At 67.2% G+C, this 56,792-nt stretch carries 57 protein-coding genes and 1 pseudogene (1 of these 58 running past the window's edge); 15 read left to right on the top strand and 43 right to left on the bottom strand.

What is annotated here, in order from left to right:
* The 3 genes from BLR41_RS05420 to BLR41_RS05410 form a co-directional block, all read left to right on the top strand.
* Positions 1–821: the 3' portion of a cobalamin-independent methionine synthase II family protein gene (locus tag BLR41_RS05420; protein WP_092626903.1), read on the top strand. The gene continues 394 nt to the left of window position 1, outside the view; the window shows 821 of its 1,215 coding nt (coding positions 395–1,215); its start codon lies off the left edge, out of view; its stop codon occupies positions 819–821.
* Positions 822–922: 101 nt separating this feature from the next.
* On the top strand, positions 923–1,900 hold the full coding sequence (locus tag BLR41_RS05415) for a helix-turn-helix domain-containing protein (RefSeq protein WP_092626902.1): 978 nt from the start codon (positions 923–925) through the stop codon (positions 1,898–1,900).
* A gap of 260 nt (positions 1,901–2,160) precedes the next feature.
* Entirely contained in the window at positions 2,161–2,529 is a 369-nt protein-coding gene (locus tag BLR41_RS05410) for a peptidase associated/transthyretin-like domain-containing protein (RefSeq protein ID WP_092626901.1), read from the top strand.
* Positions 2,530–2,591: 62 nt separating this feature from the next.
* On the opposite strand, the gene BLR41_RS05405 is transcribed toward BLR41_RS05410, so the two are convergent.
* The 6 genes from BLR41_RS05405 to BLR41_RS05380 all read right to left on the bottom strand — a co-directional run bounded on the left by BLR41_RS05405 (position 2,592) and on the right by BLR41_RS05380 (position 8,642).
* Positions 2,592–4,208: a solute symporter family protein gene (locus BLR41_RS05405; protein ID WP_092626900.1), complete on the bottom strand. Its 1,617-nt coding sequence runs from the start codon at positions 4,206–4,208 to the stop codon at positions 2,592–2,594.
* Positions 4,205–4,549, bottom strand: a complete 345-nt coding sequence (locus BLR41_RS05400; RefSeq protein WP_092626899.1) for a DUF485 domain-containing protein — start codon at positions 4,547–4,549, stop codon at positions 4,205–4,207. Before BLR41_RS05400 ends, BLR41_RS05405 begins: the two co-directional genes overlap by 4 nt.
* 184 nt (positions 4,550–4,733) lie before the next feature.
* Positions 4,734–6,422, bottom strand: coding sequence for a sodium/solute symporter (locus tag BLR41_RS05395; protein WP_092626898.1), 1,689 nt, complete (start codon positions 6,420–6,422; stop codon positions 4,734–4,736).
* Positions 6,419–6,742 (bottom strand): hypothetical protein, encoded by a 324-nt coding sequence (locus BLR41_RS05390; RefSeq protein WP_245693915.1) that lies wholly within the window; start codon positions 6,740–6,742, stop codon positions 6,419–6,421. Before BLR41_RS05390 ends, BLR41_RS05395 begins: the two co-directional genes overlap by 4 nt.
* Positions 6,743–6,765: 23 nt before the next feature.
* Complete coding sequence (locus BLR41_RS05385; protein ID WP_092626896.1) at positions 6,766–7,557, bottom strand: LytR/AlgR family response regulator transcription factor; 792 nt, start codon at positions 7,555–7,557, stop codon at positions 6,766–6,768.
* Complete coding sequence (locus tag BLR41_RS05380; protein WP_092626895.1) at positions 7,554–8,642, bottom strand: sensor histidine kinase; 1,089 nt, start codon at positions 8,640–8,642, stop codon at positions 7,554–7,556. The genes BLR41_RS05385 and BLR41_RS05380 overlap by 4 nt, the downstream gene beginning before the upstream one ends.
* A gap of 358 nt (positions 8,643–9,000) precedes the next feature.
* On the opposite strand from BLR41_RS05380, the gene BLR41_RS05375 reads away from it, so the two are divergent.
* The gene (locus BLR41_RS05375) at positions 9,001–10,770 is read left to right on the top strand and encodes a GGDEF domain-containing protein (protein ID WP_176797833.1); all 1,770 of its coding nucleotides are present in this window, start codon (positions 9,001–9,003) and stop codon (positions 10,768–10,770) included.
* Between the two features lie 169 nt (positions 10,771–10,939).
* On the opposite strand, the gene BLR41_RS05370 is transcribed toward BLR41_RS05375, so the two are convergent.
* From BLR41_RS05370 to BLR41_RS05330, 8 genes are all read right to left on the bottom strand, one after another.
* Positions 10,940–11,743: a cyclase family protein gene (locus BLR41_RS05370; RefSeq protein WP_218119928.1), complete on the bottom strand. Its 804-nt coding sequence runs from the start codon at positions 11,741–11,743 to the stop codon at positions 10,940–10,942.
* Positions 11,744–11,940: 197 nt separating this feature from the next.
* Positions 11,941–13,071 (bottom strand): cytochrome P450 family protein, encoded by a 1,131-nt coding sequence (locus BLR41_RS05365; protein WP_245693914.1) that lies wholly within the window; start codon positions 13,069–13,071, stop codon positions 11,941–11,943.
* Entirely contained in the window at positions 13,068–14,459 is a 1,392-nt protein-coding gene (locus tag BLR41_RS23345; protein WP_245693913.1) for a cytochrome P450, read from the bottom strand. The genes BLR41_RS05365 and BLR41_RS23345 overlap by 4 nt, the downstream gene beginning before the upstream one ends.
* Positions 14,456–15,061: a GTP-binding protein gene (locus BLR41_RS05355; protein ID WP_092626893.1), complete on the bottom strand. Its 606-nt coding sequence runs from the start codon at positions 15,059–15,061 to the stop codon at positions 14,456–14,458. Before BLR41_RS05355 ends, BLR41_RS23345 begins: the two co-directional genes overlap by 4 nt.
* The gene (locus tag BLR41_RS05350) at positions 15,039–15,401 is read right to left on the bottom strand and encodes a DUF742 domain-containing protein (protein ID WP_092626892.1); all 363 of its coding nucleotides are present in this window, start codon (positions 15,399–15,401) and stop codon (positions 15,039–15,041) included. Before BLR41_RS05350 ends, BLR41_RS05355 begins: the two co-directional genes overlap by 23 nt.
* A complete protein-coding gene (locus BLR41_RS05345) occupies positions 15,398–15,811 on the bottom strand; it encodes a roadblock/LC7 domain-containing protein (RefSeq protein ID WP_092626891.1) in 414 nt (137 codons plus the stop codon). The genes BLR41_RS05350 and BLR41_RS05345 overlap by 4 nt, the downstream gene beginning before the upstream one ends.
* Positions 15,808–17,121, bottom strand: a complete 1,314-nt coding sequence (locus tag BLR41_RS05340) for an ATP-binding protein (protein WP_092626890.1) — start codon at positions 17,119–17,121, stop codon at positions 15,808–15,810. The genes BLR41_RS05345 and BLR41_RS05340 overlap by 4 nt, the downstream gene beginning before the upstream one ends.
* Positions 17,122–17,546: 425 nt before the next feature.
* The gene (locus BLR41_RS05330) at positions 17,547–18,008 is read right to left on the bottom strand and encodes an SRPBCC family protein (protein WP_092627188.1); all 462 of its coding nucleotides are present in this window, start codon (positions 18,006–18,008) and stop codon (positions 17,547–17,549) included.
* Between the two features lie 256 nt (positions 18,009–18,264).
* On the opposite strand from BLR41_RS05330, the gene BLR41_RS05325 reads away from it, so the two are divergent.
* The gene (locus BLR41_RS05325) at positions 18,265–19,950 is read left to right on the top strand and encodes a BCCT family transporter (RefSeq protein WP_092626888.1); all 1,686 of its coding nucleotides are present in this window, start codon (positions 18,265–18,267) and stop codon (positions 19,948–19,950) included.
* A 77-nt stretch (positions 19,951–20,027) separates the two neighbouring features.
* Here BLR41_RS05325 and BLR41_RS05320 read toward each other — a convergent pair whose 3' ends face one another.
* Positions 20,028–21,011, bottom strand: coding sequence for an arabinan endo-1,5-alpha-L-arabinosidase (locus tag BLR41_RS05320; RefSeq protein WP_092626887.1), 984 nt, complete (start codon positions 21,009–21,011; stop codon positions 20,028–20,030).
* Between the two features lie 395 nt (positions 21,012–21,406).
* Positions 21,407–22,153 (bottom strand): GntR family transcriptional regulator, encoded by a 747-nt coding sequence (locus tag BLR41_RS05315; protein WP_245693912.1) that lies wholly within the window; start codon positions 22,151–22,153, stop codon positions 21,407–21,409.
* Positions 22,154–22,363: 210 nt separating this feature from the next.
* On the opposite strand from BLR41_RS05315, the gene BLR41_RS05310 reads away from it, so the two are divergent.
* Positions 22,364–23,518 (top strand): adenosine deaminase, encoded by a 1,155-nt coding sequence (locus tag BLR41_RS05310; RefSeq protein ID WP_176797861.1) that lies wholly within the window; start codon positions 22,364–22,366, stop codon positions 23,516–23,518.
* A gap of 18 nt (positions 23,519–23,536) precedes the next feature.
* On the opposite strand, the gene BLR41_RS05305 is transcribed toward BLR41_RS05310, so the two are convergent.
* The 3 genes from BLR41_RS05305 to BLR41_RS05295 form a co-directional block, all read right to left on the bottom strand.
* Positions 23,537–25,918, bottom strand: a complete 2,382-nt coding sequence (locus BLR41_RS05305; protein WP_092626885.1) for a heavy metal translocating P-type ATPase — start codon at positions 25,916–25,918, stop codon at positions 23,537–23,539.
* A gap of 251 nt (positions 25,919–26,169) precedes the next feature.
* Positions 26,170–26,451, bottom strand: coding sequence for a metal-sensitive transcriptional regulator (locus BLR41_RS05300; RefSeq protein ID WP_092626884.1), 282 nt, complete (start codon positions 26,449–26,451; stop codon positions 26,170–26,172).
* Positions 26,452–26,570: 119 nt separating this feature from the next.
* Positions 26,571–27,155, bottom strand: a complete 585-nt coding sequence (locus BLR41_RS05295; RefSeq protein ID WP_092626883.1) for a TetR/AcrR family transcriptional regulator — start codon at positions 27,153–27,155, stop codon at positions 26,571–26,573.
* 218 nt (positions 27,156–27,373) lie between these two features.
* On the opposite strand from BLR41_RS05295, the gene BLR41_RS05290 reads away from it, so the two are divergent.
* Positions 27,374–28,594, top strand: coding sequence for a site-2 protease family protein (locus BLR41_RS05290; protein ID WP_092626882.1), 1,221 nt, complete (start codon positions 27,374–27,376; stop codon positions 28,592–28,594).
* Positions 28,595–28,679: 85 nt separating this feature from the next.
* On the opposite strand, the gene BLR41_RS05285 is transcribed toward BLR41_RS05290, so the two are convergent.
* The 3 genes from BLR41_RS05285 to BLR41_RS05275 form a co-directional block, all read right to left on the bottom strand.
* Positions 28,680–28,910, bottom strand: a complete 231-nt coding sequence (locus tag BLR41_RS05285) for a hypothetical protein (protein ID WP_092626881.1) — start codon at positions 28,908–28,910, stop codon at positions 28,680–28,682.
* Between the two features lie 16 nt (positions 28,911–28,926).
* Positions 28,927–30,240 (bottom strand): S8 family serine peptidase, encoded by a 1,314-nt coding sequence (locus tag BLR41_RS05280; protein WP_092626880.1) that lies wholly within the window; start codon positions 30,238–30,240, stop codon positions 28,927–28,929.
* A gap of 689 nt (positions 30,241–30,929) precedes the next feature.
* Positions 30,930–31,268, bottom strand: coding sequence for a hypothetical protein (locus tag BLR41_RS05275; protein WP_092627186.1), 339 nt, complete (start codon positions 31,266–31,268; stop codon positions 30,930–30,932).
* 297 nt (positions 31,269–31,565) lie between these two features.
* Here BLR41_RS05275 and BLR41_RS05270 point away from each other — a divergent pair, with 297 nt between their 5' ends.
* Together BLR41_RS05270 and BLR41_RS05265 are read left to right on the top strand one after the other, a co-directional pair.
* Positions 31,566–32,456 (top strand): MBL fold metallo-hydrolase, encoded by an 891-nt coding sequence (locus BLR41_RS05270; protein WP_092626879.1) that lies wholly within the window; start codon positions 31,566–31,568, stop codon positions 32,454–32,456.
* A 49-nt stretch (positions 32,457–32,505) separates the two neighbouring features.
* Positions 32,506–33,414, top strand: a complete 909-nt coding sequence (locus tag BLR41_RS05265) for an oxygenase MpaB family protein (RefSeq protein WP_092626878.1) — start codon at positions 32,506–32,508, stop codon at positions 33,412–33,414.
* A 76-nt stretch (positions 33,415–33,490) separates the two neighbouring features.
* Here the strand turns inward: BLR41_RS05265 and BLR41_RS05260 are convergent, their stop codons facing one another.
* Complete coding sequence (locus BLR41_RS05260; protein ID WP_176797832.1) at positions 33,491–34,864, bottom strand: cryptochrome/photolyase family protein; 1,374 nt, start codon at positions 34,862–34,864, stop codon at positions 33,491–33,493.
* A 153-nt stretch (positions 34,865–35,017) separates the two neighbouring features.
* Between BLR41_RS05260 and BLR41_RS05255 the strand changes: the two genes are divergently transcribed.
* Positions 35,018–36,262 (top strand): NAD(P)/FAD-dependent oxidoreductase, encoded by a 1,245-nt coding sequence (locus tag BLR41_RS05255; RefSeq protein WP_092626877.1) that lies wholly within the window; start codon positions 35,018–35,020, stop codon positions 36,260–36,262.
* Positions 36,263–36,545: 283 nt separating this feature from the next.
* Here the strand turns inward: BLR41_RS05255 and BLR41_RS05250 are convergent, their stop codons facing one another.
* From BLR41_RS05250 to BLR41_RS23620, 3 genes are all read right to left on the bottom strand, one after another.
* On the bottom strand, positions 36,546–36,896 hold the full coding sequence (locus BLR41_RS05250; protein WP_092626876.1) for a DUF202 domain-containing protein: 351 nt from the start codon (positions 36,894–36,896) through the stop codon (positions 36,546–36,548).
* A 1-nt stretch (position 36,897) separates the two neighbouring features.
* On the bottom strand, positions 36,898–37,290 hold the full coding sequence (locus BLR41_RS05245) for a YidH family protein (RefSeq protein ID WP_092627184.1): 393 nt from the start codon (positions 37,288–37,290) through the stop codon (positions 36,898–36,900).
* A 128-nt stretch (positions 37,291–37,418) separates the two neighbouring features.
* Positions 37,419–37,817 (bottom strand): cytochrome P450, encoded by a 399-nt coding sequence (locus BLR41_RS23620; protein WP_281240931.1) that lies wholly within the window; start codon positions 37,815–37,817, stop codon positions 37,419–37,421.
* A 78-nt stretch (positions 37,818–37,895) separates the two neighbouring features.
* On the opposite strand from BLR41_RS23620, the gene BLR41_RS05235 reads away from it, so the two are divergent.
* Entirely contained in the window at positions 37,896–38,078 is a 183-nt protein-coding gene (locus BLR41_RS05235) for a hypothetical protein (RefSeq protein WP_092626874.1), read from the top strand.
* 136 nt (positions 38,079–38,214) lie between these two features.
* Complete coding sequence (locus BLR41_RS05230; protein ID WP_092626873.1) at positions 38,215–38,706, top strand: hypothetical protein; 492 nt, start codon at positions 38,215–38,217, stop codon at positions 38,704–38,706.
* A 131-nt stretch (positions 38,707–38,837) separates the two neighbouring features.
* Here the strand turns inward: BLR41_RS05230 and BLR41_RS05225 are convergent, their stop codons facing one another.
* Together BLR41_RS05225 and BLR41_RS05220 are read right to left on the bottom strand one after the other, a co-directional pair.
* Positions 38,838–39,752 carry an NAD(P)H-binding protein gene (locus tag BLR41_RS05225; protein ID WP_245693911.1) on the bottom strand — a complete coding sequence of 305 codons (915 nt, stop codon included), beginning with the start codon at positions 39,750–39,752 and terminating at the stop codon, positions 38,838–38,840.
* Positions 39,753–39,830: 78 nt separating this feature from the next.
* A complete protein-coding gene (locus BLR41_RS05220) occupies positions 39,831–40,841 on the bottom strand; it encodes an aldo/keto reductase (RefSeq protein ID WP_092626871.1) in 1,011 nt (336 codons plus the stop codon).
* 120 nt (positions 40,842–40,961) lie between these two features.
* Here BLR41_RS05220 and BLR41_RS05215 point away from each other — a divergent pair, with 120 nt between their 5' ends.
* Positions 40,962–41,861 carry a LysR family transcriptional regulator gene (locus BLR41_RS05215; RefSeq protein ID WP_092626870.1) on the top strand — a complete coding sequence of 300 codons (900 nt, stop codon included), beginning with the start codon at positions 40,962–40,964 and terminating at the stop codon, positions 41,859–41,861.
* A gap of 42 nt (positions 41,862–41,903) precedes the next feature.
* On the opposite strand, the gene BLR41_RS05210 is transcribed toward BLR41_RS05215, so the two are convergent.
* The 9 genes and pseudogenes from BLR41_RS05210 to BLR41_RS23950 form a co-directional block, all read right to left on the bottom strand.
* Positions 41,904–43,112 (bottom strand): hypothetical protein, encoded by a 1,209-nt coding sequence (locus tag BLR41_RS05210; RefSeq protein WP_092626869.1) that lies wholly within the window; start codon positions 43,110–43,112, stop codon positions 41,904–41,906.
* 6 nt (positions 43,113–43,118) lie between these two features.
* A complete protein-coding gene (locus tag BLR41_RS22760; protein WP_176797831.1) occupies positions 43,119–43,280 on the bottom strand; it encodes a hypothetical protein in 162 nt (53 codons plus the stop codon).
* A gap of 104 nt (positions 43,281–43,384) precedes the next feature.
* Positions 43,385–43,876, bottom strand: a complete 492-nt coding sequence (locus BLR41_RS05205) for a DUF4265 domain-containing protein (protein WP_176797830.1) — start codon at positions 43,874–43,876, stop codon at positions 43,385–43,387.
* Positions 43,877–44,025: 149 nt separating this feature from the next.
* Positions 44,026–44,418 (bottom strand): CPCC family cysteine-rich protein, encoded by a 393-nt coding sequence (locus BLR41_RS23785; RefSeq protein ID WP_092627183.1) that lies wholly within the window; start codon positions 44,416–44,418, stop codon positions 44,026–44,028.
* A 189-nt stretch (positions 44,419–44,607) separates the two neighbouring features.
* Complete coding sequence (locus BLR41_RS23615) at positions 44,608–44,739, bottom strand: hypothetical protein (protein WP_281240930.1); 132 nt, start codon at positions 44,737–44,739, stop codon at positions 44,608–44,610.
* A 222-nt stretch (positions 44,740–44,961) separates the two neighbouring features.
* Complete coding sequence (locus BLR41_RS22755) at positions 44,962–45,132, bottom strand: hypothetical protein (RefSeq protein WP_176797829.1); 171 nt, start codon at positions 45,130–45,132, stop codon at positions 44,962–44,964.
* A gap of 50 nt (positions 45,133–45,182) precedes the next feature.
* Positions 45,183–45,410, bottom strand: a complete 228-nt coding sequence (locus tag BLR41_RS05190; RefSeq protein WP_143013003.1) for a hypothetical protein — start codon at positions 45,408–45,410, stop codon at positions 45,183–45,185.
* A gap of 433 nt (positions 45,411–45,843) precedes the next feature.
* Entirely contained in the window at positions 45,844–45,987 is a 144-nt protein-coding gene (locus BLR41_RS23335) for a hypothetical protein (RefSeq protein ID WP_245693910.1), read from the bottom strand.
* Positions 45,988–46,085: 98 nt separating this feature from the next.
* Positions 46,086–47,039, bottom strand: a pseudogene (locus BLR41_RS23950) (LamG domain-containing protein); the annotation flags it as partial.
* 857 nt (positions 47,040–47,896) lie between these two features.
* Here BLR41_RS23950 and BLR41_RS05180 point away from each other — a divergent pair.
* On the top strand, positions 47,897–48,385 hold the full coding sequence (locus tag BLR41_RS05180; RefSeq protein ID WP_092627182.1) for an NUDIX domain-containing protein: 489 nt from the start codon (positions 47,897–47,899) through the stop codon (positions 48,383–48,385).
* A gap of 80 nt (positions 48,386–48,465) precedes the next feature.
* On the opposite strand, the gene BLR41_RS22750 is transcribed toward BLR41_RS05180, so the two are convergent.
* The 4 genes from BLR41_RS22750 to BLR41_RS05165 form a co-directional block, all read right to left on the bottom strand.
* The gene (locus BLR41_RS22750) at positions 48,466–48,615 is read right to left on the bottom strand and encodes a hypothetical protein (RefSeq protein WP_176797828.1); all 150 of its coding nucleotides are present in this window, start codon (positions 48,613–48,615) and stop codon (positions 48,466–48,468) included.
* A 198-nt stretch (positions 48,616–48,813) separates the two neighbouring features.
* Complete coding sequence (locus tag BLR41_RS05175; RefSeq protein ID WP_176797827.1) at positions 48,814–50,013, bottom strand: PIG-L deacetylase family protein; 1,200 nt, start codon at positions 50,011–50,013, stop codon at positions 48,814–48,816.
* Positions 50,014–50,231: 218 nt separating this feature from the next.
* Complete coding sequence (locus BLR41_RS05170; RefSeq protein ID WP_092626863.1) at positions 50,232–51,482, bottom strand: ROK family transcriptional regulator; 1,251 nt, start codon at positions 51,480–51,482, stop codon at positions 50,232–50,234.
* Positions 51,483–51,641: 159 nt separating this feature from the next.
* On the bottom strand, positions 51,642–53,750 hold the full coding sequence (locus tag BLR41_RS05165) for a glycoside hydrolase family 3 protein (RefSeq protein WP_092626862.1): 2,109 nt from the start codon (positions 53,748–53,750) through the stop codon (positions 51,642–51,644).
* 371 nt (positions 53,751–54,121) lie between these two features.
* Between BLR41_RS05165 and BLR41_RS05160 the strand changes: the two genes are divergently transcribed.
* A complete protein-coding gene (locus tag BLR41_RS05160) occupies positions 54,122–54,607 on the top strand; it encodes a DUF7144 family membrane protein (RefSeq protein WP_143013002.1) in 486 nt (161 codons plus the stop codon).
* 66 nt (positions 54,608–54,673) lie between these two features.
* Here BLR41_RS05160 and BLR41_RS05155 read toward each other — a convergent pair whose 3' ends face one another.
* Positions 54,674–55,750 (bottom strand): ArsO family NAD(P)H-dependent flavin-containing monooxygenase, encoded by a 1,077-nt coding sequence (locus BLR41_RS05155; protein ID WP_092626860.1) that lies wholly within the window; start codon positions 55,748–55,750, stop codon positions 54,674–54,676.
* Positions 55,751–55,776: 26 nt separating this feature from the next.
* Positions 55,777–56,790 carry a thioredoxin-disulfide reductase gene (trxB, locus tag BLR41_RS05150; RefSeq protein WP_092626859.1) on the bottom strand — a complete coding sequence of 338 codons (1,014 nt, stop codon included), beginning with the start codon at positions 56,788–56,790 and terminating at the stop codon, positions 55,777–55,779.
* Positions 56,791–56,792: the final 2 nt, after the last annotated feature.

The following is a 56,792-nucleotide window of genomic DNA, read 5'->3' as shown; positions in this document are numbered from 1 at the left end:
ACCCGACTTCGGGTGTGGAGGTCTCCACCAGTCCGATGAACTTCCCCGTGTGCCGGGGACCACTGACCTACGTCGGTCACGAGGCGATCAACGCAGACATCGCGAGATTCAAACGTGCGCTGGAGGCCAACGGCCTGGAAGAGGGCTTCATGACAGCGATCGCACCCGCGAGCTGTTCCCGAATCGACAACGAGTACTACGACAGCCAGGAGGAGTTCCTCTACGCCTGTGCGGAGGCGATGCGCGAGGAGTACAAGGCGATCATCGACGCCGGTCTCATCCTGCAACTCGACGATCCCGCCATCGCGGAGAACTGGGACCAGATCAACCCCGAGCCGTCCGTGGCGGATTACAAGCGGTTCACCATGCGCCGTGTGGAGGCGCTCAACCATGCGATCCGTGATCTGCCGAAGGACCGTATCCGGTTCCACCTGTGCTGGGGCAGCTGGCACGGCCCGCACACCACTGATCTGCCGATGCGCGATCTCGTCGACCTCCTGCTCTCGATCGATGTGCGGGCCTACTCGTTCGAGGCGGGCAACGTCCGGCACGAGCACGAGTGGAAGGTCTGGCAGGATGTCACTCTGCCGGACGACAAACTGATCATGCCCGGTGTGGTCAGCCACGCGACCAACGTGGTCGAGCATCCGGAACTGGTCGCCGACCGCATCGTGCGGTTCGCGGAATGCGTGGGGCGTGAGCGAGTCGTGGCCTCCACGGACTGTGGGCTGGGCGGCCGGGTCCATCCGCAACTGGCCTGGGCGAAACTGGAGGCACTGGCAAGCGGCGCGGAACTGGCGACCGAACGTCTGTGGCCCTGAGTGCACGACAGCCGCGGCACTTCCTCCGTCACCGTCGCGGAGGAAGGTGTCGCGGTTGCGACGTTCGGGCACGGAAACCTCGGAACCGTTTCCGAGAGCGGATGATTCGCCTAGCATCGCCGATGATGAACACCCCCGGCTCCCGGAATGCGCTGTCACTCTCGGAAGCGGAACGGGAATGGTTGGTTCGTTGGACGAGACTGCCGTCCACCTCCCAGGCGGTCGCGCTGCGCTGTCGTATCGTGCTTGCTTGCGCACACGGCCTGTCCGACGCGAGCGTTGCTCGCGGAATCGGAGTTTCCGCCCAGGTGGTCGGCAAGTGGCGGCGACGCTTCCGGAGGGGACGACTCGCGGCGTTGCAGGACCGGCCCCGTTCGGGGGCGCCACGGTCGATCTCGGAGGAACAGGTACAGACGATCCTCGAAGCGGTACTGACCGAACCACCGCCGAACGGAATCAGGTGGACCAAGCGCGCGCTGTCCAGCCGAGCCGGGGTGTCCCCCTCCTCGGCGATGCGGATTCTGTACCGGCTCGGCGTCAGCACCGCGCAAACCGGTCGAACGAACGAAGCCACCAGTAACGCTGCCCGGACGGCCCTCTACCTGGCTCCGCCGGAGTCGATCATGGTCATGGCCTTCGACGAGAGTCACGATCCCGACCACGGTGCGGGCAGGGTTTTCCCACCCGCTCCCGGTGACCACGACGTGGTGCTGCGTACGGAGCTGGCGAATCGTCTCTCCCAATCCACCGGAAACGACGATTCGGGGAGTCTGGTGCGGTTTCTGCGCAATCTGGAGAACCGAAAATTCCAGAACCTCGACCTCCACCTGATCTGTCACGGTCACGGAACTCGCAAGATCGAGGCGATCCGGCGTTGGCAGGAGCAACACTCGGGACTGCACCTGCACTTCACACCGGACAAGGAGCTGTGGTTGCGGTTGGTGGAGCGCTACTTCACACCGATCAGCACCTCCGGCGTCTCAGACGGACGGTCACCGCTAACCGTGTTCGCGTCGGAACTGCACCGCTGGTCACGGCAACGGCGCGGCACCAACACGTTCACGTGGTTCCAGCTGTGAAGCGGAAAACCGCCTCGGAGAACACGAATTCGTGGTCCACTCCGCCACGGAGAACGAGCATCCTCGCTTACATCGCCCGGCATGACGGAACGACACTCCGGCGAGGAGTACGAAGCGACCCAGTGGAATTCCGGCACGACACGTCGCACCGCTCTCGCCGCGTTCGGCGGGCTGGGAATCGGCACGCTCGCCACGGGAACCGCGCGGGCACGGGTGAAGGCTGCCGACATCGACACGGTGTCGCGAACTTCCGCCGCATCGTGCCCGGTTGGTATCGGAGGCGGACCACGCACATCCGCGTCAAGACGATCACCGGCGGGCACCGCGAGGACGGCGGCTGGCGAGGCGGGAACAGCTCGCACACCGGCCAGCTTTACTTTCCGGGTGAATTCAACGAACGACTCGTCCGCACCGAACCGTGTTCGCACAACAACGTTCCCCGGACCACCAACGCCGAGGACCTGTTGTACAGCTCGGGTGACGAGGGCTCGATGACGCAGTTGGACATCGGACGGGTACCGGCCGGATTCGTCCGACCGACGATCAGCGCCTCGATCGTACTGGGCATCCACCCGGAGGCGACCCCGCCGCCGGGTGGAATGCCGCCGGGAGCACGGCCACCGGGCTGAACACCGTTTTCCGGCGGGGTCGTCCGAGGTGAGCGCTCGGACGACCCCGCCGGAAGACTCGATCAGTGCGAGGAGGCCTTCTCCGCTCCGGCACCGGTCAGGGAACGTACCTCCATCTCGGCGTACTTGGCCTCGTCGTGTTCGCCGGAAAGCACGGTGCCGAGCCAACCGAGGAAGAACGAAGCCGGGATGGAGACCAGACCGGGGTTCTCCAGCGGGAACCACTGGAAGTCCACGCCGCTGAGCATGGCTGTCTCACTGCCGGACACCGCGGGTGAGAACACGATGAGCAGTATCGCGATGCCCAGGCCGCCGTAGATACTGCACAACGCGCCGGTGGTGTTGAACCGCTTCCAGAACAGCGAGTAGAGAATCGTCGGCAGGTTCGCCGAGGCGGCGACCGCGAACGCCAGGGCCACCAGGAACGCCACGTTCTGGTTGCGGGCGAGGATGCCGCCGACGATGGCCACGGCACCGATCACCACGGCGGTGATCCGTGCGACGCGGACCTCCGCCTGCTTGTCGGAGACCTCGCCCTTCTTGATGACGTTGGCGTAGATGTCGTGCGCGAAGGAGGCGGACGCCGTGATCGTCAGGCCCGCCACCACCGCGAGGATGGTCGCGAAGGCCACGGCGGAGATGAAGCCCAGCAGCACCGGACCACCCAACGCCTGGGCCAACAGCGGTGCAGCGGAGTTCGAGGCCCCCGGGGCCTGGCTGATCGTCTCCGGTCCGACCATGGCGGCCGCGCCGTAGCCGAGCACCAGGGAGAACAGGTAGAACAGCCCGATCAGGAAGATGGCCCAAACCACGGAACGACGCGCTTCCCGTGAGGTCGGAACGGTGTAGAACCGCATCAGTACGTGCGGCAGACCTGCCGTGCCGAGCACCAGTGCCAGGCCCAACGACAGGAAGTCCAACTTGCTGATCTCGGAGGTACCGTACTTCGCCCCCGGTTCGAGCAGTCGCTGCCCGTCGGCACCGGCCTTGTCCACGGCTCCCTGCAGCAGAGCCGAGAAGTCGAAACCGTACTTGGCGAGCACCCAGAGGGTCATCGCGCCGGCACCGGCTATCAGCAGGCCCGCCTTGATGATCTGTACCCAGGTCGTCCCCTTCATACCGCCGACGAGCACGTAAATGATCATGATGACGCCGACGACGGCGATCACCAGGCTGACGCCGACCGGGTTGCTGATTCCCAGCAGCAGTGACACCAGCACTCCGGCCCCGGCCATCTGGGCCAGCAGGTAGAAGAAGCTCACCGCCAGCGTCGAGGTCGCGGCGGCCGCCCGCACCGGGCGCTGGCGCATCCGGAAAGCGAGCACGTCACCCATGGTGAACTTGCCGGTGTTGCGCAGCAGTTCGGCGACCAGCAGCAGCGCGACGAGCCACGCCACGAGGAAGCCGATCGAGTACAGGAAACCGTCGTAGCCGTACAGCGCGATGGCACCGACGATTCCGAGGAAGGACGCCGCGGACAGGTAGTCGCCGGAGATGGCTATCCCGTTCTGCGGGCCGGAGAACGCGCGCCCGGCGGCGTAGTAGTCCGAGGCGGTTTTGGTGGTGCGACTGGCACGTAACACCACGACCAGGGTAACGACGACGAAAGCGACGAATATGCTGATGTTGATGACGGGATTGCTGCCCTGCAGCCCACCGCTCTGCGCCAACTGGGTCATTCCGACCTCCCCTCGATCTCCTCACGGATCCTGCCCGCCACCGGATCGAGCCGCCGGTTCGCGAACCGCACGTAGATTCCGGTGATCACGAAGGTGGACACGAACTGCAGCAGTCCCAGCACCAGACCAACGTTGATGTTGCCGACGAGCTTGATCGACATGAACCCGTGGGCGTAGTCGGCGAGCAACACGTACAGCAGGTACCAGCTCAGAAACAGCACGGCCACGGGAAAGACGAAACCGCGCAACCTGCGGCGCAGAGCCACGAAGTCCGCGCTGGCGTGGGCCTCCTTCCACTGTTCGACCGTCGGGTCACGGGACTCGGACTCATCGGTCGTCACGAGCGACCTCCTCACACGAAAGAGTGACTCAAGGCACAGTAGGAAGAGCGCGTCGTGTTGGGGAGACACGTGGGACGAATGGGCGAACCGTGCGACGAGCGGTGGATGAGCGGGGCTGCGAACGAGACGAACGAGGCGCTTTCCGAGAACACGACGCAGGCGACGCGGAATCAGTCGCCGATCCTTACCGTCCGGAGTCCGGCGTGGTTCGTTGATCCAGATGCAGCCGCAGCATGGCCGACCTCGCCCGCGGGGAGAATCCGCTTCGCAGTGAGACCAGCACCATCGTGCCGAAGGCGAGCGGCACCACCCACGGCGCCGGTTGAGCCAGCAGAATCGCCCACCAGCCACTCAGCTCCGGACCGAACAGCGTCACCACGATTCCGGCCGAGGAGCCGAGCAGTCCGAGCAGCACGCCGCTGACAGCGCCCGCCGCCGTTAGCCGCCACCACCAGATCCCCAGCACCAGCAACGGGCAGAAGGTCGCCGCCGCGAGCGTGAACGCCCAGGTGACCAGAATATTGGTCTCCAGCGGAGCCGCGAACAGCGCCAGCAGGATGACCACCGCGGCGGCGAGCAGCGCGGTACCGCGCAGGCGTCCCAGACCTCCGGGCGCGAGATCGTGCGAGACGGCTCCCGCGAGCACCAGCAACAACCCCAACGAGGTGGCCATGAACGCCGCGAACGCACCACCGGTCAACAACACGGTGAACAACGTTCCCGCCCAACCGGTGTCCACTCGCGCGGGCAACGCCACCACCACCGTGTCCGTCCCGCCGGACAGGTAGAGCCGCGGCAGCAGCACCCTGCCCAGCGCACCGTATACGCCGGGAAACAGGTAGAACACGCTCAGCAGCCCCACTGTGAGAGCAGCGGTACGACGCGCGGCCGCCCCGTCCGGGGTGGTGTGGAACCGAACCACCACGTGCGGGAGCCCCATGGTGCCGAACATGGTGGCGATCAGTACGGCCCAGGTGCCGAACAGCGGATGTCCGGCATCGGCGACGTCCAGCAACGGACGTTGCCATCGTTCTCCTCCCGGACGACCACCGGAACCGACGTGCGGAACGGGCTCTCCCGCCGGGAAGACGAGAGTCCGGCCCGCCCGCACCTGGTGCGTGCCCGGGTGCAGCACACGGGCACCACCCCCCGGCCGGTGAATTCGCGTCGGCTCGGTGATCCGGAAGGTGACCCCGATGCGGAACTCCACCCGGGTCCGTTCCTCGAACCGTTCGAACTCCACGGGCTGTAACGCCTGTTGCCGCACCTCGGCTCCGGCGTGCACCGTCAACCACACGGCAGGCACGGTGAACAGCAACAGCTTCAGGCAGAACTGCACCGCCTGCACATAGGTGGCCGCCCGCATACCGCCGAGCGCCAGGGTGACGCTGATGACGCCCCCGGCTACGACGACTCCGACCCAGTACGGGGTGGCGCTGACCGCACTGAGCACCAGCCCCGCAGTGCGGAACTGCGGCACCAGATAAAGCACCGCGATCAGCAGCACCACCACGGCCGTCAGCTTGCGCAGCACGGTGGAGGCCAACCGGGCCTCGGCGAAGTCGGGGACCGTCAACGCTCCCGAACGCCGCATGGGGGCGGCGACCAGCACCAGCATCGCCACGTAACCGGCTGTGAATCCGACCGGGTACCAGAGGGCGCCGGGGCCGTCCTTGACCATCATGCCCGCGATCCCCAGAAACGACGCGGCCGAGAGGTACTCACCGGAGACGGCGGCCGAATTCAGCAGCGGCGAGACCTGTCTGGAAGCGACCAGGAAATCCGAGGTGGTTCGCATCGCGGCGACGCCGCGCACTCCGACGAACAGGGTGAGCAGCACCACCGGGGCCACCGCCAGTACCGCCACTGTCATCGGTGCCGCTCCAGCCGCTCGGCTCGCCGCAACTGCCGCCACGCCAGCAGCACCATCGCCGGGAAGGGGACGAGCACGGGGATCAACCAGGAGGCCGGAATCCCGGCCACACGCAGTGTGGAGACCACCGGCAGGTAGACCTGCGCCAGGGGGAGACCGAACACGAGCAGCACCAGCCCGGACAACGTGATCGCCCCGTGAAACCGCTGGGCACGGTAGAGCTGGGCGGCCCGTTCGAGTTCGGCTGTCCCCAGCGGCGGCGCGCTCCAGTGGGTCCGTGAAACCCGTCGGACACGAGCCATGCGGGTCTGGGGGCTCATGACCGGAACTCGTTTACCCTCGCTCATCGGCCTCCCCGAGACGCACTGTCCAACTCGACCCGTTGCGCTTGATGCAACAATTTCTCGCGCAGTTCACGCGCGTGCCGTCTACTGACCGGGACATCACCGATCTCGGTGTGTGCCACGAGACCGCCCGCGGAGTCGCTACGCAGTTCCAGCACCGCCTGCAGCGCGACCAGAAAGCTGCGGTGCACCCGTTGGAAACCGGCCGAGCACCAGTACTCCGCCAGCCGTGAGATGGGCATCCGCACCACGTGCTCCCCGGACGGGGTGTGCAGGCGGACGTAGTCCCCATCGGCGGAGACGAAACGCACGTCGCCCCGGCGCACGTACTTGGTGCGCCCGGCGGTTTCCACCGGCAGCGCGGGCATCGCGTCGGTCGCCTGCACCTCCTGCTCCGAACCGGTGGCGTCGCCGGGTGAGGACACCACCCTGCTCACCTTGGCCAGTGCCGCTGCCAACCGTTCGGCCCGCACCGGTTTGAGCAGGTAGTCAACGGCACCGATGTCGTAGGCCGTCACTGCGTGCCCGTCGTAGGCCGTGATGAACACGATCACCGGCGGTGAACTCAGCTTGGTCAACAGCGAGGCGAGTTCGATGCCGTCGAGTCCCGGCATCGATATGTCCAGGAAGACCACGTCGAACCGGTCGCTCTGGATCAGTTTCAGCGCCGCCAACGCCTCATCCGCTCCCGTAACCTCGGCGACCTCGGGAGCGGCCCGCAGCATCTCGCGGAGTTCGTCCAGAGCGGGGCGAACGTCGTCGACAGCCAGCACGCGAAGTCCTCGTGTCATCGCGGCACCACTCCGGGTTGAAACATGGGAACCCGGAAAATCACCTTCGTCCCCGCCCCTCGCGCGGTCTCGAGGACCAGGCCGTACCAGGCACCGTAGATGGATCGCAACCTGCGATCCACGTTGGCCAGCCCAACGCTGTTCTCGGAACCACGACCGGCCAGTATCTCCTCCGCCTCGGCCGGATCCATTCCCACTCCGTCGTCCTCCACACTGATCACCAGATCACTTCCGGCCGCCTCACCGGAGACCTGCACGAGGCCGGCCCCGTCGTCCCCGACGAAAGCCGGTTGGATCCCGTGCCGCACCGCGTTCTCCACCAGGGGCTGTAGTACCAGGTAGGGCACGGACACGGCCAGCACGTCGGGTGCCACCCGGATCTGCACCCGCAGTCGGCTACCGAGCACCGCACGCTGCAGCGCGAGGTAGGTCTCGATGGCGTGGAACTCGTCGGAAACGGTGGCGTACTCACGGTTTCGTGCGAGCCCGTAGCGGATGAAATCGGCGAAATCGAGCACGAGCTCACGGCTACGATCGGGCTCGGAGCGGATGAGCGAGCCGATCACGGTCAACGCGTTGTAGACGAAATGCGGGGAGATCTCGGAACGCAACGCACGCAGCTCGGAACGCGCCGCCTGCTGGGCGGTGCTTTCCAACCTGCCGCGTTCCAACGAGTCCTCGATCCACTCTCCGGCCCGACTCACCGCGGACCCCGAGACACGACCGCTGACCAGCAGAACCCCCACCAGCTCCGCGCTCGAGTGGAGCGGAACGGCGGTCAGCGGCGGGCGGCCTTGGCGCGTCTCGGTGTGCAGCACCTTGTCGATCAACTTCGCCGCGCCTTGCGGGTCGTTCGGAGTTCCTGCCTGCACCCATTCGCCGGACAACCCGGTCAGCACCACCGCCCGGGCACGAAGCAGTCGTCGAAGATCCCGCGCGGCCGCTTTGACCCCGGTGCCGCTCAGACCTTCCCTGAGGTTCCTAGCGATACGGTGCGCCCTGGCCACGCTGGTCATCGGATCGGGAGCCGACCACCCGACCCCGGGGCCTGCGAAACCTGGTGCTCGATCGGCGGGCACGGCCATGAACGCTCCTAGCACTGTCGAGACGGCCCGCCGGATCCTAGTGCTTCGGCCACCGCTATCCGAAAGATGTTCATCGGACTCGGCCACCGAGGCCCCGGTCGTGCTGTCCCTCCCGAAGGTGAGACGGTAGCGCCTGTCGGGAACGGCTGGAAAGGCGATTCCGGACGGAATCTCGGCTCGTAACGATTCTGCGCTCCCCGGTGAACGCACCCGAAGTCGACGGTTCCAGCCAATTGGAATATTCCATCCAGTATGACGCACACGAATTGATCCGGTAACAGGTATTCTCATGATCGCGACGGGGCGTAAAATGTGCCGGCCGCGATCTCCGGACCCGTTCGCCGCAGGCGGAGGATTGATGACCAGATATTTTCCGCTGGTGTCGGCACTGGTGTGCTGCTACTTGGTGGCTGTGATCGCCGTTCTGGGCTCCGGGGTACTCACCGCGGAATCAGCGCTGATCGTCGACGACGTGGCCCAACTGATCAGTGGTTGTGGAGCGACGATCGCGTGCTGGTGGCGAGCTCGGCGCCACCACGGCGGTCAGCGGCACTGGCGGATGCTGCTGGGGATCGGCACCGCGGGCTGGACGGCGGGCATGGCGGTATGGGCCTGGTTCCGCACCTTCGCCGACACGCCGTTGCCGTCGCCCTCACTGGCCGATGTCGGGTTTCTGACCCTGCCGGTGTTCGCATTGCCCGCCCTGTTGGTGTTCGCCGAGGACGGTCGACCTGTCCGGGGAATCACGGCGCGCTCCTCCCGAGCGGCGGCTCGCACCCGCACCGTCCTGGTGCTGGACGGTCTGATCGTCACCGGCTCACTGTTCCTGTTGACCTGGGCGACAGCACTGGGCGCCGTGGTGCGTTCGGGAGCGCCGACCGCGCTGGGATTCGTGGTGGCGGTGGCGTATCCGGTCACCGATCTCGTACTCGTGGTGATCGTCGTATTGCTCGCCTCCTTCAGGCGGGCCCGCAACAGCCTGCGGCTGTTGCTGCTGGGTTCGGGGCTGATCGCCCTGTCGGTCTCCGACAGCATTTTCGCCTACCTGGTCAGCAGCGGGGCTGCCAGCATGAACCCACTGTTCGACGCGGGATTCGTGGCGGGACCGGCACTGATCGCGCTGGCAGCGATCGTCCCCGACGATCACGAAGCCGCGTCCGCGCACGAATGGCGGGAGCGAACCGTCGACTGGGCGCATCTCATGCTGCCGTATCTGCCGCTGATGGTGGCGGCCTGCTACACGACCGCGAAAACCGTGCTGGGAGCAGGAACGGACGACCTCGAAGTGGTCGGGGTTTTCCTGTTGTTCGTACTGGTCGTCCTGCGACAGCTGGTAACTCTCATCGACAACGCCAAGCTGTTGGAGAAGGTGCGGAACACCCAGCAGGATCTGGCTCACCAGGCCTCGCACGACCCGCTGACCGGGTTGGCGAACCGGACGCTGCTCTACGAGAGACTGCACGACAGCATCACACGCAACAGCCGGACGCATCATCCGTTCGGACTGCTGTATTTGGATCTCGACGGCTTCAAGACGGTCAACGACACCTTCGGGCACTCCGCGGGGGACGCGCTGTTGCGCGCCGTGGCCGACAGACTCCGCGAATGCGTCCGGACAGTCGACACCGTGGCCCGGCTGGGTGGGGACGAATTCGCCGTGCTGGTCGACACGGAACGCAGGCAGGAGTCCGAACTGGTAGGCGGGAGGGTGCTGGCGGCACTGCAACGCCCCTTCACCGTCGAAGGTCGAAGGCACACGATAGGCGGCAGCCTCGGGATCGTGCACTGTCCGGTCCACGAGGATATCTCGGCCCAGACACTGCTGCATCAGGCAGACGCGGCGATGTATGCCACGAAACAACGCCGCAAACAGCGGAGCGGCGAAACATCACTCCACGGGAGTGTCCCTGCCGATGACGACCCGGCGGGTGAGGAACCGGCGGAAGAGGATGTGAGCCCTGCCGACCCGACGATTCACGACGATCCACCGGAAAACGCCCACTGCGCTCAGGATGAGCCCCCGGCGCAGGAGGGCCCCGCCGTTGCGAAGGACCACGCCACCCCGGCCGACCCAGCTGTTCCGGATGACCCAACTGTTCCGGACGACGGGATGTCGCTGCACAACTGATCCACGCCGTTCCCGTAAGCAGTGGCTTCTCCGGGCGGAACCATGGAGCGGGACAGGATTACCGACGTGCGCGGTGAGATCGGATCCCGAGCGTGCGGCCGATGAGCACTTCGGGGAGACGGTCGGAGAACCGCCGTCTCCCCTGCCGGAGATCAGCGCCTCCGCCGGATCAGTGTTTCGGCAACAGCCCGAACACCGTGGCCGTGGCCCCCGAACCGTGGCGATGGGCGGGCCCGCCCGCCAACACCCAACCGCCTGTGGTGGGCAGACGTTCCAGGTTCGCCAAGACCTCCAGACTGATGCGGTGCCGCTGATACAACATCAGCGACACCCGGTACTGGTGGTCCGTTCCGACATCGGGACTGAAGGTGTCGGTACCGAGAGCACCGCGGTAACCGAGCCGCCCGGTTTCCAGCAGCCAACTCACCGCCTCGGGGGAGAACCCCGGGTGGTGCATCCGGCCCTGTTCATCGAGGTTGCGGAAGGCCGGGGTGCCCCATTTTTCCTGCCAGCCGGTCCACAGCACCACCGCGGCGTTCCGTGGAATCGGACCGTGCTGGCGTTCGAACCGCCACAGGTCCTCCACCGTGACCGCGTAGTCGGGATCGCGTTCGGACTCGCGACGAACGTCGATCTTGACCGCCGGAAGCAGCAGATCCTCGGGGTCCAACTCGTCGGCACCGGGTTCACCCGCGTTGAAGTGGCAGGGGGCCCCGAAATGCGTACCGGTGTGCTCACCCTCCTGCACGTACTGTAGGTAGAACCCGTCCTGTTCGAGCGTGGCCACGGTGCTCAGGGTGAATTCCGGGTCCCCCGGATAGATACTGGTCGTTTCCGGATCGTTGACGTGCGAGAGGTTCACCAACCTCATGTCGCCCGGGTCGAAACCCGGTCGGCGACCTCCCCCACCGGCCTCGGCCCGCGCGGAACGCGCCAAACCGACCGAGGCAGCCAACCCCGCACTCCAGCTCACCAGTTTCCGCCGTGCGAACAAACCATCCGTCCCTTCCGGAGGAGCTGTCGATCAATCGCCCGATCTCGTGTCACGACGAGGCGCGCTCACTGAGCACTCTCGGCGTGTCCGAATCGGACATCGTACCGGCCGTGCCCATCCGGCAGTGCGGCGCTACCGACGAGCAGTCCGACACCAGAAGAGGAGCACGGCGGGACTCACACGACCGGCGCTGCGCCACGCGGTTGTGGAAGTCCGTCCAGCATCACCGGCAGCGTGGCGTGCCCGTTGGCGATGAACCCTCCGGCCGATCGGAGTTCGGAACCCGTGACCGCGAGCCGCATACCGGGAAAGCGCTCGAACAGGGCGGGCAGAGCGACCTCGGCCTCCATGCGTGCTAGTGGCGCGCCGAGACAGTAGTGCGCGCCGTGTCCGAACGCCAGATGATCCTCGTTGTCCGACCGAGTGATGTCGAACTCGTCGGGGCGATCGTAGCGTTCCGGATCACGTCCGGCGGCAGCGTAACCGGCCAGGATGGGCTCACCGGCGCGAATGACGAGACCATCGAACTCGATGTCCTCGACGGCGTACCGCAACGGAACGTTGGCCAGCGGCGCCTGCCACCGCAGTGTTTCGGTGATCACCCGCTCCCAGGCGATGGAGCCTTCCCGGACCATGGCCAACTGCTCGGGATGCCGGAGCAAGGCGGTTATCGCGTGGTCGAGCAGATTCACGGTGGTCTCGTGGCCTGCTCCGATCAGCAGGATCAGTGTGTCCACCAGCTCACGCTCGTCGAGCCGGGCCTCGTTCTCGTCCCTGGCCTGCAACAGCACGCTGGTCAGATCGTCGGCGGGATCGGCGCGTTTGGTCGCCACCAGATCGTCGAGCAGGGTATAGAGTTCGTACTGGGTGGCCTGCACCTGCTCGGGAGTGGCCGAGGTGTCGAACACCCCGTCGACGATGCGGCGCAGTCCGGGGCGCACGTCGTCGGGGACACCGAACAGGTGGCAGATCACGGAGATGGGCAGCGGATAGGCGAACCGTTCGCGGAGATCGACACCGCCCCGCGGGGGCAGGGCGGCCAGCTCGTCGAGCAGCTCGTTGGTCTTCGTTTCGACGAAGGGGCGCATCGCGGCGACCCGACGCGGGGTGAACGCCTTGGAGACCAGCGAACGGAGTCTGCGGTGCTCCTGCCCGTGCGCGGTGAACATGTTGCGTACCGCGACCCAGCTCGCCAACGCCCAGTCATCGGGAATGTCGCCGTTGATCCAGCTCGGCCAGTGCTGTCGCGGATCCTTGGAAACACGGTTGTCCGCGAGTAACTCCCGTAATCGCCGATGACTGGTCACCGACCAAGCAACCACTCCCCCAGGTAGTTCAACGCGCGCCGCGGGGCCTTGGTCACGGAGCCGGCGCGCTTCGGTGTGGACGTCGTATCCGGTGGGATCCAGGACGTGTGGGCAGGACGATCGCTCCATCGGCCGCTTTCTCCAGGTGTCTCGTCACGACTGTCGGTCTCCTGGACAGGCGGGAAGTGCACCGGCAGCGCGGTCAGAGCACGGTGGAACGGTCCGGGTCGCCACTCCAACTCGTGGTCGGGCACAGCCAAGTCCATATCTGGCAACGTATCCAAAATGGTCTCGATCGCAACAGAGGCGATCAATCGTGCCGTGCCTCTCGCCGGACAGGTGTGCGGCCCGGCGCTCCAGGCCAGATGCGCCCGGTTGCCGTCGCGGCGGGTGGCCTGCAGTGCGGGATCGGTGTTGGCCGCGGCTATACCGATCACCACGGGCTGGTCCGCGGGAAGCAGCCTGCCTGCCAACTCGACGTCGCGCGTGGGGAAGGTGATGGCGTAGTTGGCCAGCGGCGGTTGTTTCCAGAGCACTTCGTCGATGGCGTCCTCCACCGGTAGCCGTCCTCCGGACAGATCGCCCGCGAACCGGTCGTCGGAGAGCCACAGCCGCAGCGCGTTCGTGATCAGGTTCTGCACCGGTTCGGCGCCGGCCCCCATGAACACCACGAGCTGCTGCACCATCTCCTCGTCGTCGAGATCGGCCTCGTGGGCCAGCAACCAGCTTGTTATGTCGAACGCGGGGTGTTGGCGACGCAGTGCGATCAGCTCCGCGATGCACTGGACGAGCTCCCGGTTGGCCCGTTCGGTGTCAAACCCGTCCCAAAGAGCGGTCATCGCTTCGACCATGCGGGTGGTCAGCTCCGCCGGGCTGCCGAAGAGCCTGTTGAGCACCAGCAACGGCAGCACTCGGGCGTACTCGGTGAGCAGATCGGCCTTCCCGTTGGGGCCGAAGTCCCGGATGAGGCTCTCGGCACTCTCGGTCACGTACCGACGCAGCGTCACGGAGTCGACCCGGCTCAGACTGTCGGTGATCGCCTGCCGCAACCGGGCGTGGGCCGGGCCGTCCTGGAACAGCACGTTGTCCCGGTACATCATCATCGCCACGACCGGACTGTCGGCGGGCGCCTCACGCTGCCAGGCACGAGAGTCCTTCGGGAAAGTCTCGGGGTCACGCAGCACCGAAAGGGCTGTCTCGTGATCGAGCACGAGTGTGGCGGGAACTCCCGGGGCGAGTTCGACCGAGGCGAGCGGCCCCTGCTCGCGCAGCTCGGCGTAGACGGCGTCGGGGTCGGCGGCGAACGTGTGATCGTGGATCGGCGTGGGATCGGCGTGCATCGGACAACCGGACAGCACGGCTGTCCTCTCGGGATCGGATTCGGTCATGCGGACTCCTGGGCGTGTTGAAAGGGCGAGGCGAGCACGTGTTCCACCAGGGAGATCATCGCTCGCGCGGTGCCGGAGCGATCACGAGCGTCACAGGTGACCAGTGGAATCTCGGGCAGTAGGTCGAACGCCTCGCGTAATTCCTCGTGGGAGGGAATGTCGACACTGCTGAAATCGTTGATCGCCACTCCGTAGGGCAGTCCCCGCTCCTCCAGCACGCTGATCACGTCGAAGGACTCCTCGAGCCGTGCCACGTCGGCAAGCACCAGCGCACCCAACGCCCCGTGGGCGAGGTCTTCCCACATCGACAGGAAACGCTGCTGACCCGGCGTGCCGAACATGTACAGCACCACCCTGTCGCTCAGCGTGCGACGGCCGAAGTCGAGCGCCACCGTGGTGGTGGTCTTGTCCGTGATCCCGTGCAGATCGTCGACGACCGCACCGTCACGGGTCATCGTCTCCTCGGTGTGCAACGGCTCGATCTCGGACAAAGTGTCGACGAAGGTGCTCTTGCCGACCGCGAACGGCCCGACGACCAGAACCTTGACGGCGGTACGAACGCTGTCCGGCAGGTAAACCTCACCGGAGGGCTCTGAGCCCATCAAGCACCTCCTGCAGTAGTTCGCGGTCCGGCCCGTGCTGCTGCCACTCGGTGGACAGCGTGGCCAGATGCCCCTCGTCCACCAGATCCGCCACTATCACCCTGGTGACGCTGGCCGGTAGTTCGAGATGGGCTGCGATCTCGGCGATCGACAACGATCCGCCGGAACACAGCCGCAGGGTCCGACGCTGCTCCGGAGAGAGCAGCGCGGGATCGGCATGCCGTGTGGCCTGGATGAGCGTGGTGAGATCGAGAGTGTTCCTGGTGGGATGAGCACGTCCCCCCGTGATCAGGTAAGGACGTACCAACGACTCCCGATCCCGCCTACGAGGCGGACTCATGATCGGTCACTGTCCCCGGATCGGGGCAGGGTTCCCAGTTCGGAGCCCAACTTCTGCACCACCGCGTGGAATCGCTGAGTAGCAGGACCCATGTCGACCTTCTTGGTGGTGGACACGCCCATGTAGGCATGGGGACCGGCGGCGATGAGGAAGATGTAGCCCGTGTCGAACTCGATGAGCGTCTGGTTCCACGTGGGTTGCGCGCCGCAGAACTCGGTGGCCGCGGCGGAGGAACCACGCAGCGAGGCCAGACACGCCGCGAACCGGTCTGCGTCGGCCTCACCGATGTCTCCCGTGGCCGTGATCACCAATCCGTCTCTGGCTAAGACCACAGCGCTGCGTACCTCCGGCAGCAGCACGTCGTCGAGCATCCAACGGAGTTCCGGGCGCCGGAGGGTGTTCGTACTCATGGGTGCGGGTCCTCATTCTCGTTCTCACCAACGGACACGGCACTACTGGACTCACTGGCCTGCTGCCAGGCAGCCAGCCCCGCGGCGCTGTCGGAATCCTCGGGCGGTGCCGAGTCCGGTTGTGCCGCGGTGGTTTCCCGTGTCCTGCGACTGCGTTTGGGCAGTCCCCCGGAAGTGCGCTTCCGGGCACGGCTGGACTGTTCCTCGTCGCCCGCCGAGCCGGTGGCCGTCTCCTGCCGGACCTCGCTCTCGTCGGCGGCTTCGATGTGGGTCAGCAACTCGTTGGGGACGAACACCACCGCCCGCATCCCGCCGTAGAGCGGAGGAGCGTCCACGGAGACGGTCAGTCCGTAACGGACGGCCAGCAGCCCGACCACGGCGAAGCCCACTCGGGGCGGATCACCGATCTCGTCCAGGGCGATCTCCTGTTTCGACAGCAGTCGTTCTGCGCGGCGCCGTTCCTCCAGCGGCATGCCGACGCCCGCGTCGTCGATCGTGATGGCGACGCCGTTGTGGGCGTGCTGCACTCCGACAGCGACCTGGGCGTACGGCGGGGAATAGCGCGCGGCGTTGTCCAACAGCTCCGCCACCAACAGGACCAGCGGTTCCACCACACGAGTGATGACGCCGAGATCGCCGACGGAATCGCCCTGGGTACTGGGACTGTAGGCACTCACGGAGATGCGCTGGTAGTCCCTGATCTGCGACTGGGCACCGCGGAGAATGTCCTGCAGGCTCGTCGCCGAACGCTGCTGTCCGATCCAGGCCCCGAACAGCACGGCGAACCCCCGAAGCCGCCTGCTGAGCTGTGAACCGGCGTGGTCGATGGTGTAGAGGTCGGCGAGCACGTCGGCGTCGTCGTGCCGGTGCTGCATGTCCGACACCGCCATGTGCTGTTCGGAAGCCAGCCCGCGCACGGTGTCCAACACACCGGTCAGGGTGCGCTGTGAGGAGTGTTCGGTGTGCTCGCGGGTGGCGCGCACGATCCGCTCGATCACATCGACGAGCTCGGCGAGGGACTCGGAGGCGAACGTGCCGTCCTCCCGCCACAGCGGACCCGGCACCGGTGCGCTCGACATCCCGTTGAGTGATTCGGCCAGCGCGGGCAGCCGCTTCGTCCTCAGGTGGTCGAGCTCGGCGAGATGCTGCTCGCGCTCCCGAACGAGCTCCGTTATCCGCTGTCGCTGGCGCGCGATGGCCGCCGCACCTGCTACCGCCAGGGCGGTCAAACCGGCGGCGCCCGCCGATCGCACCACCGACGCGGCACTCCAACGATGGTGGATCGAGGTCTTTGGGTGTTGTGTTGTCATGCGTCCCTCGTGAACGAACGTGCGGGGCACCATGCGTCATGGCAGCCACGGAGACGACACCGCTGTCGCCGGAGTTGCTCCCTGCCCGGCGACTCGCGGTCCGTAACGGACTGGCCCGGCACAACTCCGGTGCGGTGAGGTGGTCGCGAGCAAGATCGTACGCAACCGCAGGGATCAATCCTAGCGGTGGCCGGTACTAATACCGATCGGGTTGCCACTAGAGTGTGAAAGACGTGTATCCGTCCACACAGGAACGGTTATTCGTCGGAATACCCGCGGAACCACGTGTTTCGGAAACCTCGCGAGACTTCCGCAGCGAGATCGGCGCCCCGACGCGAGAACACGAAAAGCATCCGGGCCCGCTTCGGAAAGTCGCCACGGAGCTCGCACACGACTCCGAAACGGCCCCGGCCGGACCGAACGGTTCAACCGCGCTCGACGGCCGCTCGTAGCGCGTGCAGCGTACGCTCGATGTTGCGCTGATTGGCCTCCTGCCGGTATGTCTCACCGGTGGTCTCGGCGCTGACCGGGGTGTACCAGGCGGGACGCCGATCCCAGGTGCTCTCCACCACGAGACAGCCCGCCTCGGTGGGACTGAGCTCGAAACGCCAGTGCGAAACCGGCGTGTCGCCGTCGTCGACGTCGAATGCGAAGCATTGTCCACTTTCGGCTGCACGCACAGTAGCCACTGTCGACCAGGTTTTATCACCGTTCCGATTGAAGCCACGAAAACGAATCCCCGGCCGTGGGGATGTTTCGTCCAGCCAGGCGCAGGACTCGAGTTCCTCGGATACTTCTGCGAGAACATCGAGATCGGTGAGCATCCGGTAGACGAGCTCGGGCGTGACCGCCATCTCGAGTTCAGCGCGGGCTGCGGGTTCCAACACCACGACCTCCTGATAAGAACGATTTCCCCCCAATCTAACCCGCTGTGGGGGTGGGACTCCCCTTCGAGGGATTCCCCACAGCCGCCCCGAACCCCGCAACGGGATCGATACAGTCCCCGAAACCGGGGCCGGATCGACGTGCCCGAACGTCTGCTCTGCATGGAACGGTCCGATAGAGGACGATAGTGCGCGGGCCCCAAGCGTCCCGGTGTCCTCACCGCGGGCGCCCCGCAGCGCTCGGGGATGGTGATCCACAGTGATTCGAGATTACATCAGAACACATACGAATCCCCCGGTCTTCATCATCTCGGGGATCGTGGCGGTGGCATTCGTGTTGTGGGGCGTGCTGGCCCCGGCGAACGTCGACACGGTAGCGAGCAACGTCAACAGCTTCATCACGACCAACTTCGGTTGGCTCTACATCCTGTCGGCCACGCTGTTCCTCATCTTCGTCATCGTGATCATGCTGAGCAGGTTCGGCAGCATACGACTCGGACCGCCGGACTCCAAACCGGAGTACGGCAGGTTGCCCTGGTTCGCCATGTTGTTCACGGCGGGCATGGGGATCGGGCTGGTCTACTTCGCGGTCAGCGAGCCGGTTGCGCACTACCTCAACCCACCCACCGGCACCGGTGGCACCGAGGCCGACGTCCCCGAGGCGATGAACCTCACTTTCTTCCACTGGGGACTGCATCCCTGGGCGATCTACATCGTACTGGGACTGTCGCTGGGGTACTTCGCGTTCCGCAAAGGAATGCCACTGCGCCCTGCAGCGGCGTTCTATCCACTGCTCGGCAACCGCATCTACGGCTGGGTGGGCCACCTGATCGACATCCTGGCCGTGTTCGGCACGCTGTTCGGTCTGGCCACCTCGCTCGGGATCGGTGGTCAGCAGGTGGGAGCCGGACTGGAAACCCTGTTCGGCATTCCGAACACGGCCACGCTGCAGGTGATCCTGATCCTGTCCATCACGGCGATAGCGGTCGTGTCGGTGATGCTCGGCATCGACAGGGGCATCCGCAACCTGTCGCTGATAAACCTGTGGCTGGCGTTCGCCCTGATGGTGTTCGTGTTCGTGGTGGCCTCCTCGCGCGACATCGTCAACGCACTGGCGAACAACATCGGCACCTACCTGCAGAACCTCCCCCTGACGAGCTTCGAGACCTACCCGGGCAACGCACAGGCTCGGGAGTGGCAGGCCGACTGGACCCTGTTCTACTGGGGCTGGTGGATCTCCTGGTCCCCCTTCGTGGGGATGTTCCTGGCCAGGATCTCGTTCGGCCGCACGATTCGGCAGTTCATCGCCGGCGCCCTGTTCGCGCCGGTCGGGGCCTCGATGGTGTGGCTGACGGTGTTCGGCGACGCGGCGCTGCAGCGGCTCCGTGCCAACCCGAACAACCCCATCGGCGAGGCGAGTTCGGAAACCGCGATGTTCGTGCTGTTCAACCAGCTACCGGTGGTCGAGGTAGTCAGCATACTCGCCTCGGTCCTGGCGATCATCGTGGTTGTGCTGTTCTTCGCCACATCCTCGGACTCCGGGTCGCTGGTGGTCGACATCCTCACCAATGGCGGTGACCCGCACCCGAGGTGGCAGCAGCGGTTGTTCTGGGCCGTGCTGGAAGGTGTGATCGCCTCGGTGTTGCTGGCGGCGGGGGCGGTCAGCGGAGCGGACGCGCTGAGTGCGTTTCAGACCGCCTCGATCGTGGCCGGACTGCCGTTCTGCATCGTGCTGCTGCTGATGTGCGTGGGGCTGACCCGGGCACTCAACCAGGAACGCCGCGCGTTAACCCGACCGGAGGAGCCGAGCCCTTTGGTAGGTCTCCGGGAAAGCACGACCAGACGGACGAGAACGGGACCGACCCGTGAGCCGGGCGGGGATACCACGACGGGTACGTCCGAGGAGGACACCCGACGAAACGATTCCGAGCGCGATCAGGAGTGACCACGATTCGAGCGCAGCGGCCGGTCGGGCCTCGCCCCGACCCCACCGACCGCTTCACCACGAAGGGAGCCCTGAGCTCACGTCACGTAGGGCCAACCCTGGGAGTCCCAGCCGAGCAGATTGAGCCCCAGCTTGTGCGCGCCGGAATCGTTCGCGTCGTAGTAGTGGTAGACGAGCAGGCTGCCGTCACCGTCGTGCATCACACTCTGCCCACCGGGTCCGATGATGTTCTCGTGACTTCCGAGTATCCGCGTGCCCCCGCCCTGCAGCATGGGTGTCCCGGCTCGGTCCACATAGGGACCGGTGGGCGAGGTGGAGCGTCCGACCATGACCCGGTACGTACTGTCGGTACCCTGACAGCACTGTCCGAAGGAAACGATCAGGTAGAAGTAGCCGTCGCGCTCGACGATCTCCGGAGCCTCGACGGCATCCGAGGTGGGGCCGCTGGCGAGGTGGTAGAGCGTTCGGTCGGTGTCGTGCTGCTTTCCGGTGGCGGGGTCGATTCTGATCATGCGGATCCCGCTCCAGAAGGAGCCGAAGGTCAGCCACCACTTTCCGGAACTGTCGACGAACAGGTTCGGATCGATGGCGTTGTGGTTGTCACTGGTGCTCGTGCTGTAGACGATGCCGTGGTCCTGCCAGTCACCGGGCGCCGCGGTCGTGCTGGTGGCCAGCCCGATCGCCGAATGGTTGGATCCGAACGATGAGGCGGCGTAGTACAGCCAGTACCTGCCGTTGTGGTGGGAGACGTCCGGCGCCCAGATGTCGCCCTCGGAATTGTAGTCGTGAACCCAGGACGGCAGACCGGTGAACGCCGAACCGGTTCGTTCGAAATCGATCCTGTCGGTGGAAAGGCGCTGCTGTATCCCACCACCGGTGGAAAACAATCGGTAGCCGGAATCCGTACGCACCATGGATGGGTCGTGCGCGGCGATATCGCCGGTCACGGTGCCGGGCATCGGGTAGTCCGCCGCGGTGGCACCGGGGGCGGCGACTCCGAGGCTCGTCAGCACAGCGGCGATCACACCCGCTGTTCGAAGCGAAATTCGTCTGGTGAACATGGGCTCCTCAAAGGTTGTCCGTGCTCGGCACACTAGGAATCACGCGTTCACTTGACCGGCCGGGACACGATGATCCACTCGACCGGGCAAGATGAGCCACCCGAACGCGGTAGCCGATCGTTCCGAAACCGTTTGTTCGAAACATCGAACGCTGTTCGGACAAATTAGGACGAGGCGACCTCCCGGTCAACACGATCCGACGCACAGCGTCTTTTCAGCGGTGCCCGGAACCGCCGAATCGGCGCAGCCACGTACCGAATCGACGGATGACTCTCCCGCACCGATCAGCTGCTACCGGGACGTGCCACCGGCGAAAGGGACGCGCCGGGAAGGCGCACCATGCCGCCGTACATTCGTTCGGCTCTCGCCGGTAAGCGGGATGTCGCGCGTACTGCTCATCTGGTCTGCAACAACGAGACGGCGGGCGCCCCGCTGGGCAGCATGTACTTGCCGATCATCAGCGGGGTGCTCTCCTCGCGGACCACCTGGGTGATCAGCACCACCGGGGTATCTGCCGGACGCTGGAAGGCAGCACCGCGTTGGCCTCCCAGCACTGTCGCTGTGATCCCGCTCGAACCGCGCAGCGGGAGCCCGGGAGAGCGCGAGGTCAACACGTCCAGCATGGTCCTCGGCTGCTCCGAGGCGGCACGCAATGCTTCCGGCAGCTCCGGATCCAGCTCGACGAGGAGCTCGTCCGGCAGAATCCATTCCTGGACGAGGCAGGCAGGGGAACCGTCGACGTCGACGATGCTCTCCCAGAACCGGATCTCACTGGCCGCGGGGACCGGCAGGTGTTGCAGCACCAGGTCGGTCGGTTCCTCGGTGGAGCGGGCCAGTGCACGAACACCTGTCGTCTCGGCCCCCAGCAACCTCTCCACGGAACCCAGGCGTTCGAAACCCCGGTGCGGGGTTCCGGTACTGACCGTGCGCCCGACCCCCCGACGAACCGTGATCACCCCGTCCTCCTGCAGCAGGATCAGCGCCTCCCGCAACGCCGGGCGACTCACTCCCAGCTCACCGGCGAGCTCGGGTTCGGACGGCAGTGCCGAGCCGGGTGGGTAGCGTCCTTGGCGGATGGCGTCCACGATCCGCTCGTAGAGCTCCACCGACGGTCTGCGCTGTGATCCACGACTGCCCGGCACACTTCACCCCATTCGGAACTTTGTCAGACAAGTTAGTTCCGAGGAGGCGCTCCGGTCAATCTGCCGAGCCGATCCGGAAGGACCGGACTATCAAGCGAAACGCCGAGCGTGAGCGAAGTTTGACACGAAAGCAACGCGAGGTGTAAACACTCGACCAATCACACTTGTCTGACAACATTGCGCCAGCCTGGAGGAGTGCTGATGCGAGGGATGACCACCGGCCCCACCGACGAACAGCTCGTGCAGGCGCCGAAGGTACTGCTGCACGACCACCTGGACGGGGGCCTGCGTCCGCGGACGGTCGCCGAACTCGCCGTGCGGAACGGCTACGCGCGGCTGCCGAGCACGGATCCCGAGGAGTTGGAGAGCTGGTTCGCGGCGGCGGCCGAGGCCGGTTCACTGGAGGAGTACCTGGAACGTTTCGCCCACACGGTCGGGGTGCTGCAGACTTCGGAGGCACTGCACCGGGTCGCGGCGGAGTGCGCCGAGGATCTCGCCGCCGACGGGGTGGTATACGCCGAGATTCGTTATGCCCCCGAACTGAGCACCCAGGGCGGCCTGGAGTTGGATCAGGTGGTCGAGGCCGTGCTGGCCGGATTCGCCGAGGGGGCGAACCGTGCGGCGCGGCACGGCGGGCGAATCAGGATCGGGCTGCTGCTGTGCGCGATGCGGCAGGCCTCCCGTTCCTCCGAGATCGCCAGGCTGGCGGTGCGCTACCGCGACGAGGGCGTGGTCGGGTTCGACATCGCCGGCCCGGAAGCGGGCCATCCGCCCACCCAGTCGTTGGAGGCGTTCGAGTACCTGCGTCGCGAGAACTTCCACTTCACCATTCACGCGGGCGAGGGCTTCGGACTTCCCTCCATCTGGGAAGCGATCCAGTACTGCGGCGCGGCGCGCCTGGGGCACGGAGTCCGGATACTCGACGACATCACGTTCGACGAGCACGGAACAGCCCACCTGGGGCGACTCGCCTCCTTCGTGCGGGACCGGCGGATTCCGCTCGAGATGTGCCCGAGGTCCAACGTGCACACCGGGACGGTGAACTCCCTGCCGGAACATCCCATCGCCCTGCTGCGGGGCCTGCACTTCCGCGTGACGGTCAACACCGACAACAGACTGATGAGTCAGACGAGCATGAGCGGGGAGTTCCGCGAACTCATCGACACCTTCGGCTACACACTGGACGATCTGCAGTGGTTCACGGTCAACGCCATGAAGTCGGCGTTCCTGCCGTTCAACCAGCGGCTCGCACTGATCAACGAGGTGATCAAACCCGGTTACGCCGCACTGCGCTCGGAGGCGCTGTTCGGCAGGGTCGACGACTCGGTGGGGCCGGTGGCGGCTCCCTCAGGGACCGACGAGTGAGCTCCGGCACTCGGAGTTCTACCCAGTGACCGAAGTGGTTTCCGCACGGACGGGATCGCCGCCGGAACCGAGCGGAGTGCTCGCGGCGTCCCGGTGAGCGACCCCGCGGAAACCGCGCAGTCGAAGACTGTTGCCGACGACGAACACCGAACTGAACGCCATGGCCGCCCCCGCGATCATGGGGTTGAGCAGTCCCGCGGCCGCCAGCGGCAACGCGGCCACGTTGTACCCGAACGCCCAGCACAGATTACCCTTGATGATCCGCAGCGTGCGCCGGGAGAGCCGGATCGCGTCCACCACCGCACGCGGATCGCCCCGCACCAGCATGAGGTCACTGGCCTCGATCGCCACGTCGGTACCGGTGCCCATCGCCAGTCCCAGGTCGGCACGTGCGAGCGCCGCGGCGTCGTTGACTCCGTCCCCGACCATGGCTACCACGCCACCCCGATCCTGGATGCGCCCGACGACGTCGACCTTGTCCTCGGGCATCACCTCGGACCAGACCTGCTCGATACCGACGCGGGTAGCGATGGAGCGGGCGACCGTGTCGTTGTCGCCGGTCAACAGCACGGGGGTGAGTCCCAGTTCGCGCATGCCCCGCACGGCCTGCGCGCTGGTGGGTTTGACGGTGTCGGCGACGACCAGCACGGCGCGGGCCGCGCCGTCGCGGGCCACCACCACCGCGGTCGAGCCGTCCCGTTCGGCTGTCCGTGCGGCTTCGAGGAGCGGAGCGGGCAGCGTAATGCCCTGCTGCTCGAGCAGCCGGGTACGGCCCACGAGCACGTTGTGGCCGTCGACGGTTCCGCGTACTCCGAGCCCTTCGACGTTGCCGAACTCCTCGATCGGGGGCAACGTACCCACCCGCTCCGCGGCGCCACGAACGATGGCTCGGGCGATGGGGTGCTCCGAACCGCTCTCCAGCGCTCCGGCCAACGCCAACGCCTCGGAGTCCGAGCCGTCCTCGGTGGTGTGAACCGAGAGCAGCTCCATCTCGCCCGTGGTGATCGTTCCGGTCTTGTCCAGCACGACGGTGTCCACGCGGCGAGTGGACTCCAGCACCTCGGGCCCCTTGATCAGGATTCCCAGCTGAGCTCCTCTGCCGGTGCCGACCAGCAGTGCCGTGGGGGTTGCCAGCCCCAGGGCGCAGGGGCAGGCGATGATCAGCACGGCGACGGCGGCGGTGAACGCGGTGGTGACTCCCCCACCCGTGACCAGCCAGTACAGCAGCGTGCCGAGCGCGAGGACGATCACGATCGGCACGAACACCGCCGAGACGCGATCGGCGAGACGCTGTACCCGCGCCTTGCCCGCCTGCGCGTCCTCGACCAGCTTGGCCATCCGGGCCAGCTGGGTGTCGGATCCGATCCGCGTGGCGCGCACGACCAACCGGCCGCCCGCGTTGACCGTGGCCCCCACCACGGTGTCGTCGGGCTCGACTTCGACGGGCACGGATTCACCGGTGAGCATGCTCCTGTCCACGGCCGAGCTACCCTCGGTAACCACTCCGTCGGTGGCGATCTTCTCACCGGGACGTACCACGAACAGATCACCGACGCGCAGCTGTTCGACCGGAACGAGCGATTCCCGCCCCTCGCGCAGTACCGCGACCTCTTTGGCACCGAGTTGCAGCAGCGCACGCAGCGCCGCTCCGGATCGACGCTTGGAGCGGGCCTCGAAGTACCTGCCCGCCAGGATGAAGGTGGTCACGCCGGCGGCGACTTCGAGATAGATCGAGCTCCCCCCGTCGACGCGTTGCACCGAGAACTCGAAGGAGTGGGTCATACCTGGCACCCCGGCACCGCCGAACAGCAGGGCGTACAACGACCAGCCGAAAGCGGCCGAGGTACCCAGCGATATCAGGGTGTCCATCGTGACGGCGCCGTGGCGCAGGTTGGTCCAGGTGGCGCGGTGGAACGGCAGCGCACCCCACACCAGCACCGGAGCGGCCAGGGTCAACGAGATCCACTGCCAGTAGGTGAACTGCAGGACGGGCACCATGGCCATGGCGATGACGGGGATCGAAAGCAGCGCCGAGACGGTCAGCCGCTGCCGGAGCAGCAGCTCCTCGCTCCCCTCTCCCCCGGCGGTTTCCGCGGTTTCACCGCTCACCGCCGCCGTTTCGGCAAAGCCACCGGGGCCGTGGGGGCTGTGGGCGGCGGCCGGGGTGGCGCTGTAGCCCGCCGCCTCGATGGTGTCGACGAGCCGCTCGGTACCGGTAGCGGGAGGGTGAGTCACCCTGACCTTCTCGGTGGCGTAGTTGACGGTGGCGCTGACCCCGTCGAGCTTGTTGAGCTTGCGCTCGATCCGAGAAGCGCAGGAGGCGCAGGTCATTCCGCCGACCGACAGTTCGGTGTCGATCGCCTGCTCCGGTGGGAGCGTGTCCTGCCGGCCGGTGGTCATCGTTGGTTCCCCTCTCGACACGACCGGGAGCGTTGCGCGGCACCGCGGGGGCCGCCGGTGGCGACTCGTGACCGTCCGCGTTCGATGTCGTGTTCCGAACCCAGCTATATACCCTACGGGGGTACCGTGTCAACGAGTAGAGTGCCGCACTCCCGCAGCGGGGCTACCGACGGCGCACACCGATCACCGGACCAGCCCGGCCCCGGAGACGCGCCCGCGTCCGCCGGGCAGAGCACCGAGCAAGGGGGCGCTCAGGAGCGCACGAGACGAGCGATGGCGTCGCTGGCCTCCTGGATCTTGGCCTCGGCGTCCTCACCCCCCTCGGAGACGGCCTCGGCCACGCAGTGCTTGAGGTGCTCGTCCAACAGCCCCAGCGAGACCGCCTGCAGCCCCTTGGTCACCGCCGAGACCTGGGTCAGCACGTCAATGCAGTACTCGTCGTTCTCGACCATGCGTGCCAGACCGCGCACCTGGCCCTCGACACGCCGCAGCCGCTTGAGGTACTCCTCCTTGTCCTGGGCATACCCGCGCATTCGACCTCCCTCACCGATACGGACAATCCGCCCCCAGAATACCCCCTACCCGTAACCCCACTCGTACGAATCAGGCTCGCCGGACGGACCACGAACCACCCCCGAGGGGTATGTAGGGCTCATCCCAGCAGTCGGGCGGCGGCCTGTTTCGCCGCGGCCACCGGATCACGGACCCGTCCGGTGCCCGAGGTGACCAGCACCCCCTCCCACAGCAGGAAGAGCTGCTCGGCGACCAGCTCCGGATCTGCCGAGCCGGAGGCGGCGACCAGTTCGGTCAGCCATTCGCGCAGCCGCGCCTTGTCCGCCTCGATCACCGTCTGCGCGGGATGTGTCGGATCGGCGAGTTCGGCCTCGGCGTTGGCGAACGCGCATCCACGGGGGGACTCCCGTTCGAGCCAGCACGCCAGGATGTCGAAAGCCGCCAGCACCCGATCCGCGGACGTGCCGCCGATCCGTCGCAGCTCGCTGTCGAAGAACGCGCTCCAGCGCTGTTCGCGACGCTCTAGGTAGGCGGCCACCAGCTCGTCCTTGGAGCTGAAGTGGTTGTACAGACTCATCTTGGCGACCCCGGCACGCTCGATGACCGTGTCGATACCGACGGCACGGATACCGTGCCGGTAGAACAGTTCGGAGGCGGCCTCGAGCAGCCGCTCCCGCGCGGAACCGCGCGGCCGTGATCCACGTGTCGCCGTGCCGGTACTCATCAGCAGCTCTCCCTTTCACCCGGTCGCGAAATCGACGGTACTCGCGACGCCACGAGGCCCGGAGGATACCGGAACGATCCGTTCTTCCCGGAAGCTCGAATGCACGCTCGTTCGATGCCCGACCGGGGAAACGACTACCCTGGAGCGCGGGATGACCGCGCAGTGGGCACACCTCGCCCCACGGTCGGCAACACCCCGCCGAAGGGCGGTGAACGGTGATGACGGGAACGATTCCGCTGGGCCGGGTGGCCGGGATTCGCCTGCAGCTGCACTGGAGCGTGGCGGGCATCATCGGACTGATCGTCTTCATGCTGGGTGCCTACTGGCTGCCCACCACGCTGCCCGGGCACGCCACGGTTTTCTACTGGCTCGCGAGCACCGCGGCCGCGCTGCTGCTGCTCGTCTCGGTACTGTTGCACGAACTGGCTCACGCGCTCGTGGCCGTACGGCACGGTCTGAGTGTCGATCGGGTCACGCTGTGGCTGCTCGGCGGTGTCGCCCGGTTGCGCGGGGAGGCTCCCACCCCCAGGGCGGAGCTGTTCATCTCCGGCGTCGGACCGCTGGTGAGCGGCGTGGTGGCGGGAGTGTTCGCGCTGGCGACATGGGTGCTGGTAATCCTGCAGGCCGGTCAGCTGGCGATCATCGTGGCCGCCTATCTGGGAATGTTGAATCTCGCGATCATGGTGTTCAACCTGCTCCCGGCCGCTCCGCTGGACGGCGGCCGAATTCTGCGCGCGGTGATCTGGGCCCGTACGGGGCAACGTTTCAAAGCCGCCCTGTGGGCAACCCGCACGGGGGCGGGACTGGGGTTCCTGCTCCTCGCGGGCGGCTTCGTGAGTGTGGTTACACGTGGTATCGAGGGCATCTGGGCGATGCTGGTCGGCCTTTTCGTGCTACAGGCCGCCGCTGCCGAACGCCAGCAGGCAAGGCTGGGCATGGCCTTGGGGGACGCGCGGATAGGTGAGTTCGTCACGGTCGGCGCGACCCCGCTGTGGTCGGACCTGTCGGCCCGTGACGTGCTGGACTCCCCACTCGGCAACGACGGCTCGGTGTTCGCGGTGGTGGATCGGGACGGCACGCTGCGAGGAGTGCTCAGCCCTCGTCGGCTGCAGGACGTGTCGGTAACCGAGCGAAACCGGAACACGCTGCGCGAACTGGCCGATCCGCTCTCCCAATTCACCACCGCGAGTCGTGAGGAGCCGGTGACCAGCGTGCTCTCCCGCTACGACGACCCCCGGAATTCGATCCTGGTGCTGGACCAGGGACGCGCGGCGGGGCTGGTGCCAGCTACGGAGATCAACCGGCTCGTCGCCGAACGGATGCCGGGGACCGCCGCGCGCCGAGCGGAAACCTCGCCGAACGGTGCCGCCGCGCGGGGTGACACGGAACCGAATCCGCCGTCGGACTGGTGGTACCCGGGACAACGCCGAGGGCAGTGAAGCCACGAAAAGCCGCTGGCACAGCTCTCCCCGAAAGATCCCCCGGTGGAAGTTCGTCACCCCGCCCCACCGAGATGACGGACCCCTACTGGTTCTCGCCCGGTGGGATCCGCAAGGTCTCGCCACGTTCCACCGCGACGACGCCCGGCACGGCGCGGGCGTCGTCGAAGTACTCGCTCGCCAGAGAGCCGGTGATCATCCCCACCAACTCGAGCACCCGGTCCACGCGCATCCCGATTCGGCGCAGTCGCTGCACCACGGTGTCGATGTGATCGAGCCACTCGTCGTGCACGGTGACCACCACTTCGTCGGTCATGGTCTCCGTCCGCGCTTCACGAGGGTGCCTTGGCGATTCCAGCTCCGACGTCGACGCCGGGAAGTTCGAGCCGCTGAGCACCACGGATCAGAGTGGACCACAGCGCCTCCCCTGCCGCGTCGGTACGCTGCGCCCACAGCGCGGCGATGCCCGAGACGTGCGGGGTGGCCATGCTCGTGCCGGAGATCGTGCGATACCGCCGCTCCATGGGCCAGCTGGAGTACACGTCCACTCCCGGTGCCGCGATGTCGATCTGTCCGCCGTCTACCGGGTTGCTGCGGGCCGAGAAGTCGGCGATGCCGAGTCGGGAGTCCAACGCGGCGACCGCCATGATCGAGGGGCTGTTGGCCGGGACTCCCACGAAACCGGGGTTTCCGGAATCGCGCTCGGCGTTGTTGCCCGCGGCTGCCACGATCAGCGAACCGCGATTCAGTGCCCGCTGCCCCACGGTCTCGTAACGCCGCGAGACGGCACGGGTCTCGGCACCGAGCGACATGGAGATCACCCGGCAGTCGTTGCCGATGGCCCAGTTGATCGCGGCGAGGATGTTGGTGTCGGTGCCGGATCCCCCGTCGCCGAGCACCTTGCCGACCAGGATCTCGGCTCGGGTCGCCACGCCGTATCGACGGCTGCCGGGCGGTTCCGGTGGGTTCTCCGGGCCGCAGGACGTGCCCACGCAGTGTGTGCCGTGACCGTTGCCGTCCTGGGCGGGTTCCTCGCTCACGAAGGAGCGTGCCGAGATCTCGCGGCCGGCGAAGTCCGGGTGACGCAGGTCGAGTCCCGTGTCCAGCACGGCCACCCGGATTCCCTGGCCGGTCGCGGCGGAGTCGAGCACTCCGGTGGCCTGTAGCCCCCAGGTCGCCTCGGAGGTGTCGTGGAATTCGATGGGAGCGGCCCGGACGGTGGACCAGCCGGTGTCGGTCGTCGGCGTCCGAACCGTGGACCGTTCGGTTCGGGTGTCCTCCGGGCCGCTCAGGGCGTACATGAACTGCTCGGGTTCGACGGCCGTCACGCGGGGGTCGTCGGCAGCGGCGGCCATGATCGAGGCCGCGCTGTCCGGATCGGCCCTCACCGTGCCGATACCGAGGTCGGCGAAGACGGTGGCATCGGCCGACGCGGCCTGATCCACATCCAGCGCGCGCCATTCGTAGTCGGAGGTGCTGGCCACGTTGGCCGCGCCGGTCACCGAACGTAGCGTTTCGACCTGGTCGGCCTCGCGGGCGAACGTCTCGTCGCTGAGCACCAGGACGTAGCGTCCGGTCGGTGACGCCGATTCTGCGGAAGCGGCGGCATAGTGCCCGTTTCCGGGGGGTGTAGTCGAACTGGTCATCCTCGTATCCCTCCCGGGATTATTACGGAGACAACACCGCGAACTCGGCGGATTCGGCCGGACGTTCGGGTGGGCCGAACCATGGCAGGGGGCCGAACCGCGGAATTCACAACGGATTGTTGTTTCGAACGGTCTCGTCGCTGGTGCACGAGTCCGAGGGGACACCGGCCACGGTAACGCGCCGCCGGGTGCGCCAACCACACCTGAAACTAGGGAGTTTCGGACCTTTTTCGAAGGCGAGAGACGTTACGAGAACGTATTTCACATAGTTGGCCCCTTCGCCCATCTCACCGGGAAAGAAAAAATTTACTCGTTCGAGTGACAAAACCGGCATGAGACGACGAGGAAATCCCGCATGGAACCGCTATGTTCACCCAGCCGGATGAGAAGATCAGAAGACGAGTCGCACCCCGGAGTCGGAGCACACCGGCAGGATCACGTCCGCTGCCCGCACTGCCGCTGCTCGCTACCGGTGACCACGGGGTGTTCCGAGGACCTCTGGTGGGCGGTTTCCGGCACGCCCCAGTAGTGGGCATCCCAAAGGTGCGCAGGCCCGACACGCCAGTGTTGGACGGGCGGGGCGGCCCCGTCTCCGTCTACGCGGCGGGCAACCGCGACGCCCTGGTACGGATAATCCTGGTGCCGACCTGCACCCCGCGGGAGATCCGAGGTGGCCACCGGGGCCCGGCTCACTCGTCGGGGGAATCGTGGTGTTCCCCCAGAGCCGCGAACCACCCCGCATAGGGCGTGTTGCCGACAGCGCGGCCGGTGAGATCCGGGGCGCCGTCGGTCCACCAAACCGGACCGCGCTCTCCGAGAGCACGCTTCGCCGCATCGACCCGGGCCCGGGCGGCCTCCCGCGCCGCGACGTCCTCCCGGCGCATCGCAGCCTGCTTCCTCCTGCGGGCGGCCATCAGTTCACGCACGAGTTCGTCCCGGCGGTCCGGATCGAGCTCCGGATTCGTACGGCGCCACAGCCGACCACGCACCACGAGATAACGCCCGTCCGGGGTCACGGGGTGACGCATGGCCGTCATGCTACCGGCGGTTTCGAGTGCCGTACCGCGCGGAATCACCGAGCGCCGCGGCCCGGTTCGTTCGACAGTGCGAATCCTTGATTTCGTTCCTCACTGAAACTTCGAACGCATTACTGGGGAAGAACAGCATCTCGCGGCCCGAGACCGCGGCCCGAGGGCGGGAAACCGGCGGAAGCGACACGCCGAATCCGTCGAGCTCGGAGAGTGGCGTGCGCCGCCTGGCAGTCGTGCGTCATAGCATGGCCGAGCGATATCCGTGATCTTCGTTCCGGAAGGGGACCCCACGCAGTGACGGCCACCGCGATCACTCGTACCGGTAAGCACAGCACCGCCTATCTGCAGCTGCCGGGCGGTTGGTTCCACAACAACGCGGGCTGGATCACCGGCGAGAACCGGACCCTGCTCGTGGACACCTGCGCCACCGAGAGTCGAAGCCGCGCCCTGCTGGAAGCGGCGCGAGGACCCGCTCCTGGGACGACGTTGACCGCCGTGCTCACCCACGCTCACGGCGACCACTCGCACGGAGCGCGCCAGGTTGTCGAACACGGCGGTGCGGTTCACGCGGCGAACTCCGCGGTCGAGGAGATCCACGACGGGCCGCACACCTACCCGGAGTTGTTCGAGTACGCCGACTGGGGCTCGATCGACCCACCCGAGCACATCACTCCGGTGACCGGGCCAACCACCATCGAGCTGGGCGAGACCCACGCCGAGATCCACCCGGTTCCCACCCGGGCGCACACCGACGGGGACCTGGTGATCCACCACCCCGACGACGGTGTGCTGTTCACCGGCGACCTGCTGTTCCACGGGGTGACTCCCCTGGCGCTGCACGGCAGCATCGGTGGCTGGATCGAGGCCCTGGACTGGGTGGAGGGCTTCGACGCGGAGACGCTGGTCCCCGGACACGGCCCGGTCATCACCAGCAACGACTCCGTACTCGCGCAGCAGCGCGAGTACCTGCGATGGCTGCTCGACAGCACCACCGAAGCACTTCCCGACTTCGGCGCCCTGGAGGAGCGGGCGCGGCGAGGTTGGCCCGAGTGGCACGACGCGGAACGCCATTCGGTCAACCTGCGCGTGGCGCACGCCGAGAACCGCCGCCACACCCCGGACCTCGCCGACGCGATCGCCGCGATGCTCGGCGCGGCGGGAAATCGGATCCCACTGGAACTGTGAGCGCCTCGCACCGTGGCGCGCGCGGCACGGATACGCGCACGATGGCGGTATGACCGTATCGCGGCTGCGCTCCCGCCTGGGAGCGAGCGTATTCGAACGCGTGGCGGGCTCGGAGGGAGCGGAACGTCGGGAACGCATCCACTCCGCCCCAGGACCGCGCTGGTTCGACGAGGACCGGCCTATCCGGCGGGTGCACGCGGACGCCTCGATGTTCGTCGGCGGGTTGCGGGCGCTGCTGCTGCAATCGCTGCACCCGCTGGCGATGGCCGGGGTCAACGCGCACTCCGGTTACCGGGGTGACCCGTGGGGACGACTGCAACGAACCAGCTACTTCCTGGCGGTTACCACGTTCGGCACCGCCGTCGACGCCGCGGAAACCGTCCGCCGGATCCGGGCGGTGCACGAGCACGTAGCGGGTACCGCCCCTGACGGGCGTGCCTACGCGGCCACCGACCCGCGGTTGCTGCGCTGGGTGCACATCGCCGAGATCGACAGTTTCCTCCGAGCGCACCAGCGCTACGGCGAGCGGCCCCTGGACGCTCAGGGCCGCGACGGTTACGTCGCCGACACCGCCCGCGTCGCCCGTGAGCTCGGTGTGCTCGAGCCGCCGGAAAGCGAGGACGAACTGGGCGAGCAGCTCCGGCAGTACCGTCCCGAGCTGAGGGGAACCCCCGAGGCGCGCTCCACCGCCCGTTTCCTGCTGCTGGAACCACCGCTACCGCTGGCGGCCCGTGCTCCTTACGCGGGACTGGCGGCGGCCGCCGTGGCGCTGCTGCCCCGTTGGGCGCGACTGCCGCTGCGACTGCCGTACCTCCCGGTGACCGAGGCGACGCTGGTACGCCTGAGCGGGCAGACCGTCACGGCGGGTATCCGCTGGGTGATGAGCGCGCCGTCCGGACAAGAGCACCCGGCCCAACAGGAGCACCCCTCCCAACAGGAACACACCGCGCGGGGGTGACGTGCCCGCCGCCGGAGAACCGGGATCCCGCGGCGAGAGCGGCGGGCGAGCTCACGGCGGGCGAGGGAACATGCCGCTAGGAGTTCTTGATACGGCCGTAGCGGGCCAGCGCCTCCTGCCGCTCGTGCGAGTGATCGACCACCGGCGCGGGATAGTCCGGCGCCTGCGCGCCGTCGAACTTCCACGGCTGGTGCACCCGTTTCCCGCCGACGTCACGCAGTTCCGAGACGTACCGGCGCACGTACTCCCCCGAGGGATCGAACCTCTCGCCCTGTGTGGTCGGGTTGAAGATGCGGAAGTAGGGCGCGGCATCGGTGCCGCTGCCCGCGGCCCACTGCCAGCCGTGCTGGTTGGAGGCCAGATCACCGTCCACCAGGTGCAGCATGAAATGGCGCGCTCCCCACCACCAGGGCAGATGCAGATCCTTGACCAGGAAACTGGCCACGATCATCCGCACGCGGTTGTGCATCCACCCTTCCTGCAACAGTTGACGCATTCCCGCGTCCACGATCGGGAAGCCGGTTCGTCCCGCGCACCAGATGTCGAACAGCGTGTTCGCCTCGCTGCCGGTGTCCAGCGGCATCCGGTCGAAGCGGGTGTCGAAGTTGTACCGGGCACTGTCCGGCCAGTTCCACAGCACATCGGCGTAGAACTCCCGGAAGGCCAGTTCGTTGCGGTAACTCCCCGCGCCGTGGTGGTCCAGCTGGGACAGGTCACGCAGCATCGTGCGCGGGTGCACGCAGCCCAAGTGGAGGTAGGCCGACATCCTGCTGGTTCCGGCGATGTCCGGTCGGTCGCGCTGCTGGTCGTACTCCGGCAGGCCCGATTCGACGAATCCGTCCCAGCGACGCAGCGCGTTCGTCTCACCCGGTGGTGGCAGATCGGGAGCCGCTGCTTGCTCGCCGTCGGGAACGGGAACCCCGTCGAGCCCCTCGGGGCTCATCCAGTCCACGGTGTCCACCCCGGTCTCGGCGGGTGGCGGCCAGCCGTGCTCGGACCAGGCGCGCCGGAACGGCGTGAACACCTTGTACGGGTTGCCGTCGGCCTTGGTGATCCGTCCCGGTGTCACCGCGTAGGGCGAACCCGTGACCTCCCAGTCGACTCCGCGTTCCCGCAGCGCGTCGCGTACGCGCTCGTCGCGGCGACTGCCGTAGGGGTTGGTGTCGGCGGAGACGTGCACGCTTCCCGCACCGACGCGCTCGGCCAGTTCCGGCAGTACCTCGGCGGGGTCGCCGTGCCTGAGCAGCAACCTGTGCCCGAGGCGCTCATCCAGCTCACGCAGACACCCGTACAGGAAGTCGCGTCGACTGGCCCCGGCCGGGCGCAGCAGGTTGTCGTCGAGCACGAACACCGCCAGCACGGATTCGGACCGGCGTGCCGCTGCCAGTAGGGCCGCGTGGTCGTAGAGCCGCAGGTCACGGCGGAACCAGAGAATGGCGGGGGTGGTCACGTCACACGAGATTACTGGATCGCCCCGGCGGCCTCCCTCCCCGCATGACCGACGTTTCGGCAGCAAAGCCCCTCATCACGAGCTTGCTCACTCGAGCGGATGACAAACGCTCGCCGAGTGGCGCGGCGCGAGTACGGTTACTAGGTTCGCCGCGTGACATCGGAAGTGATCGTCGTGGGCGCCGGGCTCGCCGGGTTGAGCGCCGCCGAACGGCTGGCCTCGCGCGGCGTGGGGGTACTGGTGCTGGAGGCCGCCGAGGAGCCCGGCGGACGTGTTCGCACCGACGAGGTGGACGGGTTCCGGTTGGATCGTGGGTTCCAGGTGCTGGCACCCGCCTATCCCGAAGTGCGGAACCGCGTCGACGTGCACGCTCTTGAGCCGCAGCGGTTCACCCGGGGGATACGACACGTCCGAAGCGACGGCCGCGTGGTGCGGCTGGCCGATCCACGCACGGATCCGGCCGGTATCGGCGAGCTCGTGCGGAGTGGACTGTCCGTTGGGGACGGGATGGTGCTCGGCCTGTTCACCGCCCGCGACGCGTTGCTTCCGGGCAGGCGCCTCACCGCCGCACCGGAACGCTCCACCCGTGTGGACCTGGCACGCCGGGGACTGTCGACGCGAACGGTCGAGGAGCTGTTCCGGCCGTTCCTCGCCGGAATATTCCTGGAGGACGAGCTGACCACCTCCTCTCGGTTCTTCCACCACGTGTGGCGCTGCTTCGCCCGTGCCGCACCGGTGCTGCCCCGCACCGGGATGGTCGCGCTGCCGCGACAGCTGGCATCACGGCTGCCACCGGCGAGCATCCGGTACGAACATCCGGTCGCCGAGGTCGATCCCGGGAAGGTCCGACTGCGCGACGGCGCGGCGGTCAGCGGTCGCGCCGTGGTGGTGGCCACCGACGCGAGCACCGCCGGTGAGTTGCTGCCCGGTCTGCGGAGTCCCGCGTGGAACGCCGTGACCACCTTCTACCACCGCGCCCGGCACAGCCCGGTACGCGGCGGCACGATCACCACCGACGCACGTCGGGCGGTGCTCAACACCACTGTGCTCAGCGACGTGGCGCCGTCCTACGCGCCCGACGGGAGCAGTCTGATCAGCACCTCGATTCTCGGCGCGGTCCCCGATCCGCACGGGGTGGAACCGGAGATCCGGGAACACCTGGCACGGCTGTTCGGCAGCGGTACCCGGGAGTGGGAATGGCTGGCGACGTATCCGATTCCGCGTGCGCTTCCCGCCATGCCCGCACCACATCCGTTCCGGCGTCGGGTGCGGCTGCGCGACGGACTGTACGTGTGCGGCGATCACCGCGACACCAGCTCGATCCAGGGTGCGCTCGTCTCGGGCAGACGCGCCGCCGAGGCGGTGCTGGCCGATCTGAACCGTGGCGCACACCCCTGACCGAGCTTGTACGGGCCGATTCGGAACACCAGTGCCGACCCCAGCTCCGCGCTCGGCACAGTGCGACGTCAATTTCTCGCGAAATCGCCGCGCAGCTCCGACGCGGAGCGGAACTCCTACCCCGCTCGCAGTCGGCGCCGCCGCGGGTTCTCCCGTGCGGCTCTCGCGAGGACGCCGGAGACGTTGTGTAGGTCGCTACCCGATGTCGCCGGCCCCGCAGCGAGAGCCGTGCGAGAGGTTCCGCCAAGGGAGACCGCAGAGCAGGCACCACCGGAAAGTTCAGTTACAACAGCACGGTGTAAACCATCCCCACCGCTCCGACCAGCACGGCCAGCAGCGCGACGCCCGCGGGCAACGCACCGCCGGTCAACGGTTGCCGATGCTGCGGCAGGGCGCTGTCGGCACGGTAGCGGCGCACCGCCAACACCCCCACCAGCACCGCGACCGGCAGCAGCGCCAGCACGCAGCCGAGCGCGACCAGCGGCCTGGTGTGGGCGATGAGCCTGGTCAGCACCAGTGAACCGACCGCGAAGGACAGGCCGGTGCGCAACCAGGCCAACGTGGTGCGTTCGATCTGCAGCCCCGGATCGACCGGGGCACGGGCGCCGTCGCCGCCCGTGTCGTGCTCGGACACCTCAGATCCCCACGACCACGAGCAGTACGGCGATCCCCACTCCCGCGGCGGCGAGGCCGTAGCCGAGCACGGCGCCCATCCTGGGGGCGGGCAACGGCCTGCCGGTACGCAGCGCCCGCTCGGTGGCCGCCCACCTGGTGAACGAGGTGGCGCTGATAAGCACCCCACCTGCCAGCAACAACAGCGCCAACCAGGTGACCAGTGGATTCTGGGGCCGCGAAGTGGCGGCGTTGACCGTCTCGATGCCGACACCGGCGGCCATCAGCGCCATGGCGGTGCGCAACCACGCCAGGAAGGTCCGCTCGTTTGCCAGCGAGAAGCGGGCGTCCGGCTCGTCCCCCTGGCCGTACACCCGTTTCGGCCAGCGCCTGGTTTCGTTGCTGGACCCTGCCATGGCGTGTTCACGGCCACCTTTCGGAAGTTCGGTTCCCGTCACACACAGCACACCACAGGGGGATCCCCGGCAGTACGCTCGGGTGACGGGGGATGATCGAACGAGGTGCGTGCCGAGCCGCGTGACATTCAGCGCCCGAGCCGGACGGGCAGCTCGCGGTACCGGACGAGCAGCGGGACCCGTTCCAGCATCAGCTCGGCACGATCGACGTCCAACACGAGTCCGGGGTCGCGCCGCAGTAGCGTCTCCAGCGCGCTCCGCGCCTCCAACCGGGCCAGATTGACCCCGAGGCAGAAATGCGCGCCGTGCCCGAACCCCAGATGACGGTTCGGTTCTCGGAGTACGTCGAACCTGTCGGGGTCCTCGAAGGCATCCGGATCGCGGTTGGCCGCTCCCAGTAGCTGAAGCACGAGCGCTCCTGCGGGGATGGTGCGCCCGTTCCAAATCAGCCGTCGAAACGCGTGCGGAGCGGGGTCGCGCCATCTCCCCCCGCCCAAACACGAGTACGGGCACGGTGGCGGTCTCACTTGACTATACAGACCTGTCTAAATAAGCTACTCGTGCGATCCGAACGAGCACGAGGAAGACCAACGGAGGAGATCGCCATGCAGGAGAAGCGGCACCGCGAGCCGACCAGGACAGCCGAACCGGCACGTGACGCGGAGTCGGTCGACACCCGAGCGGAAGGACATGCTTCGGCGAGGCGGTACCCGGCCCGGCTCGCCAGGAAGTGCTTCGAAATGAACCGCCACCGGCAGGCGTGGCTGCTGGGCAGGGACCTGCGCTGATCCCAGCCACCGCGTGGAGATCGGCAATTCGACACTTTCGACACGCCTGCGCCGGTGGGACAGTCGTGGAACGGCGCCGCCCGGCATGAAACCACGCTGTTCCGGGTATCCGGGCCACAGCGGAAAGGAGGTCCGCATGGACAGTGCCGATTCGGCGGACTCGCATCCGACGACGACAGCGGTGTTGGTGCTCGACCCGGAGGGACGCGGCGCGGGATGCCCGCCCGGTCCGTGGTCCGGGCTCGCCGAGACCGTGCCGCTGCACTGGTTCCCGCTATCCACCGTGGACGACGGATTGCTACAGGTACGTGCCCTGCTGGAACGACAGCTCGATGCGGGGACACGACTGCAACTGGTCGCGGCGAGCGGCGCGGCCGGAACGGCGCTGCGCGCGGCGGCCCCCCACCCGAAGGCGGTCGCCGGAGTACTGCTCGCCACCGACGAGACGTTCGACGAACCCGGTCTTACCAAGGTGGTCGAACGCAACGGAACCACCGTGCGAGTAATGCGGGTGGCCCCCGGCGTGGGGAGGAAGGGGGAAGCGTCACTGCTCGCCCGGAGCGAAGTGGCCACCAGCCTGGTCGACGAACTGCGGGGCGAAGACGTCGGGAAGCGCGCTGAGTCGTGAGTTCCCTTCCGGAGTCCGCGGCCGTCAACCGGTGCCGCGCCGCCTGATCAACGGCGGTCCTCGGCCCGGCAACGACCTTCGGCTCAGCGGCGTGCGTGCCCCGGTGGCGCCCGGCGCCACCGGGACCGCGTTCATCGCGCCGAGTCAGGAGCGGGCCACCAGTCCATCCTGGACACCGGAGTGGCCGGTGATCCCGTGACGCGGGGGACGACATCGGTGACGGCGGCGAGCTCACCACCCGCGATGGCCTGGTACCAGGAGAGCCAGGCCTCGATCTGCGTGCCGCTGACCCCGAGCTCCCAACGGCGGGCGAATGCCCGTTCCAGCGTTTCGGGCTCGTACCGGTAGGGCTTGCCCGTGGAAACCGCGATCGCGCCCACCATCTCCGCCAGGGTCAGCGCCTCGGGGCCGGTGACGTCCAGGATCCGCCCGTCGTGCTCGGTGCTCTCGTCGAGGGCCACGGTGGCGATCACCTCGGCGATGTCGTCGTGGGTGACGAAGGCGGCTCGGCCGTCCCCACCGGGACCGCGCACGAGGAGTTCGTCGTCGGCGAGCGCGGCGGGGGTGGTGGCGTAGAGCCCGGACCGCAGGATCGTGTGCCGCACCCCGGATCCTGCCAGGAACTGCTCGGTCAGCCAGTGGTCGCGGGCGTTGCGATAGGTCGCCGTGGGGCCGGCACCGATCAGCGACACGTACAGCACTCGGTCGACGCCGACGTCCATCGCGGCCCGCACGGCGCTGGCGTGCTCCTCCGGCCGTTTGCCGGTGGGGTGGGAGGAGATCAGCACCAGCGTCGAGGCTCCCCGCAGGGCGTCCCGCATGGCCGCGGTGTCGTCGTAGGTCGCCGGGCCACGGTGCAGCGCACCCGGAAGTTCGGGAAGCCGTGCCGGATCGCGGGCGACGAGCAGTTGCGAGGCCTCTCGGGCGGCGAGCCGTTTCGCGATGGTGCCGCCGAGTGCACCGGTAGCGCCGGTGACCGCGATCGTGGGGTGGTTCTGGTTCGACATGCCGGGCGGCTGTTCCCTTCGGCGAGATCGTGCGGACATCGGTTCGCTCGGTTGCGGTGGGGTGCCCGCGCCGGGGCCGACCGCGGACACCCGCGTCGGAGCCGGTCGTGGGCGGGCTCAGACGTTGTCCGGCAGCGGCGCGGCCGGATCGACCAGCTCCTCGTCCCGCAGCTGCCGCCAGAACTCGGCCGGGACCGGGGTGCGCGAGAGCTCCAGGTTCTGGCTCACGCGTTCCGGGCGCGACATGCCCGGGATCGTCGCCGCCACGGCGGGGTGCGCCAGCGAGAACCGCAGGGCCGCGGCCCGGATGTCGGTGCCGTGCCGCTCGGCGATCTTTCGCAGCCGGTCGACGTCGTCGAGCACCCGCTGCGATGCCTCCTGGTACTCGAAGTGCCTCCCACCTGCCAGCACGCCCGAGTTGAACGGTCCACCCACCACGAGTTCGACGTCGCGCTCGGCGCAGCGCGGCAGCAGCCGCTGCAACGCGTAGGAGTGATCGAACAGGGTGTAGCGGCCCGCCAGCAGGAAGGCGTCCGGGGTGTGCTCGTCGAGCCCGAGGGTGAGCTCGCAGGGCTCCACGGTGTTGACACCGATGCCCCAGGCACCGACGACGCCCTGCTCGCGCAGGCTCGTCAACGCGCGGAACGCTCCGGTGCGCGCGGCGGCGAAGGCGTCGAGCCAGTCGTCACCGTAGAAGTCCGGGGAGATGTCGTGCACCCAGGCGATGTCGATGTGGTCGGTGCCCAGCCGGTGCAGGCTCTGCTCGATCGAGCGCATGGTGCCGTCGTAGCCGTAGTCGTTGCGGACCCTGTTGGGGCGTCCGTGCGCGAAGATGCCGCCCTGTTCGTCCGGGTCGGCGGGCTGGTCCGTCTCGTACTCGATCACGCGGCCGACCTTGGTGCTGAGCACGTACTCGGAGCGCTCGTACCGCGACAGCACCTCGCCGAGCCGGAGCTCGGACAGCCCGGCCCCGTAGATCGGGGCGGTGTCGTAGTAGCGGATGCCGTTGTCCCAGGCGGCCCGGATCGTGGCGGCCGCGTCCTCCTCCGGTACCGGGCGGAACATGTTGCCCACCGGGGCCGCGCCGAAACCGAGGGTCTGGCCGGACAACAACGATCGGATGCTCACGTGTACTCCTCGTCGTGCGTGGTGCGGGCCGGTTTCCGGCCCCTCGCCAACGACGCTAAGCTCGGCTGTTACAGCTGTCCAAGACTCAATTGGCGAAGGTTGATGCGGTGAGGGTCTGACATGGTGGAGCTACGTCAGCTGGAGTACTTCGTGGCCGTGGCCGAGACGGAGCACGTGGGACGGGCCGCCGAGTGGCTGCGCATCTCGCAGTCCCCGTTGAGCCGTAGGATCGCCGACCTGGAGAAGCGGCTGGGGCTGGTGCTGTTCGAACGCAGCAAACAACGCGTCCGGCTCACCCCGGACGGCGAGGTGTTCCTGACCGAGGCCAGGGCGCTGCTGCGGCACGCCGAACGCGTCGAGTCGCTCGGGCGGCGACTCGGACGCGGCGAGACCGGCGGGTTGTGCCTGGGGTACGTGGAACACGCCATCCACGCCGACGTGCTGCCCGGTGCGCTGCGTTCGTTGCGCCGGGACCGGCCGGACGTGCACGTCTCGCTGTACAACCAGACCGGGGCAGAACAGCTGGAAGCGCTGCGCAGGCGGAGTCTGGACATCGCGCTGGTGGACGCACCGCCGGAGGAGGACGACCCGGTGCTGGAATCCGAGCTGGTGTTGGCGGATCCACTGGTGCTCGCGTTGCCCGCCGATCACCCGCTGGCGAACCGCGAGCTCGTCAAACCATCCGATCTGGACAATCAGCCCTGGATCGCCATCGGCCGCAAGGACGTTGGTGAGGAGTTCCGGGAGTTCCTCAGCTCGTGCGCCACGGACGGGTTCACCCCGAACATCCGCACGGTGGCGCCCGAGCCGCTGGCGGCGCTGGGGCTGGTGGGCTCCGGACTGGGCATGGCGCTGCTGCAGCGCAGCGTGCTGCGCGGCACTCCCCCTGAGGTAGCGCTGCGGGAGCTGCCCTGGTGCGACTCCTCGGTGCGACTGTGGGCGGCCTGGCACCACATCGACCTGCGGCCGCTGGTGGCGGAGTTCCGGAAGGTGCTGCTGGATGGTGTGGCGGTTCGGTAGCGTCGGCGGCTTTTCCGGTCGCAGCCGTTGGGAAACCGGCTCTCACAGGAGGTGGGACGGCACTCCGCGAGTGACGCGGACTCGTAGCTCGGCGATGACGGCCGTGTGCTCGTGGCGACGTGGTGACCAGCGAAGCACCACTTCCTTGTTCCGTTCCGTTCGCCAGGGGCGGGTTTCGCTGTGCCACGTGCCGGTGGGGAGCACGGTGAGCAGGTTCTCCAGCACACGGTCGGGGTCGTCCTCGAAGGTGCGTATCGACAACCGAGCGCTGTGGTTCCCGTTTTCGAGGGTCCGGGCTCCTTCGGGGTGGCCCTGAACATCCTCGTCGGAAACCCGCGAGAGGTCTTCATCGGCGCATCGCCAGAGCACGCCCTCGGCGGTGACGCCGTCCGTACAACGCACTTCGGCGTCGGCGACGAGCCAGACCCGGTTCCATTCGAAGAGATCTTGCAGCGCTTGGTGGAACTCGGCACGTTCCTCCTCGGTCCAGGAGTCCGGGGCGGGTTCGACGTCCGGCTCGTCCTCCTCGTCGTCTTCCTCGTCCTGCTCGTCCTCTCTCGCGAGCGCGAGCGGATCACCTCCGAGGCGAACGTGGACCCCCGCCACCGCTCGCGGTTCCGCGAGATGGCTGTCCGCCAAGGGGCGTGCGACGGAAGCGATCGGCTCACCACCGCGCTGCTCGACATTCACTTCTTCCGCATGAAGACCGAGGGTTCGGGCCGCGGCTGTAGCGACGGGGCGCAGGGTACGCGGCCGATCGTTGTTCGCGTCTTCCGGCGCGTGGTACAGCAGTGCCGCGTGATAACCGTCCTCCGGTCGCTTGCCCGCGGGCAGCAGCTCGACGAATGCCGCGTCGTGACGGCGGACCGGTTCCCGGACCAGGCCGATGGCGGTGCTCAGGTCTCCCGCCGGCAGCCACAGATGCAGGCGGACCATCGCCTGTTCGGGATCGTCTCCGGAATGTTCGAAGGCCGTGTGAACGCGTCCTGCTTCCTCCGGCCGGGGAACGCAACGCGGGAGGTCGGCGGCATGGAACTCCTCGACGGCTCGCGGACCGAAACCTCCCGACATCGAGATGATCGTCACCCCAGAGCTGGGCAGGAACCGATGCTCGGTGAAGAGCCGCACGGACCGCACGCCGTCCTCGTCGTCCATGTGGTAGCGGTCGGCAGCGAAGTCGTACGTTTCGAGCACCGGATAGGCGGGAGCGAGCAGTGTCTCCTGTGGCGTGTGTCGTGGGTCCGGAGCCACGGCGGACTACGCGCGGGAGGCGTATCTCGGCCGGTGGTCGGGATCGTCCGGATCGTTCAGCTCCACCCGAAGCGCCGGGAACTCCACCGTTTCGGCCACCCTGCTCGACCTGTCGAGCGCGTCGACCAGCGAGTCGGCGTCGACGTCGAAGAGCAGCCGTGTAACCACGTCCTTCTCGTGAAAATAAACCACGACACGAACACGACCACAGTCCCGGAACGTCCGGCAACCGATTTTGAAGGAGGCCGCCGGACGAAGGATTCCGCACTGGCTCAGTCGTGCTGAATGCTCGCCTCCTCGAAATCGAGAACGCCCTCGCGAAACTTTTGTATCATATAATCGATCACATCGGCGTAGGAAACTTCCGGATGAATGTCTATCGCCAGGAAAGTATCCTTGTGACCCACCTCGTAGTCACAACCGAAGTTCCTGATGCACGACTTGAAGTCCGACATTCCGGTATCGTCGAAAAAGATGACACGCATTGTGGAATGACCGCCACCGCTGATCACTCGATCGAAGACGAGGTTTCCCTCGTCATCGGTAGCGGTCTTGACGAGGTCCTTGAGACTGAGCCGCGGAGCGAAGAACGGTATGTTCTCGACCGAGTACCCCTCGCCCTCCCGTACCGGCACCGCCCACAGCGACTCCGCGGCGATGGGGGGATATCCGTCCTCGTCCTGCTCCAGCGGAACGACGATCTTCACGTGGTGGGCCAGATCGAGCTCGTTATTCAGAGGAAGTTTACTGTCAGTTGAGTTCACTCGAATATCCTATCGACTCGACTTTCGTCCGTGCTGACGATCAGTGCTACAAGCGACGGAGAGCTAGCCAGAGCACCCCTCGAGCTCCCACTGCCCCAGCCTGCCAATCTTTTCGGCCGGCCGGCCCCAAGTGGGAGCTTCGAGAGCACTCACATACTTCTCCAAAAGCTCGAGCGCCACCAGTAAAGGCGCGTATTATCCTCCGGCCATTCATCATTCGTGTCATCCCAGGAGTCGAAGTTGTCGACCTCCGGATCAATAGGACGAAACCCCGACTCCTTCGAAGAACCCTTCTTCGCGAACCACTTGGAGAGACGCGAACGGCCGGCATGAATATCCGTGCGGTACTCACTCTGCGCCTCGACAAGAGGTTCACTGTTCGCTCCGCCGCCGTACCACGGCCAACGGAGTTGGACCGGATCGTCTTCCCAGAAGCATATCTGGCAGATGTCATAAGATCCCGGGGGTGAATCATGCACCAGGTAACCGCAGCAGGGACAGGGATAGGTCCCCTCCCTATACCTTCCATTTGATCGAATCATTTCGTACACTCGAAATAACGACACGAGAACCCTATCCCGACGTGACAGCACCTACAACACCGATCCAATCCCAAAATTTTGCGTACAAGCCCAGAGAAGATCGAAGCTGGCGGAGCTGCATACCCCATATGCCGCGCGGACCGAGCTTCGGCGAGCGAGCGTACGGACGCTGATCCTGTCACTAATCGTTCAGTCAGTGTAGTCATCACGACATTGATTCACTCCGAGCCGCAGGAAGTCGCCTTTGTCCGGCAGTACGTTCAGCACATCGAAAACCCGCGGTGACTTCGTACGGCGGCGGATCTCATAGTACTCGATCACGATCACTCCACTGGTTCAGCATCACGACTCGATTACTCCAATCGACAGCCTGATCCTCCTGCGGAAGCTACCGTGAAGCAACCGAATTCTACTGTGATCACCCCTGCCCCTCTTTGCCGGACAGCACGAACATCCAGTCGCGCCGCCACCGTGCTTCGAGGAACAGCCAATCGCGGGCCGTGCGGCAACTTCGCCGGGCACAGCCATCGGTAGATGCGCACCTCAGTCCTGCGAGTGGCTACTTCCCGGAATCACGTAGGAATCCGAAAGATCACTGTCGAAGATCACGACGAGCTCATCGGGTAAGTAGCTGAACCCGCTTCCAGCTGCCTCACCCAACGCTACGACCACACTCGATCCCACGTCGAACTCGAACCGAAACGACCACGGCATCTCCGAGCACCCCTCGTTGGGTACATGCCAGGCGGGAACGATATCGGTGATCAACGCCCCGACAAATGGCTCCCAATCCGGATGGTCACTGACATCGACAGGCTCTCCCGAGAAGTTCCTGCGACCGCTGCGGGGTCCCTGAGCTCGATCGCCAAGCTTTCATCGAGGCCATTCACCTCCCACGACAGCATCACCGCACTGCCGCTTTCCAGCACCAACTCAATGTCCACGTCCGCTTCACGCACGCGCTCAGCCCGATGACCGTCCGGCCAGTCCACCCCGCGCAGCACCGCGTCTAGCCAAGATAATCCCCAAAGGGGTTTCGGAGCCCGATGACAATCACCTCGACGAAACCCATAACCTGCATGTCGTATCCCTTCTCAGACAAGAAGGGCCCCACGATCAGAAACCAGTCCGAGCTGGTCGTCACGAGAGTGGAAACAGACTCACTGTCGATCAGCCACACATCCAGACGGAGAGGTTGTGCACCCGCTGAATCCGGGTCAACTGGCGTATGTCGGTAACCTCGACCCGCTCACCGCCCGGGGTGTGGAGCTCATCAAACGAGCGAGCGCGAGGAATCGAACCTTGCCCACACTGGAAGCGCGGAGATCAACGAGCACGAATGTCCATCGGAAAGCCGAACCGAAACCGGAAGGCGATCCGCCGGACGTCGATGCTTCGTGGGCGCACCGGTACCCGGTTCAGAATTCAGTTCGTCCCGTAGGAATCGTACAGTGAACTGATGCGATCATCTGCCAGCTTGACGGAGTAGAGTCGGACGTCATCCGCCACCACGATGTCGCGGATCTCATTGGCGTGCACCACTCGACCGTAGCCGCGGACCTCGTCCACGGCGCCCGACCAATACGCGCCCCAGGTGCCCGTGTGTTCGGCCCTACCGATTTCGAACCTGCTCTCCTCGGGATGCCATGCAGCTCCGAATTCGGCCGCCCCACTCGACGGCCGTTGACGAACAGCCGGGCTGCCTTCGCTCTCGCGTCGTAGACACCGGTCAGATGGGTCCTTACCCCGAGTCCGGGCGCTCGTTCGGAGGAGACTGTGACAGTCCGGCTACCGGTTTCGTCGTCCGAGCCGCGCAGTTTCCGATCCCAGCTGTCCCGGTCCACCCCCGAGTAGCCTAGTTGGAATACCGCTTCGCTCGAACCGTTGTGACTGGCCAGCGCCACGGGCTCGGGTATTCTCTCATCCAGCCGTACCCAGGTGGACACGGAGTACGATAGATCAGTGCGTACCACCGGCTCCGCTGCGACCACGTGATCGTCGGTGCCGTCCAATCGCAACGCGGTCCCCACTGCTCCGGGGGTGTAGTCAGCACCGCCGTGCTCAGTGGCAGGCTGACCACCGGGAACCGTGTTCGGAACGCTTGTGGTGTCGTTTTCCGCTTCGAACCTACAGTGTCCGGTGCGTACCTCGTCCGATTCGACCCGGGAACGGATCTCGGTGTCGGTGAGAACGCTGTCGTAGACCCTCACCTCGTCGATCGTGCCCGCCCGATGCCGCGAGTCTGCACCGCCGTTCTCGGCACGGCCGATAGCCAGTTCACCATCGGTGTCGACATCACCGTTGTAGGGGCGGGGCGAAACCAGCGAGCCGTTGACGTAGAGCTTGACTTCGTTCGCCATCTCATCGTGCACACCGACGACGTGGGTCCACTGTTGTATCGCAACGGTCGAGCCTGAGACAGCGGAAGCCTGCTCGTTTCCACCGCCCACCACGTCCGAGCCTGTCATCCGGAAACGCCAGTTTCCATCAGCGGTGACCTGCAGTCGGAAACCACTGACCACTTCGCCGTCCTGGGACAACGCCGTGTGCACGGTGCCGTCGAGCCGCCAGTGCGACGCCGGCCCGTCACCCGAGCGAACGTAGAAGTGGTGCGTAGCCATCGGGCTACGGTTTCCGGCCGCGTCGGCACTTTGCACGTACAAGGTCACCGCCCCGTCAGCGGGAGGAGTCAGCGTGACCGTGGCTTCTCCCGCTGATGTTTTGGTGTCCACCCTTGTCGAGGGGGATTCTGAAACCCGTAGAAATAGTGATCGACATCGGCGCCTCCGGCCGCACCGAATGTGAATTTCCCGGGCACATTCGTACCACCGTGCCAACTGTTGTCCGCCTGATACAGCGGCGAGGAAACCACTGGGTCCGTCTCGGGGGCGCTCTGATCCGCCAACGGATTAGCGCCGTGCACTGCCGACGATCTCGCTGTGGAGATCGGCTCGGCCGTGGCGGCGCGGGCGGTGGCGCCGATCGACTGGCTCAACGGATACCCCAGTACCGCGAACACCAGGAGAGTTACCCCCAGTGATCTGAACAGGCGTCCCTTGTGGGACGTGCGCACTCGATTACCTCCAACGTGCTGCTCCGCCTCGCCAACGGTGGGCGGATCAAGACAAACCAGCACAAAGCATCGAGGCGAACAGGAATGCGAACAATGCTCACTTTGCGCACGTCGGATGGGGACGTTCGGAAGAGTGAATGCGAGCGATCAGCCGCTTTACCGGAGACCCACTTCACGAAGTCACCGCTTCGTGATCATGCGGACATCGACCCGTTACCGCCGAGATCAGTCGGAACGCGGCTCACGGCGGGTCGAACAGCGGCGTGGACACGAAGAGAGTTCGCCACTTCGCGCGTTTCGACACCTGATGGAACGACACGAGGTGTGATCACGATGTGAAGCGTTCCGGGGAAAGCGAACCGGCGCGCTCTGCGAAGCACGGCATCGCACGTAGGCTTGTTCGGCATGACCCAACAGCGCACCTCCCAGCCGGCGGTTCGGATCCAGCGCCGGTCCGCACGGGCCATCCTGATCGACGACGAGGAACGCCTGGTACTGCTGCGCCGCACGAAACCGGGCATGGCGCCCTACTGGACGACTCCCGGTGGTGGGCTGGAACACGGCGACGAGTCGCTGGAGGCTGCCATGCACCGCGAGATCGCCGAGGAGATGGGCGCCACGGCAAGCGGCGCGAAAAGTGTGTTCCTGAGCAGCACCGCCCGCTCCGGCGGCCTCACCGTGCAGCACTTCTTCGTGGCACGACTGACCTCGATGGACGAATCCACCCGGCACGGCCCGGAGTTCGAGGAGCCGACCCGCGGCGAGTACCGCGCGGAGCGGTTCGACATGCGCGCCGAAACGCTGGCCACGCTCGATCTGCGCCCCGCACCGCTGCGCGAGTTCGTGCTGTCCAACCGCCTCGCTTTGCTCGCCGAGGCGCTCTACGCGGACTGAGATACCGACTTCCCCCGGGCGCTCCCGGTGTCCCGCGTCCCGGCTCGTCGCGGCGATCGACCGACCACCGGGCCGGCCGGCTAGGAAGAAGTCAACGAGGACAGCGACGGCAACGCCTCGAGGAAGATCTTCACCGACTCGGCCGCCTGTCGCAGCATTACCAGACCCTGTCGCACCGCCGAGGCGGCCTCGGCGGGTGATTCCTTGATCCACCACACCAGCAAAGCCACCACCAGCAGCGAAAGCAGCCCCTTCAGCGGAGTTCCCCCATCTCCCGACGAGCTCCTGACGTATCCAGTGTGCTCGTTACGGGACGGCTCCGCCCGCTGATCTCCGGACCCCAGCTGACTCCTCGTTTCACGTGGGTGTGCGGCCGGGCGGCATCGGAACGGGTCGTGCCGGAACAGGCAGCGCCGGAACCGTCGGTCTCACCGCTCGGCGGCTCCCGGACGCGGGAGACCGCCGACAAGCAGCTCCAGCGGCTCGGCGTAGTAATCCCGGGTGAAACGACTCCAGTAGCGCGCGGTGGCGCGCAGCAGGTCCTCCCGCGGGTAGGCCCGCGTCCCGGCCTGCGAGCCGTGGGTGTGGACGGAGGTGAGTTTGGCTTCCAGATCGGTTTCGCGCAGCCCGGCGAACCGGTTCGGCGCGAAGTCTACCGTGGCGGAGGGTGACTGGTAGCAGGCGAACCGTTCCACCCCACGCGCCGCGGAGGCAGTGGCCCGGTGGACGGCGCGGTGGTCCTGGTGGGTGTCGTTCTCGGAATGGACCAGCACCACGTCGGGCCGGACCCGCCGCACCACTCGTTCGATCCGGCGCACGGTCTCGACGTCGTCGAGGATGTCGCCGTCGGGCAGGTCCTCCAGCACCAGACTCGCGCCCAACGACTCGACCGCTTCGTGGGCCTCGCCGACGCGCTCGTCCGGGACGCCGCCGACCGGGCCGTGCGACATGGTCAGCACGGTGACCTCCCAGCCCGCCTGTACGCGGCGGTGGATGGTTCCGCCCGCGCCGATCTCGGCGTCGTCGGGGTGGGCGCCGACCACCAGCATCCGGAACGGCTTCCGGTCCGCCCCGCTCGCCTCACGGTCCGCCCGGTTTTCCTCGCGCTCCTGCCGACGATCTCGGAAGGCGCGTAGCACGGTCTCGGCCAGTTCGGAGCCGGCGGCTTGGCGGGCGACCATCTCGGAGACGCCCCCGCACGGCGTCGTCACCGCCGCTGTGGTCGCCACCTCGTCGGTGGTGAGCACGAACGCCGTGCCGGGGAACTCGCGTCCGCAGGAGTTCAGGAACTCGGCGAGCCCACCCGGCTCCGGTTCCAGCTCCCGGTCCCACAGCGCGACGTGCCAGCCGCTCTCGGCACGCGGACGGGTTCGCAGCACGGTGCGGAACCTCTCGCGCTCTTCGGTCTCGACGACCTCCAGCGCCCCGTACTCGCGCAGCAGTTCGGCCGTGCGTCGCCGCAACCCGACGTCGTGGTCGGCGACCACGACACGCAACCCGGCCAGCGGGGTGTCGTCCCAGCACGCGGCGGTGGTCGCGGGAGGCCGTGAGCCGCCCTCAGGTCCCAGGGTGAAAGTGATCTCGTGCGAGCGTTCGGTTCCGGGGTCGCCGACCTCGAAATCGTGCACGTGTTCGTTCGCGAGGGGCTTGCCCCGAACGGTCCTCCAGCTCGACTGCCGAACAGATCCCTCTTCGTAGGGGTCTCCCCCGGAGGTGGGCCGCTCGGGGTGCCCGGAGTGCTCCACCATTTGTCGAGTGTCGCAGCGCTACAGAAGAGGCGCAGAACGAAAAGGGCAGCGTACGACCCCGATCGGATTTCGAGGTGGGCTCCGCGTGCGGTACCCGGTCACCGACCGTGCGCCGCGTGAACGGTCTCGGTGCGACGCCCGCCCTCGTCGAGGAAGCGCGCGACCGGCAACGTGGCGGCACCGACGGTGACCGCGTCGGGCCCGAGCCCGCCCTCGGCGACCGAGACGCGCTCGGCGGGGTAGCGCAGCGCGTACCGGGCTACGTTGTGCTGCACCAGTTCCAGCCGGTGTCGGCCGAGCAGCAGTCCCGCCCAGCCACCGATGAGCACTCGGGTGGGCAGGAAGAGGTTCACCAGGGTCGCGATGCCCGCTCCGAGGTACTCCACTGCTTCCGAGAGCACGGTCGACGCCGCGGCCTCGGAGATCGTGTTCCCTTCGCGGGAGGCCGCGGCCAGCAAGGCCCCGAACGCGTGCTCGCCGTCCGCGTCGGGGCTGATATCTCCCCCGGTGCGCCGCCAGCGACGCACCATCGCCTCGGCTCCGGTGTAGGCCTCCAGGCAGCCGTGCCCGCCACACCGGCAGCGCCGTCCGCGCACGCGCAGCGTGCTGTGTCCCCACTCGCCGATGCCCGCCGAATTTCCGTCCGCGAACACCGAGACGCCGACACCCGAGCCGAGCAGCACCACCGCCACGTCCCGCTCACCGCGACCGTGGCCGAACCACATCTCGGCCTGCCCCAGGGCCTCGGCACCGTTGTCGACCAGGACCGGCACGTGCTCGGGCAGGTGCGCGGCGGAGCGAACCAGCCGCTCGACGGCCACCCCGACCCAGCCGATGGTCTGCCCGTGCACCAGGGCACCGTGAACCTCGTCCGAGGTCACGATGCCGGGAACGCCGACACCGACGCCGAGCAACCACTCGGGGGAGACGCCCCCTTCGATCATCACCCGGTCGAATGCCCCGGCCAGCCGCGCGATCACGTGCTCGGGGTCGCGTCTGCCGACGTCGAGGGGTCGTTCCGCGCGGGCGATCTCGGTCAGGGCGACGTCGAACAACTCCACGCGGACCCGCGTCTCGCCGATGTCGATGCCCACCACGCGCCCGCTCTCGGGGGAGACGCGCAGCAGCGTGCGGGGGCGTCCCCCGTCGGACTCGACCGAGCCCGCTTCCTCCAGCAGGCCGTCGGCCACCAGCTCACCGACCACATTGCTCACCGAACCGGGGCTGAGCCCGGTGGCGGGGCCCAGTTGGTGTCGACTCAGTGGTCCGCCGAAGTACAGTCGGCGCAGCACGGCGGCACGGTTGCCGCGCCGCAGATCGCGTACCGTCCGCCCGTACCGATCCCCCATGTCGCTCCTTCCGATACCGGCGGTCGCCGACCGGCAGTTCGAGGCGAGCCTAGTAGTCTGCTGTCGAGCCCCGCCGTGCCCGCTCGGCCGCGGATGGTGGGTGCCGAAGTCGACTTCCCGCGAATCGGCCCCTCCGGTTCGTGGTCGAGCCGGTGTTCGTCAGTCCGATTTCGGTCCCCACCACAGCGTGGTGCGCACGTCACCGAGTCCTCGGCCGATCATGATTCGCCCGCCGCGCAGGAAACGCCAGCTTCCGGACGAAACGTCACGCATCCGTTGCGCCCGGAGGTCGCACGGCACCCGGACCCGGGTCCGCCGCCCCGCCTCGACGTGCACCCTGGTCCAGCCGATCAGCCGCACCGGTTCGGAGTTCGCCGCGGGCAGCAGATAGACCTGCACGGTCTCCGTACCGGCCCGGGGCCCGGTGTTCGCGACGTCGACCGTGACGCTGCGCACCGCGTTGAGATCCCTGACCAGCGCGGGGGATTCGTAGTGCCAGGTGGTGTAGCCGAGGCCGTGGCCGAACCAGAACAACGGCTCCACCTCGGCGTACCGGTGCCAACCCCGGTAGCCGACCGCGGTGCCCTCCTGGTATACCAGCGCCCCGTTGACCGGACAGGTCGACCAGGCGGGGCCGTCCCCGTCGCGTGCGGGGAAGGTGGTGACCAGCCGTCCGGCAGGCTCGATCTCGCCGGTGAGCGCCGCCGCCACCGCCGATCCGGCCTCCTGGCCGGGCAGTCCGGCCCACAGCACCGCGTCCACCAGATCCAGCCACGGCATCAGCACCGGGGTGGCCGCGTTGACCACGACGACGGTGCGCCGGGCCGCGGCGGCCACGGCGGCGACCATCGCGTCCTGCTGGCCCGGAAGGGCGAGGGTGGACTTGTCCCTGCCCTCGGTTTCCTGCTCCGTGGTCAGCCCCACGACCACCACGGCCACGTCGACATCACCCGCTGCTCGGGCCACCCACTCGGTGATCTCAGCGGTGGTCGCGTGAGCCTGCCGGATCGCCTGCCCTGGAATACCGCCCCTCGCGGGGCCGCGCACCGACTCCGGCCGAGTCGACGGGCCACCGCGCACGTCGACACCGTCGACCACCGAGACCCGGTCACTCCCGAACATCGCGACGAGACCGTCGGCGACGGAGACCACGTGCGGAGGTCGCACACGGGCCGCCCCGCCTCCCTGCGCCACGGTGTCCACGGCGTGCCGCCCGATGACGGCCAGGGACTCCGTGCCGGAGAGCGGCAGCACACCGGCCGGGTTGGTCAACACCGTCATGCCGCCCGCGGCCAGCGCGCGCAGCCGACGACGGCGTAACGGAGCGTCGGCTGCAGGGCGCCGGTGGTGTGGCAGGGTTTCGGAACCGCTCCTCCCGAGGGGATCGGACTCACCGTCGAGAGCGCCGGTTCGTTCGGCCAGGCGCAGTACCCGTCGGAGGTGTTCGTCGATGGTGGACTCGGGGACCTCGCCGGCACGCACCGCAGCGAGCAGGCCCGCGCCCCGGGGCCCGTCCGGAGCCGACACGACCGGTGCGGGTGCCGGGTTGGTGCCGGCCACGACCGAGCTCGCGGCGGACGGGTCCGATATGAGCGCACCCTCGTAGCGCCACTCCTCCTTGAGCAGTCGCTCGAGGAGCTGAAGGTGTTCGGTGGCGTGGATCCCGTTGACTCTGTTGGGGGAGGTCAACACGCTCCAGGGTGATGCGTCGCGCACGAGCATCTCGAACGGCAGCAGGTACACCTCCCGGAGGGTCTTCTCGTCGACCACGGAGTCCACTGTGGTGCGTTCGAATTCGGATTCGTTGGCCAGGAAGCGCTTCGGGCAAGCGGCGACTCCCCTGCGCTGCAGGGCCCGCACGTACTCGGTCGCCAAAGCCCCGGTCAGCAGCGGGTCCTCGCTGAAGCAGTCGAAGACACGACCGCCCAGCGGGGTTCGGTGCAGGTTGACCGAAGGACCCAGCAGTACGTGCACGCCTGCGGCGATGGCCTCCTCGGCCAGCAGCGCCCCTGCTTCACTCGCCGCCGCGACGTCCCAGTGCTGGGCGAGCAGCGTGGCGTTGGGCAGCAGCGAAGTGGTCCCGCCGTCGTCGTGTCCCCGCCCACCCAGCCCGCTCGGGCCGTCCGAGAAGCACATGCGGGACAGTCCGATCGACGTGTTCTGCGGTAGGTCGGAGAAGTCCGAGCCGTTCAACAGGGCCACTTTGCTCGACAGATCCAGGCAGGCGATCGCGGTATCGACACGGGACTCCAGCTCGGTGATGGTCATGGCGTCTTCTCCGCTCTCCCTTTAATTCAATTTTTGAATTAACTGCGCGAGTCGGACGAACCGGGCACACGGGAACCGACGGGCCGACGAACCGGCGGGCAATGACATGCCCTTACCCCTTCGCGGGCGTGCGCGGCAGGTCCACCGCGACGTGATTTAAATTACGATATAATTTAAGGCTCGATGAAAGATTGGTCAAGACCACCTTCCCGCGTCCGCCGGTGATACGCGCCCGGGATGGACGCCGGGGCCTCACCGGTCCGCGGAGCGGGCTGTCCGTCTACGCGGCGGCCACGTCGATGCGCTGCGCGAACGTACGAACGGGAGGACGCTGGTAAGCGTTACATCCCATCCCGTAGGGAGGCGTTCCGATGTCTACTCCGCAGACAGGACCGCAATCCACACCCGGTGCCGGGGAAGGCACCGAACGCCGCGCACCCGAGGAGCGAGGCAGCTGGGCGATGACGGCTGCCCAACCGACATCCGGGATGTCCGGGTGGCTGGCCTTCGGGGGCTGGATGCTCGCGCTGGTGGGCGTCTTCAACGTCATCGCCGGTCTCACCGCCCTGCTGCAACCCGGCTACTACGTCGCGGCCAATGGTGAGCTCTTGGTCTTCGGCTTCGGCGCCTGGGGCTGGATCTGGCTCGCGTTCGGCGTGCTGCAGGTAGCGGCAGGGGCAGGCTGCCTGGCCGGTCAGATGTGGGCCAGGATGACCGGTATCGCTCTCGCCGGATTGGCCGCGATCGCTCACCTGGCCTTCCTGGCCGCGTTCCCGTTCTGGGAACTGGTCTCGATCGGGCTGTGCGTGCTGGTGATCTACTCGCTGGTGGTACCGCCCAGGAACGCCGTCGGCTGACCACTCTCCGCTAGAACCACCTGGAGATCCGGCTGAAAATCACTCGCCGATTTCGTTGTGCGGCGATCAGAAGCTGGCGATGCGACTTGCGGACAGCTGTTGGGTGATGTCGGTGACGGTGGTTCTGGCGGTGCGGCCCGCGCCGATCAGGGTGGCCGAGGCGGTGCCGGTCCAGTCGCCGTAGCCGAGTAGGTGCAGGCGGGGCTGCTGCACCGCGCGGGTGCCGTCGGTGGGGACGGTCCCGTTGTGACGGCGCAGTACGAGCGGACGGAGGTGCTGCAGTGCGGGGCGGAATCCGGTGCACCAGATGATGTCGTCGACGGGGCACTCGGATCCGGCTGACCAGGCCATGCTGTTGCGAGTCAGGTGGGTGAACATCGGTTGGGCATGCAGCACACCGCGCTCGCGGGCCTCGCGCACGATGTCGGTCATGACGATGTCGCCGAGGGCGGCGACACCGTCGGTGTCACCTGTTCCGGAGCGTCGGGCGGCTTCGCGCCGGCTGGCGACGTCGAACAGGACGCGTCCGTCGACGTCGTCCGGCATGAACCGTGGCGGGCGGTGAGTGACCCAGAGCGTGTGGGCCACGGCCGAGACCTCGGCGAGGATCTGCGCCGCGGAGTTGCCGCCGCCGACGATGACGACGCGGTGTCCGCGGAACTGTTCGGGGCCACGGTAGGAGATGGTGTGCAGCTGGCGTCCGGTGAATTCGTCCTGCCCGGGGTAGGACGGGATGTAGGGGGCTCGCCAGGTGCCGGTCGCGCTGATGACCATACGTGCTCGCCACTCGTCCTGATCGGTGCGCACGGCGAGGTGGTCGTCGGCGTGGTGTACGCCTGTGACGTCCACCGGCCGGTGCACCGGTAACGCGTAGCGTTGCTCGTAACGGGCGAGGTACTCCACGACGTGCTCGCGTCCCGGATAGTCGACGCCGGGTTGGCGGGGCATCGGCCATCCGGGCAGCGGGCTGTGTTCGGCCGGGGAGAACAGTCGCAGCGACTGCCACATGTGACGCCACGCCCCGCCGGGCTCGGACTGCGCGTCGAGGATGGCGAACTCCAGCCCGGCTCGTCGTAGGAAGTAGCCCGCGGCCAGTCCGGCTTGGCCGCCTCCGATCACCACGACGTCGCAGTTCCTTGCCACAGCGTTCCTTTCTCGAGAGCGAGGAGTCAGTGGGCTGCCGCGGTGTCGGCTTCGGTGGCGGCTCCGTAGCCACCGCCGACGAGTTCCGGTGCGACCTCGGCCGCCTCGGAGGCTTCGTGTTCGGCCAGCCAACGCTCCGCGTCGATGGCCGCCGAGCAACCCGAACCGGCAGCCGTGACAGCCTGCCGGTACGTCTTGTCCACCAGGTCACCCGCGGCGAACACGCCCGGGATGTTGGTGGCGGTGGAGGGATGCCGCACCTGCACGTAGCCCTCCTCGTCCACCTCGACCTGGTCGGTGACGAGCTTGCTCCGCGGATCGTGCCCGATCGCGACGAACATGCCCGTCACCGGCAGCTGCGACTCCTGCCCGGTCACGGTGTCACGCACGGTCAGCCCGGAGACGGTCCCGTCCCCGTTGACCTCGGTGACCACGGTGTTCGTGCGCCAGTGGATCTTGTCGTTGGCCCGTGCGCGTTCCAGCATGATCTTGGAGGCGCGGAAGTCCTCGCGACGGTGCAGGATGGTCACCGAGTTCGCGAACCGGGTGAGGAAGGTGGCCTCCTCCATGGCGGAGTCACCACCGCCGACCACGGCGATGTCCTGGTCGCGGAAGAAGAACCCGTCGCAGGTGGCGCACGCCGACACACCACGCCCCAACAACCGGTCCTCACCGGGTACGCCGACGTAGCGCGCCGCCGCCCCCATCGCCAGGATCACGGCCCTGGCCCGGTACTCCACACCGCCGGAGGTGACGGTCTTGATCTCCCCGCCGAGATCGATCTCCTCGACGTCGGCGGTCTTGAGCTCCGCCCCGAAACGCTCCGCCTGCGAGCGGAACTGCTCCATGAGTTCGGGGCCCATGATCCCGTCGCGGAATCCGGGATAGTTCTCCACATCGGTCGTGGTCATGAGTTCACCGCCGTACTGGGTGCCCTCGAAGACCAACGGTCGCAGCTCCGCCCTCGCCGCATACACCGCAGCCGTGTACCCGGCAGGACCCGAGCCCACGACGATCAAATTCCGCACGTCGCCAGTCACCG

Origin of the sequence: Actinopolyspora mzabensis, assembly GCF_900101095.1 — a bacterium.
Classification (GTDB): Bacteria; Actinomycetota; Actinomycetes; order Mycobacteriales; family Pseudonocardiaceae; genus Actinopolyspora; species Actinopolyspora mzabensis.
The sequence above is the reverse complement of the archived record's forward strand: the minus strand, read 5'-3'. Positions and strand labels throughout refer to the sequence as shown.

Excerpts from the sequence above, each read along its gene's own strand:
- BLR41_RS05415 (WP_092626902.1), top strand. The coding sequence starts at position 923 with ATGATTCGCCTAGCATCGCCGATGATGAACACCCCCGGCTCCCGGAAT.
- BLR41_RS05395 (WP_092626898.1), bottom strand. The coding sequence starts at position 6,422 with ATGACAGTGGCGGTACTGGCGGTGGCCCCGGTGGTGCTGCTCACCCTG.
- BLR41_RS22755 (WP_176797829.1), bottom strand. The coding sequence starts at position 45,132 with ATGCCGTGGTCGTTTCGGTTCGAGTTCGACGTGGGATCGAGTGTGGTC.
- BLR41_RS05275 (WP_092627186.1), bottom strand. The coding sequence starts at position 31,268 with ATGCGTCACCCCGTGACCCCGGACGGGCGTTATCTCGTGGTGCGTGGT.
- BLR41_RS05320 (WP_092626887.1), bottom strand. The coding sequence starts at position 21,011 with ATGTTCACCAGACGAATTTCGCTTCGAACAGCGGGTGTGATCGCCGCT.
- BLR41_RS05380 (WP_092626895.1), bottom strand. The coding sequence starts at position 8,642 with ATGGCCGTGCCCGCCGATCGAGCACCAGGTTTCGCAGGCCCCGGGGTC.
- BLR41_RS05215 (WP_092626870.1), top strand. The coding sequence starts at position 40,962 with ATGGTGGAGCTACGTCAGCTGGAGTACTTCGTGGCCGTGGCCGAGACG.
- BLR41_RS23785 (WP_092627183.1), bottom strand. The coding sequence starts at position 44,418 with ATGATTCGATCAAATGGAAGGTATAGGGAGGGGACCTATCCCTGTCCC.
- BLR41_RS05355 (WP_092626893.1), bottom strand. The coding sequence starts at position 15,061 with ATGGGCTCAGAGCCCTCCGGTGAGGTTTACCTGCCGGACAGCGTTCGT.
- BLR41_RS23345 (WP_245693913.1), bottom strand. The coding sequence starts at position 14,459 with ATGACCGAATCCGATCCCGAGAGGACAGCCGTGCTGTCCGGTTGTCCG.
- BLR41_RS05300 (WP_092626884.1), bottom strand. The coding sequence starts at position 26,451 with ATGCGCGGGTATGCCCAGGACAAGGAGGAGTACCTCAAGCGGCTGCGG.
- BLR41_RS05340 (WP_092626890.1), bottom strand. The coding sequence starts at position 17,121 with ATGACAACACAACACCCAAAGACCTCGATCCACCATCGTTGGAGTGCC.
- BLR41_RS05375 (WP_176797833.1), top strand. The coding sequence starts at position 9,001 with ATGACCAGATATTTTCCGCTGGTGTCGGCACTGGTGTGCTGCTACTTG.
- BLR41_RS05350 (WP_092626892.1), bottom strand. The coding sequence starts at position 15,401 with ATGAGTCCGCCTCGTAGGCGGGATCGGGAGTCGTTGGTACGTCCTTAC.
- BLR41_RS05390 (WP_245693915.1), bottom strand. The coding sequence starts at position 6,742 with ATGAGCCCCCAGACCCGCATGGCTCGTGTCCGACGGGTTTCACGGACC.
- BLR41_RS05310 (WP_176797861.1), top strand. The coding sequence starts at position 22,364 with ATGACCACCGGCCCCACCGACGAACAGCTCGTGCAGGCGCCGAAGGTA.
- BLR41_RS05285 (WP_092626881.1), bottom strand. The coding sequence starts at position 28,910 with ATGACCGACGAAGTGGTGGTCACCGTGCACGACGAGTGGCTCGATCAC.
- BLR41_RS05165 (WP_092626862.1), bottom strand. The coding sequence starts at position 53,750 with ATGACCATCACCGAGCTGGAGTCCCGTGTCGATACCGCGATCGCCTGC.
- BLR41_RS05405 (WP_092626900.1), bottom strand. The coding sequence starts at position 4,208 with ATGACCCAGTTGGCGCAGAGCGGTGGGCTGCAGGGCAGCAATCCCGTC.
- BLR41_RS05295 (WP_092626883.1), bottom strand. The coding sequence starts at position 27,155 with ATGAGTACCGGCACGGCGACACGTGGATCACGGCCGCGCGGTTCCGCG.
- BLR41_RS05235 (WP_092626874.1), top strand. The coding sequence starts at position 37,896 with ATGCAGGAGAAGCGGCACCGCGAGCCGACCAGGACAGCCGAACCGGCA.
- BLR41_RS05225 (WP_245693911.1), bottom strand. The coding sequence starts at position 39,752 with ATGTCCGCACGATCTCGCCGAAGGGAACAGCCGCCCGGCATGTCGAAC.
- BLR41_RS05265 (WP_092626878.1), top strand. The coding sequence starts at position 32,506 with ATGACCGTATCGCGGCTGCGCTCCCGCCTGGGAGCGAGCGTATTCGAA.
- BLR41_RS05180 (WP_092627182.1), top strand. The coding sequence starts at position 47,897 with ATGACCCAACAGCGCACCTCCCAGCCGGCGGTTCGGATCCAGCGCCGG.
- BLR41_RS05280 (WP_092626880.1), bottom strand. The coding sequence starts at position 30,240 with ATGACCAGTTCGACTACACCCCCCGGAAACGGGCACTATGCCGCCGCT.
- BLR41_RS05230 (WP_092626873.1), top strand. The coding sequence starts at position 38,215 with ATGGACAGTGCCGATTCGGCGGACTCGCATCCGACGACGACAGCGGTG.
- BLR41_RS05160 (WP_143013002.1), top strand. The coding sequence starts at position 54,122 with ATGTCTACTCCGCAGACAGGACCGCAATCCACACCCGGTGCCGGGGAA.
- BLR41_RS05245 (WP_092627184.1), bottom strand. The coding sequence starts at position 37,290 with ATGGCAGGGTCCAGCAACGAAACCAGGCGCTGGCCGAAACGGGTGTAC.
- BLR41_RS05385 (WP_092626896.1), bottom strand. The coding sequence starts at position 7,557 with ATGACACGAGGACTTCGCGTGCTGGCTGTCGACGACGTTCGCCCCGCT.
- BLR41_RS05170 (WP_092626863.1), bottom strand. The coding sequence starts at position 51,482 with ATGGGGGATCGGTACGGGCGGACGGTACGCGATCTGCGGCGCGGCAAC.
- BLR41_RS05345 (WP_092626891.1), bottom strand. The coding sequence starts at position 15,811 with ATGAGTACGAACACCCTCCGGCGCCCGGAACTCCGTTGGATGCTCGAC.
- BLR41_RS05290 (WP_092626882.1), top strand. The coding sequence starts at position 27,374 with ATGACGGGAACGATTCCGCTGGGCCGGGTGGCCGGGATTCGCCTGCAG.
- BLR41_RS05305 (WP_092626885.1), bottom strand. The coding sequence starts at position 25,918 with ATGACCACCGGCCGGCAGGACACGCTCCCACCGGAGCAGGCGATCGAC.